The following is a 56,424-nucleotide window of genomic DNA, read 5'->3' as shown; positions in this document are numbered from 1 at the left end:
GGTTCTGCAGCCGCGACCCCGCGATGCGCAGCGCCAGCGGCAGCCCGTCGCACAGTCCGACCAGCTGCCGCGTCGCCTCCGGCTCCCCGCTCGCGCGGTCCGCTCCGATGAGGTGGGTGAGCAGCGACACCGCGTCCCCGCTCTCCATGGGCTCCAGGGTGACCCGGCGGTCGGCGTCCAGTTCCGCGAGCCGCCGCCGGCCGGCCACCAGCACCCTGCTGCCCGCCCCTGCGGGCAGCAGCGGCCGTACCTGGTCGGCGTCGAGGGCGTCGTCCAGTACGAGGAGCAGCCGCAGCCGGCTGGTCGCCGCGCGCCACGCGGCGGTGAGCTCCTCGAGGTCGCCCGGCAGCTCCCCGCTCGCCGCGCCGAGGCTGCGCAGCAGCCGTTGCAGGGCCCGCTCCGGCGCCTGCCGCCGCTGCGCGCTGTGCGCGTGCAGGTCCACGAACAGGCAGCCGTCCGGGTGCCGCCCGCTGAGCTCGCGGGCCGCGCGCACGACGAGCGCGGTCTTGCCGACCCCGGCCGTACCGTCCACCGTGACGACCGACACGGAACCGGGCGCGGCCGGCGCGATCAGCTGCGCCAGCTCCCTGTCCCGGCCGATCAGCCGGCCCGAGTCGCCCGGCAGGTCGTTGACCGTGCGGCGGGGCGAGGAGACCTGCCGTGCCGCACCGGGTACGTCGGCGGTGCGGGCCGCGGCCGGGCCGAGGAGGCGTTCGTCGTCCCGGCGCAGCACCGCCTCGTGCACCCGGCGGAGCTCGTCACCGGGGTCGACGCCGAGCTCCTCGCGCAACCGCCCGCACATGTCCTGGTAGACGGCCAGCGCCTCCGCCTGACGTTCGCTGCCGTACAGGGCGCGCATGCGCAGCGCCACGAGCGACTCGTCGGCCGGATCGGCGGCGGACAGGGCGGCGAGTTCGTCCAGGGCGTCGGCGAACCGGCCCGTCAGGACGAGGCATTCGAGCCGTTCCAGCCGAACCGTGCGCAGGCGCGCCAGCAGCCGCCGCCGCTCGGCTTCGGCGTACGGACCCGGCAGCCCGGCGAGCGGCTCGCCGTCGAACAGGGCGAGGGCCGACGACAGCCGGTCCGCCGCCGTCGCCGGGTCGCCGGACGCCTTCGCCCGCTGGGCCTCGTCGACCCGCTCGGCCAGCTCCGCCACATCGAGCCGGACCCCGTCGACGACCAGGCGGTACCCGCCCCGCTCCCCGCGGATCAGCGAGTCCGCCGGAGCGGTGCCGCTCTCGTCGAGCGTCCGCCGCAACCCGTAGACGTAGCTGGGCAGTACCTTGCGGCCGGACTGCGGCGGACTCTCCCCCCAGACCCCGTCGAGCAACTGCTCGCGGCTCACCAGGACTCCCGGACGCAGCGCCAGCGCGGCCAGCACGGCCTGCTGCCGGACGGGCCCGAGGGCCAGCTGTCCGCCGTCGCGCCAGGCCCGCATCGGCCCGAGCACCGCGAGTCGTAACCGTCGACGGGATTCCGAGCCCACCCCGAAGCCTCCGCTCCGCACATCATCAGAATTTCACCGGCATTGCAGCGTCTTCCGCGAGGGTGTGCAAGTGCGGCGGCCGTGCACCGGGGGAACGGCCGCCGCCTCCCGACGAGGAAGGAACACGAACGTGACCGTCATCGACCGGTCCCTCACGGGTCAGCTGAAGCGGCGGAGGCTGTTCCTCACGCAGGAGCGGAGCGACGTCGCGGAGATCGTGTACGTCTGTGTGGACGACGGGCTCCCGGGAGGGTTCCCGGTCGGCTACGTCATCCCGTCCCGCGCGGGGGCCTGGTCCGCGTACGCCCGGGTCCGCCCCGGTGTCCGCGTCTTCGCCACCGACGAGGTGGGCACGGGCCTGCCGGACGTGGTCGAGGCCGTGCGCGCCGTGCTCGACCACGCCCGTTACGGCGACGTCCTGTTCGCTCTGGAACAGGAGACCGACCGCGACGGCACGTACACCGCGAAGGTGCGCCGGGAGCACGCCGCCTGGTTCGCCGCGCTCGACGCACCCGAGGGCATCACGCAGCTCGGCGACGGCAGGATCCGCCTCACCGCCCCCGCCGTCGCCTATCTCCGCGGTCTTCCGGCCCGCCTGGGCTGCCACGTGGACGGCGACGACCGGATCCGACTCGCGGGGGAGTCGTACGCGTTGACCCGGGAGCCCCGGCGCGTGCGGTGACGGCGCGGCCGGCGCGTACTCCGACGGTGACGGTGCCGTTGACGCGGAGATCCCGCCGCGTGCTCCGACGGTGACGGTGGCCTCGCCGCGGGGTTCCCGCCGCGTGAGGGCACGGGAGGTGTTTCCCGTGGGGCGGCACGAGGACACCATGTACCCATGCGCCGACAGCCGCCAGACGCCATCGCCTGGTCCGAAGCCCCCGATCCGGTACTCGCCCTGGCCCAGGGAGAGTTGGCCTTCTACGAGAGGGTTCGTGACTCGGCGCGCCTGTGGTACCGCGTGTCCGAGCTGGGAGCCCTGGCGACCTCCTCGGCGACGGTGGTCGCGGCGGGCCTGCACGCCCCGGCCTGGCTGACGGCGATCATCGCGGGCGGCGCCCTGTTCTTCACCGGTTTCCGCCAGGTCTTCGCGCACGGCCCCCGCTACGTCCTCGCGGCACAGTCGCGCGAGACCCTCCGCCGGGCCGTCAACCGCTACCGGCTCCTGCCGGAGGCCGACCGGGACGAGGCGGCCCGCCGCGAGCTGCTCGTCGCGATCGAGCAGGTGGGCGACGAGGAACTCCGCCAGTGGGTCGAACAACGCAGCCGCGCGACCCCGGGCGGCACGGATCCGACGGGCGGCCCGGCACTGCCCTGACCCGGGGGCGTCACGGGCGACGGCCGACCGCTCAGCACCGCACCCGACCCCGGCCGAAAAAAAATACAAACAAATGCCCACAGGTCCGCACGCAACGCAGATAAATCCAATGAAGACTGTCGATAATCATCAGGTTCCAATTCCAAAATAATCGGTTTCCGATTTCGATGCATACGGAATTGAAGCCGAGATCGGCTCAATGAGTGGCTTTTCCCGGACCGGACCGGTGCGTTTCGGCGGCGTTTCGAACCAGCCCTGTATCCCTTGACCGTCACATGAGGCGAGGGAGAGCTGGAGACGATGATCGAGCGAAGGAAATTCCTCATCGCCGGCGCCATGGGGGCCGCGGGCATGCTTCCACGGGGTGTCCTGGAGGCAAGGGCGTACGCGGCGTCGGCCTACCCGCCGGCAGGATGTGAGGACCAGGCGACCAACACCCCCAAGCTGACGAAGTTCGTCGACCCGCTGCCCAGACCGAGAACAGCCGTCCCGGACCCTTCCGCCTATCCGGGCGCCGACTACTACGAGTTCACGATGCGGCAGGGGTCGTGGCGCTTCCACCGGGATCTCGGTCCGTCACCCGTGTGGGGTTACTGGGCCACGGATCCCCACCGTCCCCACGAGCCGATCGGCATGGGCTATCTCGGGCCGACCTTCGAGACGACCAGGGACCGCCCGACGGTCGTCAAGTACCGCAACGACCTGCCGACCACCCACATGTTCCAGACCGTGATCGACATGATTCGCGACAAGAAGCCCGTCGTCGCGCCGATCCCGCCGCCTCCCTACGAGTACATGCCGCAGTTCCCCGCCGACATCAACGTGTGGAACGTCGTACACCAGCACGGCGGTTACACGGCACCCCAGTCCGACGGTCTGCCGGAGCAGTCGTTCAGCCCGAAGGGCTTTCACGCCGAGGGCTACACCACCCTGGAACCGGGCCGGGTCAAGCCCAACGAAGCGATCTACGCCTACACCAACCACGACCATTCGTGCATGCTCTGGTATCACGACCACGCCATGGGGATGAGCGCCCTCAACGTCTATGCGGGACTTGCCGGTCTCTACTTCATCCGTGATCCCGCCGACGAGCGGCTCGGGCTGCCGCGCGGTGAATTCGAAGTCCCCCTCATCCTGCAGGACCGGACCTTCAACGCGGACGGCTCGCTCGCCTACACCATGGTCGACAGGGAAGGCGAGGACACCCCGGTCGTCAACGGGAAGGCCTACCCCTACCTGGACGTCGAGCCGCGACGCTACCGGCTGCGCATTCTCAACGCTTCGAACGAGCGATTCTGGCGGCTGAGGTTCGACACTCCCCGAGGCGTACTCCATCAGCCGCAACTGCCGTTCTGGCTGATCGGCACGGACGGCGGCCTCCGTGCTCCGTTGCAGATGCTGGACTTCCTGATCAGTCCGGCCGAGCGGTACGACCTGATCGTCGACTTCAGTCAGATTCCCCCGGGCAAGGACGTCACGCTGACGAACTACCCGGGAACGCAGGTCCACTATCCCGGTATCACCGGATGCGGACCGGAGATCGCGGAGATCATGCGATTCCGGGTCCGCAAGCCATCGTCCGGGGGCCGGGACATGTCGACGCCGCCCGAGAAACTCAAGCTGCAGTCGGTCCCGGCCATCAAGCCGAAACCGCACACCCGCCGGCGGCAATGGGTCGTGTACCAGCACGAACTCTTCAGGACGATGACGTTCAACGCGGTTCCCTACATGGAGCCGTCGCAGGACTTCATCAAGGAGGGCTCGACCGAGATCTGGGAATACATCAACCCCAATCACGACGCCCACCCGATGCATGTCCACCTCGTCAACTTCCAGGTGCTGAACAGGCAGCCGATCGACGCGGCCGCCTACCAGAAGGACTACGACAAGTGGGTCTACGGCGGCCGCAAGCCGGAGGACCACCCGGCCGTGGCCGACTACTTCACCGGCCCGCCGATTCCCCCGGACCCGGACGAAGCGCTGTCCTACAAGGACACGGTCAAGGCCCCCGCGCAGATGGTCACCAGAATCATCATCCAGGAGTTCGTCCCGCCGAAGGACGAGATCGCGTCGATCCCGGGAAGCGGCGCCAAGCTCCCGGCGAAGTACATCCACCACTGCCACCTCCTCGAACACGAGGACGACGACCTGATGCGCCCCTGGACGATCGTCCCGGCCGGCGACTGACGCGACCGACATGATCACCGCAGGCCGGGCGGCGAAACCCCCTAGTGCCGCTCGTGCCTGCGTGCCTCCCGGTCTGCCCGGGCCTGCCTGCTGTCGTCCCTGATGGCCCGGATCTCCCTGCGGACACGGAACGCGAAGCAGCAGGCGAGTACGGCGACGCACGCGCAGCCGACCGTCAACGAGAGGACGGAGTCCGTGTCGCGCAGGGCCACCCACGCCTCGACGCCCAGCAAGGTGACTCCGAACTGGGCGAGCCGCCGCATCACGAGCCTCCTCCACGGTCGGCCTCCTGCCGGAGGCCGAGGACGTACATGCTCGCAGCCTGCGCCCCGGCGGGAAACCGCCGGACCCCCCCAGGAAGCGCCCTCGGCCGTCGACGACCGGCCGCCCACTCGGCCATGGCCGGCAGACCGGAGACGTCGACGGCGGTACCGCGTCGCGTGTCATCCGGATGGTGCAACAGAAGGCGACTCACCCGTCCGGCCGACCTGACGTACCGTCGGCTGCCCTGCCCGGAAGCCTAGGATCCGCCACTAGAGAGAGACGTCGCCCACCCTGTCCGGCTTCGGTGAGCCCACGTATGAGCGGAGGAGACGGGATGCTGCGCAGTGCAGGCAGGACCTCCTGGAAGCGCTTCGCCTGCATTCTCGTCCCGGCTGCCGCGGCTGCCGCGGCACTCGGTATCGCCATGGCCCAAGGTGCGCTGGCCGTGTCGTTCCTGATCTCCGGCCAGAAGTTCCAGGTGGCCCTGGACACCCTGGACGTCCGAGGGCTGGCCATCTACGGCACGGTGGACGTGACCAAGAAGGGCACCCTCGTGCCGGTCGTCGTCACCGGCGCCAGCCACGCGGAGATCAGCGGGCTGTGTCAGTCCGTGGTGGTCACGATCCCGGTCCTGGGCCCGTACACGCTGAAGATCACCGGTGGCGATCACCGCCGGGTCGAAGCGAGGAACCTGTTCCTCGACGCGACAGCCCTGTCGAGCAGCCAGGCGAATTTCGACGACCTCGACATCGGCGTGGCGACGGGAGCGGTCAGCAAGGGCCCGATCAGCCGGGGAGACCGGAACTCCCGGTTCTTCGATCCCAACGGCTTTGCCCAGCAAGCGGATTCGGCCTTCCTGGCCGACGTGCGCTTCACCACGGTCGCCGTCTCGGCCGCCACCTTCAACGTCCCGGACCTCGATGTGCAACTCAGGCAAGGCCGCCACGAGTGCTTCTGATCCGCCGGCACGAAGCACGCGCCTTCCGCCCCCGCTCGCCGCGTACTCCCTCCCGCCGAACATCAGGGAAGCTCACGTGTTCTTCCAGCGAATCGGCAGACGCGAGAACGTGCGCGTCGTCGCCGCCGACGCCCGACGCAGATTCAGGACCTGGCGGGGCGAACGCCCCTTCTGGGCAGGCCTGTTCACCTTCACGGCGGGTCTGCCCATCATCTGCTTCCCCTACGCCCGCCTGGACTTCGGCGCCGTCCCCCTGGCGCTGTCGACCTCGGCCGGCGCGGGATCGCTCATCATCGGGGTTCTCCTCATCACCCTCGCCGTCTCCCTGTGGTTCCACCGGCAGTCGCGTGTATTCGCGGGGATCACGGTCATCCTGCTCGCCCTCATCTCCTTCCCCGTCGCCAATCTCGGGGGCCTCCTCATCGGGCTGCTCTCCGGCCTGATCGGCGGTTCCCTGGCCTGCGCCTGGATTCCTCCGACGGGCGCCACCGATGCGCAGCCCGCGGCCGACCGTGCGTCGCCCCCCGTCGCCGTGGGTCAGGACCACGGTGGCAAGTGACGCCCTGACCGGCTGTCCGGCGAGCGCGCCGGAGTGCGACCCCCGTCGTCCGAGCGGCGCCGTGAAGCGTCACTCGGCCGGCCCGCTGCTGCGGCCCCTCGCCTGTGCGTCGGCGGTGGCCGCCCTGTCCTTGGCCCTGCAACTCGCCACGCCCACGGCCTCGAAGGCGTTGCTCGCCCCCGGCGGCATCCGCACGTCCGAGCCGCCGGCATCCGGCGCCGCGCCGACCGCCCGCCCACCGGACCCTGCGGCGGACGTCCCCTGGGTGCTGCGTGCCGACAGACTCGTACTGCACGGCAGTGCGTTCCGCGGCGTGGCCGTCGTCAGGACCGCGACCGGGTCCGAGCGGGTACTGAAGTTCACCGTACGGTCCTTGGACCTCGGCGACCTCGACCTGACGGCGGGCCGCGGCCGCTCGGCGGTGCGACTGCGGGCCAGGCCCGCGACCACGTCCACGGTCAAGGGCAAGGACGTGGTGCTGTACATCCAGAAGCTGAGCGGCACGCTCGTCGGCCTGGGCGGCGCTCCGCTCCCGGCGGACCGCAGCGTCACCGTCACGCCCGACGCGCTGCCCCCGTGGCTCTCCCACTCCGCCGCGCCCACCCGCACCATCAGCTTCAAGAACGTGACCGTCTCACAGGCCGCCCGGCTCAGCGGCGACATGTCCATCACCGGCCCGGCCCTCGGCATCGTGGCGGGGTGACAGCGCACGCCCGCCGTCTGCGGAACACGGATGCGCGGCGGGGCGAAGGCCGGCCCGTACGGCAGGCGGACGTGGCCGGAGGGCCGAAGACCGCAAGGAACGGTCTTCGGCCCTCCGGCTGGGTGCGGTGGCTGTGCCGGCTATGACGACGGGTGGCAGGGGGTGCGGGCCTCCGCGTCGGAGCACAGCCTCCAGGGCGGTCTAGCGGTGGCCGTGGTGCCAGCCGCGGTCGCGGTCCCAGCCGTGGTGCCGGTCCCGGCCGTGGTGCCAGCCGCGGTCGCGGTCCCAGCGGTGGTGCCGGTCCCGGTCGCGGTCCCAGCGGTGGTGCCGGTCCCGGTCCCGGTCCCAGCCGCGGTGCTCGCCCCGGTCCCAGCCCCGGTCCCGGTCGCCGAAGTGACCGTCGTGGTGACGGTCACTTCCCTGGCTGTGCGAGTAGCCCCTCCCGTTGTCGCGGTCATGGCCCGCTCCGGCGGCCAGAGCCGGCATGGCGGCCGCGCCGACGAGTGCGCCCGTAGCCACAAAGGTGGCGATCAGGCGGACCGTCGTACGAGAAACAGACATGAATCTGTCACCTCACGTTCGTGCACGCCGACCCTGGTCTGAGCCGGGCGTGCTGTCCGAAATTCCCGGCTAGGTGCCGAGGACCCCACACTGTGGTCCTTTGCGACGACACCAGAGCAAGGACAGGATTCGCGTTACAAAGCGCAGATATATCGGTAACTGTCCCTTGTATGCGCCATTGATGCCGGGGAGGAGCCCGGGTGTCGGCCCTGCCCCGGCTCGGAATCATGCCGGGAGCAGGAAAAACAGGAGCTGACGGTCAGTGGGACTCTCGGCGCTCTCACTGCCCGAACTCCTCCGGACGGCCCAACGGCTTCGGTAACAACGGGGGGCCTCCGTTCGGGGGACCTTTTGCGGCCCGCGCCGATCCGGTCGATCGGTGGCGGTGTCGTGGATGTCGAAGAGGACGCTGCATCCATGACGGCGCGACCGTCCGGGCGGAGCAGCCTCTGAGGCCCACGGTCGACCCCGGACGGCTGCCTGGGGGCCGACTGACCGACCCACCGTCGTCGAAGTGCCCCAGGCCAGCCTTTTTGTGTGGCTTTGGGTGGCCGGATACCGTCACATATCGGTTGCATGCTGATGCGTGACCGAGAATCTCGAATGCGCCCTCGCACAACTCAAGTCGGGCTCGGAGCAGCTCGCGGAGGCCTGACGCGCTGCCTCAGCTCATGCGCGCACGTCGTGCAGGACACCCAGCACGAGGCGATGAGCCACATGGATCGCCTGCTCAGGAAGCGCCCCGGTCGTCAGTGACCAGCGCCGTTGCTGTCAAAGACGGATGCAAAAGGCCCCGGACCATGATCGGTCCGGGGCCTTTGCGCTGGTGCCCCCGGCAGGATTCGAACCTGCGACACCCGCTTTAGGAGTTCGATCTCGGCGCGCTCCGGCTGAGGTCGTCGACTGGTGCGACGGCCGGACACGGGCGCTGGCATACGCCCCCGTTCGGCGTCGTTGATGTCAGCCGTGGATGTCAGTGACCTTCTGATCCGTAGCTCTAGCCAGTCCGGTCAGCGACGGTCATTCCGGTCACATCGAGGCTCCTGAGGGGCGGCAACGGACAGGCTCAGTTGCTGGGGTTGCGGTACCGCGCTGCTGTATGTCTCGCTTCGCTGCCGTGTTACAGGTGGATCCCACCAACCCGTACATCCAGGGCTCCACGGAGACCATCGTCACCCCGTGATCCAGACTCCGAACTCCGGCCACTCGCTCGTCGACAGACCGGCCGTTCCTGCGCCGAAGCTCACCGCACCGGTCGTAGTCAGACCAGAGGCACGTCCCTTGAGGGACCACACGGCGCCATCCATGGTGTTCTCCCCAGGGCCACCGACGGCGAGGTCTGCCTTTCCGTCCCCGTTGGTGTCCGCCAGTGCCACGCCTTCCCCGAAGCGGTCGCCACCCTCCGCTGTGCCCGGGATTCCGGTGGATCCCTGGTTGTACGCGTAGGCCGAGGTCGCGGCGAGACCACTAGCAGATCCAGGGATCACTGTGATCGAGCCCGTGGACTCCGCCGCGCCGATCGACTCATAAGGGCTACCGACGGCGAGGTCGGCCTTGCCGTCTCCGTTGATGTCGTTAAGCGTTACCGCGTATCCGAATTTATCGTTCGTTTCCGATGTGCCCGGTATTCCATTGGTGTTCTGTGTGATGGTCACAGCCGGGCGCGAGGTGTCACGACCGTTGGCCGAACCGAAGGTGAGGGAGACGTTGCCCCCCAAGGTCGTGCCGGCCATCGAGGACCGCTGATCCCACGGGTGACCTGTCACGATGTCGGCGTATCCGTCACCGTCCACGTCTCCGACAGCTGCTGTCTGGCCATGTGCCACATCGCCCGCGTACTCCAGGGAAGGGAATGAGTCGAGTCCGACATACAGGGACTGTTTGAAGAGCTCCCGGCTGTCGTTGTCGTTGCCGCCCACCACAATGTCGTCGATACCGTCACCGTTGACGTCACCTCCGGCCAGCGAGATGACCTCCGTCAGAGATTTGGCCGCGAATCCCGTTCGTCCTCCGAGAGTGCCGCTTTTGGTGGTTCCACCCTTGTAAATGAAGACAGAGTTGTCCGTTTTGGTACCGACCGCGACATCGTCGTCTTGGCCGTCACCATCGAAGTCACCACTGGTAAGGGATGAGCCGTAGCCGTTCAGAAGGGCGAGAGGGGGGAGGCTCAGAGCGGTTCCGCCGGCCAGTCCCGCCTTGCTTCCCCACAGCACGGTGACCGCTCCGCTGCCGGACCCTGCGGTGGTGCTTTCGCCGGGAGCGCCGACGGCGAGGTCTGCGTAGCCGTCGTTGTTGAAATCACCGAACGCGGTGGCGGCGCCGAAACGGTCTCCTTCTTCGGATGCGCCGGGCACCCCGCTGGAGCTCTGCGAGACGACCTGGGTTCTGCTGCCCTGCAGGCCGCTGGACGAGCCGTAGGTGATGACCACTGCTCCAGCCCAGTTGTGACCTCCAACGACCGCTCTTGGTGCGGAGACCGCGAGATCGCGATAGCCATCACCGTTGAAGTCATCCGCGTATTTGGCCGAGGCCGCGGTGGACGGCACGGCCGTGACCACCAGCAGGCCACCAGTCAGCGCGGCGACCGATGCCGCGGCCAGGGCCGTGCGGAGGTTCTTGTGCATCGACACTCTCCTGCAACATGCGGGATGCCAAGTGGGCATCCCCCGTAGGGGGACCGAATCTCCCGTGTTCACCCGAAGTTGTCCTTGGGTCACGGGATGATCAGCGACCGCAAGACTGACGAGCCGGCACAACGGTTGTATGGGATTCCTAAGAAGACTCTGCGGCGTGATCCGCCGCGGTATAGCACCGGTTCGGCGATGAGGCACGGTCGGATCAGGAGCCGTCTCGCCACCAACGATGAGGGGGGTTGCCATACGGCACCGCGTCGGGGCGGTTGAGGAGCTTTAGATCAAGGTGAGTCCCCTGGCCGACCGCAGGATTTGAACTTGTGGCCTCATCCTTATCAGGTCAATCACGGGGTGTCGGGGACGTCGATCAACTCGTGCTGAGCCTCGGCTGATCGTCCGCTGGAGGTCGGCGCCGACCGCTGATGTACGCGCCTGTTGGTGTCAGTCGCTGATGTCAGGAGCCCGGACCCGTCTTGACGGACCGGCCCCTCGCATCCTCCTCAGGGGCCGGATACCTTCTCGACCGCGGCGAGGGGGAGATCTATGAGCGTGTCATCTCCGAAAATCTGCACGACCAGCTGTACCCGGCGTCGCTCGCGATCAACGGAACGAACCGGGCCCGTGAACTCCGCGAACGGGCCATCCTTCACTAGGACGGTGTCCCCTGGCTGCAGCTCTGGCGTGGTCGACATGACCTCTCCTTGGTGTGCATTGAACCCGACTCGTTGGGGCGCCTTCAGTCGTCAGGCGAGATCAGGCAGTCCTTCGACGGGATACGGCAAGTTCACACGCGGCCCCTCCTGCGCTGACCAGCGCGCTCATCGAACGCTCCATGGCCGGGGATCGTATACGCCCAGGTGAGGCCACTCGTCACCGGCGCCCGCCGGCCTGCGGTCGACGACAGTGAGAGGTCGGCTCCGAGACTTTGGGCGGGAGCTGCCATGGGGCGAGTGATCATGGCCCCTTAAGCTTCCGGCGAGTCGGGCAGTCTGTGGACCTGCCCGTTAAAGCACGACGTTGGGGCCATGATCTTCGAGGCTCGCCCCATGGTGGCTGCCTAAAGTCTCGGAGCCGACCGGCCCACCAGCGTGTTTACCGTTCTCTACTCGGGCCCGCACTCGCTGCGGCCCAGGGCTTGGCCCCGGCGCCGAAGGCGCAGAGGGGCCAAAGCCCAAGGGCCAGCCCGCGCTCGCGCGGGCACTTGATGAAGTAGGGAAAGTTCTACCGCGCCCTTGGCGATCGGCAGCTGTCTTGTCTCGGTTGATGCTTGACGTTGTGGCTTCACCTGATGCTTGACGGTGGCCGTGATCGGCTAGGTCGTGCCCGTCCGTGTGGCGTGGTGCGGGAGGCCGGGATTGGCTCTGGCAGTGTTGGGGCCTGCCCGCTGTCCCGGGTTGCGTCCCTATGCTCTGGTGTATGACGAGCCGGACGCGCCGGGCGGCTTCCGCTACTTGCGGCTGAGGGTTTGGTGTTTCCCGTACGAAGGATCTCCCACGAGGCGCCGCATTTCCGGATGCTCCTTCGAGCCGCCGAATTCCCACGGGTTGCCGTCGCAGACGGTGATCCACGACTGCTCCGCTTCCTTGTCGTCGGGATACACGCCCCACTTGCCGGTGCCGCTGCACTCCGAAACCTTGTCGCCGTCGTTGTTGAACTCGGCAAGGTTAGTTACGACGACGTTGCCATCGTCCTTGAAGACCAGGGTCCCGGTATCGCCCTCGGTCCAGGTGCCTACGATGTCGGCTCGAGCCAGTGTCTGTTGCTGCCATATGCACCCCGTGGCCAGCGTCAAGACCGCCACCGCCAAGACCACTCCACGCAACCCTGCAGCGACTCGCCCTCGTTCATCACGCATGACTCCCCCTTGCATACGTCAAACCCTGGTTGCTTCGCACACCAGATCGTCAAGCCCTCACGCTGCCACGAAAGTTGAACATGTTCAACTCTGCTCGGTGTGCACTGGTAGCCCCGCTCCGCACCGCATGGAGCGGTGCACCTTGGTCGCTCACCCAAAGTCTCTCCGTACCGCTCCTCCGCCTGCCGTGAGGAGCTGATCACGCGTAACGTCGCCAAGCTCGTCGAGCCTCCGCGCACGGACAACAGGGAGCTGAAGCCCTGGACGCTCGACGAGACGCTCGACTTCCTCGCCGCCTCCCGTCAGGATCCGCTCTACGCGGCCTTCGTGCTCGCCGTCGCGATGGGGCTCCGCCGGGGCGAGATCATCGGTCTCCGGTGGTCGGATCTCGACCTGGACAACCGGGTCCTCTACGTCCGTCAGCAGACTCAGCGCCGCCGTGGTGTCCTCTACGACGACGACCCCAAGAGCCGCCGTCGTCGTGTCGTCCCTCTGCCCGCGCTGTGCATCGCCCCGCTGCGCTGGCACCGGATGCGGCAGTCGGCAGCACGCGCCAAGGCGGGGGAGCGGTGGCAGGAGTCGGGGTACGTCTTCACGACCCGCACCGGACGCCAGGTCGAGCCGCGGAACGTCTACCGCTCCTTCACCCGCGTCGCCGAGTCCGCCGGCCTCCGCGTGATCCGGCTGCATGACGCTCGGCACGGCACTGCCACCCTCCTCACGGCGGCCGGGGTCGCGCCCCGCGTCGTGATGGAGATCCTCGGGCATTCGCAGATCAGCATCACCATGGACGTGTACACGCACGTCGTGCAGGACACCCAGCGCGAGGCCATGAGCCACATGGACCGTCTGCTCAGGAGGCGCCCCGGTCGTCAGTGACTGTCGCCGTTGATGTCAGATCTGGATGTCAGAAGGGGGCCACCTACCGAATTCGGTAGGTGGCCCCCTTCTGAACTGGTGCCCCCGGCAGGATTCGAACCTGCGACACCCGCTTTAGGAGAGCGGTGCTCTATCCCCTGAGCTACGAAGGCGGGGTTCTGGCGGATCATGATCCGGGCGTCCGGGTCTGATTCCGACAGAGCTTTCGGTGGCGCGGCCGGGGTGCGGCTGTGCCACCGCCCACAGTGTAGCGGTTGGTGATCCGGCGGCCGGGGGGACTTTCGCGGGAGACGGGTGGGTCCGCGCGGAGAGGGCCGCTGACCTGCGGGAAGGCATGATCCGCGGGCGTGGGGCCGTGGGTGGGTGGCAGGGTGTTCGGGTGTCGCCCACGGCTCGTCCCGGAGGGGCGCTCAAGGGCCCGACAGCGCCGGGCGGACCAGTTGGATCATGCGGGTCAGGCGCTGTTCGGCCGACTCGCGGGAGCTGAACGGGCTGTTGCCGAAGGCGAGTTCGGCGTGTGTGCGGGTCAGGGACGAGGTGCCGGTGACCAGGGACATCATGAGGGTGGCGGCCGGGCGGACGTCCACGCCGGGCAGCAGGGAGCCGTCGGTCCTGGCGCGGCGCAGGGCCCGGTAGAGGCTGCCGAGCCAGTTGAGGTGGCAGTGCACCGACGGGTCGTCCGGTGTGTCGATCTCCTGGGTGAGCCGGGTGCCGGCGCGTACGACGACGTCGGTCTCCAGGAGGCGTACGAGCGTGTGGGCCATGCCGACGGCGATGTCGAAGCCGGGTCCCCGGCGCTCCGCCTGCTGGGCGAGGAGGGCGCCCGACGTGGTGCAGGCCTCGGCCTGCACGGCGCGTGCGAGGTCGGATTTGGCCGCGAAGTGGAAGGACAGCGCACCCTTGGTGACCTGGGCGAGTTCGCTGATCACCAGCAGCGTGGCGCGCTCGTAGCCGACCTGGTCGAAGACCGTGGAGGCCGCTCGGATCAGGTTGCCTCTGGTTCGCCCGGACCTCTCCTGCTTCACCACGACGCAACCACCCGGACGCTCCTTGTCACTTGGCAGCCTCTTGTCCTTCGCAGGCGACGCTAGAAACCAACTTTCCGGTTTGTCAACGGGGCCGGGGCGTGGAGATCATCTTCACGACATGGCGCCAACCTGCGGGTTTCGCAGATGAGTTGAGTGGGCCGCGTTTGATCGATGTCGGTCGTGAGGTGCCGGGAAGTGAGGGAAAAAACCGCGCGGCCGGTTTTTGACGCCGGATGCCGCGAGGGGATGTCTCCGTCGAGAGGCGTCCGCCGTCCAGGGGGCGTCAGCCACCCGGTGGCCGCCGAGGGGACGATAGGTGCCGGGAGGGGCCGGGCGCCGAGAGACCGTCGGACGCCACGAGGGTGCCGGGCGCCGGGCCGCGGTCAGGTGCCCAGTGTGCCGGACGCCCCGGCCCGCAGCGGCCGGTGCGCGCGGCCGAGCGCCGTCGTCGCGGGATCGGTGACCCCCTCCGGACGGACCCGCGCCAGCGCGCCCGGGTGCGCGACGGACGGCAGCAGATGCCGCCAGAGCACGGCGACACGGTCCCGCAGGTCGGCCCGCCCGGTGAGCGCCTGGGACACCAGCTGCACGCCGGTGAAGGACGCCACGACGAACTCGGCGGTCTCGACCGGGTCGACCTGGGGAAGGACCTCGCCCGCCGCCTTGCCCTCGGCCAGCAGCCGGCTGGTGAGTTCGAACCAGCCGCCCCACGGATGCGTCCCGTCGACGAGGACCCCCTCGATGGACAGCCGGCTGCCGGCGCGGGCGAGCGGGTCGTGGCGCAGCGCGTAGGCGAACTGGTGGGTGATGTCGACGACCGACTGGAGGGGCGAGCCGTGCTCCGGCACGGTCACCAGCGCGGTCTGCTCGTCGATGACCGCCCGCGCGAGGTCGGACTTGGCCGCGAAGTGGAAGTACAGGGCGCCCTTGGTGACGTTCGCCCTGTGCAGGATCTCCGAGATCGCCGCGCGTTCGTAGCCGCGGTCGGCGAACACGCTCGCGGCGGCCTCCACTATCGAGCGCCGGGTCTGCACCGCGCGAGCTTGTCTGGCCATCTCTCCCCTTCCGGGAGGTGCGTGCGTGCCCGGCGGGCGCCACGCAGGACCGCCGTGCAGCAGAAGGGGGCTCACCCTACCGGCCGGTCTGTTTCTCCGGCACGCAGCCGACCGCCACGGCCCGCGCCCGGACTCAGCTGAGCGGTACCCGCCGGAAGCGGCCCGCGACGCGCAGTTCCGCCTCGATGCGGCCCGCCGTCGCGTGCAGTTCGGGCAGCACGTCGCGGACACAGGCCTCGGTGCTGCGCCGGCTGCTGTGCATGGCGACGTTCACCGCGGCCAGGACCCGCCCGTCCCGCCCGCGCACGGGTACGGCGATGGACCGCAGGCCCTCCTCCAGCTCCTCGTCGACCAGGGCGTATCCGGTGTCCCGTACGCGCGCCAGCTCGGTCTCGAAGCGTTCGGGGTCCGTGAGGGTGTGCGGGGTCAGCGGAAGCAGTTCGGGCCGGGGAGCCTGGGGGCGGTCGGCCAGCATCACGCGGCCCAGTGAGGTCGGGTACGCGGGCAGCCGGGTGCCGACGGTGATGTTGACGCTCATGATGCGGCTGGTGGCGACGCGGCCGACGTACTGGATCTCGTCGCCGGTCAGGATCGCCAGCGACACGGAGTCGTGCAGCCGCTGGGAGAGTTCGGTCAGGTGCGGGGCCGCGATGTCGGGCAGCGTGGTCCGTGACAGCGGCGGGAATCCCAGGCCCAGGACGCGCGGGGTGAGCCGGAAGACCCGGCCGTGGGCCGTGACGTGGCCGAGGTGTTCCAGGGTGATCAGGGCGCGGCGGGCGGTCGCGCGGGCGAGGCCGGTGGCCTGGGCGACCTCCGTGAGGGTCAGCTCGGCGCGGCCCTCGCCGAAGGCGGTGATCACAGTCAGGCCGCGGGCCAGCGACTCGACGAACTCCCGCCCCAGCTCCTGCTTGGAGGCGCCGGTCCAGGCGGCGAGCCCCGCGGGGGAGCCCGGCGCGTTCCGGTCGGCGGGCGGCGCCTTCTGCAGCTCCTGCTCCATCCCGGCCACGGCGGCGCGCAGCCGCGGCAGCAGTGTCTCCCGCAGCCCGTCCACGGTGTGCCGGCTGGTGTGGCTGACCACGCTCACCACGCACGCGATCCGCCCCGACTCCCGCACGGGCATGGCGAGGGCGACGAGTCCGGGCTCGATGAGCTGGTCGTCCAGGGCCCACCCCTCCTCCCGGGCGCGGAGGGTGCGGAGTTGGAAGTCGTCGCCGACGGCGGCGGGCCGCGTGGTCGGGGGTGTGGCGTCCGGTTCCCGGCCGGTGTCCTCGATGGGCCGGCTCCGGGCCGGTACGGCGGGGAATCCGCGGTCCTCCGGGTCGTTGGTGCGGCGTTCGCGCCAGCGCGCCCAGTCCGCCTCGTCCCACTCGGTGGCGAACAGCGGTCCGGGCGCGGTGCGTTCGGCGGGCAGCAGGTCGCCGATGCGGAAGCTCAGGGACATGGCGCGGCGCCGGGTCGCCTGGTGGATGAAGCGGATGCCGTCGCGGTCGCCGACGGCGAGGGAGACGGACTCGTCCAGTTCGTCGGCGAGCGCGTCGGCGTGCGTGTCCAGGAGGCGGGGGAGCCGCAGGGCGGCGAGATAGGCGTTGCCGAGTTCCATCAGACGGGGGGCGAGCACGGCGTCCCGGCCGTCGAGGCGTACGTATCCCATGCGGGCCAGGGTGGCGGTGATCCGGTCGACGGTGGAGCGGGCCAGTCCGGTGGCCCGCTCGAGCCCGCTCAGGCTGGACGTCCCGTCGGCCTCGGTCAGCCGCCGCAGCACGGCGATGCCGCGGATGAGGGGGGTGACGGCCTCGGCGGGCACGGCCGCGGCCGCAGCGCCGGCCACGGGTCCGGCCCCGGCGGCCGACGTCCGGGACCCGGGTCCCGGCCCGGTTGCGTTCCCGGCCCCGGGGACCGGTGCGACGTTCGATGGCATGGGCTCTCCGTTGCGGATCTCAGAAGAGACACCGTAGTGCTTGCCGGGCCGTATCAGCAGGTCGGCGACGGGCGCCGCCCGCGGCTCAGCGCCGGGTGACGGCGATGTGGTACTCCCCGGAGAGGTCGGCGGAGGCGACCCGGACCGTGACCCCCGTCTTGGGGTCCTTGAAGGTCTCGCCGGGGGTGAACGGTGCGTCGGAGAGCTCCGCGTGCACGTTGGGGGAGCGGGTGCAGCCGCCGCTGTCGCGCTGGGAGTCGTACACCGTGACGGGGCCGTTCCCGGTGTCGACGCTCGCGTCGACCTTGTAGATGAGGATGCCGGGGCGGCAGACCTCGGAGTCGTTGCCGCCCCGGGTGCGCAGTTCGAGGGCGTAACCGGTCTTGGGGCTGAGAGGGATGAAGACGAGCTTGCTGCCGCCGCGCCGGGACAGCGGGGTGAGTGTGTACTCCGTGGTGCCGGGTATCGCCGCGCAGCTGACCTGCGAGTCGTCGAGCCAGCCGAGCTTCCACTTGTGCCAGCCGAGCAGGTCGTTGTCGGCGCCCCAGTCCTCGCTCATGATGTCCCAGTGCCCGACCGCGCCCCCGCCGTCCTGGGTGTAGAGGTCGGGGAGGCCGAAGGTGTGGCCGTTCTCGTGGGGGAGCACCCGGTAGCCGGTGTCGGCGTAGGAGCCGGAGCCGTCGTCCTGGCGGCTGTAGACGAAGGACGCGTTGGAGACGGGGACGCCGTCGGCGACCGGTGCGTCGCCGTTGCCGGCGAAGGTGACGGACAGGACGGTGTCCAGGGCGGAGGGCCCGGCGTTCGGGGTGACCAGGACGTTCAGGATGTCGTAGTCGCGGAAGTCGACGGTGGGGTCGGCGGCGGCGACGATGTCCTGCACCAGCTCCCGGTACCCGGGGTCGAAGGGCGCGCCGCGCTCTATGCCGTAGTCCTTGAAGCTCTTGGGCATCCGCAGCCAGTGCGTGATCGGGGTCTCGGGGCGGTAGTCGAGACGGCCGTACGAACCGGTGCGGAACCAGTCCCGCGTCTTGGGGAAGAACTCGCCGTAGCGGTCCATCGCGCTGCCCTTGCCGGGCGCGTCGGAGAAGTCGATCATCAGGGTGAGGGCCCGGACGGTGCCGGTGGAGCGGGCGTAGCCGGTCGTGGTGGGTATGCCTTCCCCCATCTGCACGTTCATCGCTCCGTTGATCATGCAGGGGCCGAGCGCCGTGGAGCGCGCCAGCGCGATGGATCCCGCCGCTGTGGATCCCGCCGTGAGGTGCCCGGTGCCGGCGGAGGTGCTCACCGCCAGCGTGAGGACGGTCACCGAGGCGAGTGCGGCCACGCGGCGCGGGCGTATCCGGCGGCGGCTGGTCGGCTGCATGCATGGGCCTCTCGCTCCACGGCAGCCGCCGGTTTTTGGCTGCACCCTTGCGATCACCCTGTGCCGACCACCCGGCGGGCGCGCGCTGGATGAGCCCGATCGGGTCGTCGGCCCGGGAAGCCGGGGGTGTCCGCGGATCCCCGGAACGCCCCTCTTCAGAGGCGGTGCGGCGCGTGCGGCGTCGGGCCTGCGCGAGGCGCACGCCGGCGGCGGCCGGAGGGCCTGCGCGCCGCGCGGCGGGGGTCGTACGGAGGGCTCGTACGAGGCGTCCGGCGGGAGCGGGCCGCGCGGCCCGTGCGGGCTCCGGCGACGGCCGGACGGAGGTGTGGCGCAGGTCACATCGAGACGGGGAAATAACCGGGGATCGTTTCCCCGTTTAGCCCTGTGTCCGAGCGAAACGGGGACCGAATCCCCGGATCGCAATCCGAACTTCCAGCGACTCCGAGGAGCACACCGTGGACACCGCCACCCCCGTGCAGCGCCGAGTGGCCCGGCCGCGCGCCGACGCCCTGCGCAACCGGGAGCGGATCGTCGCCGCCGCCCGCGAGATGTTCGTCGAGTTCGGCCCCGAGGTGCCGTTCGACGAGATCGCGCGCCGGGCCGGCGTCGGCAACGCCACGGTGTACCGCAACTTCCCCGACCGCGACGCCCTCGCCCGCGAGGTCGTCTGCGCGGTGATGGACCGCACCTCGGAATGGGTCGAGCGGGCGCTCGCCGAGGGCGGCGACGCCTTCGAGACGCTCAGCGGCTTCGTGCACTTCGCCGCCGACGAGCGGATCGGCGCTCTGTGCCCGATGCTCTCCGAGAGCTTCGACCAGCATCACCCCGACCTGATCGCCGCGCGCGATCGGGTCACCGAACTCATCACGGAGCTGATGTCGCGCGCCCGCGAGGCCGGACAGCTGCGCCCCGACGTCGAGTTCGGCGACCTGATGATCGCGCTCAGCCAGCTCACCCGGCCGCTGCCCGGCACCGCCTGCCAGGGCATCGACCGCTTCGTACACCGCCATCTACAGCTGTTCCTGGACGGCATGCGGGCCCCGGCCCGCTCCGTACTGCCCGGAGTGGCCGCCACCGTGGAGGACATGCGCCGAGCGTGACCGACGATTCCACCCTCGCACCGACGGGTTGACCATCGCATCGATGAGTTCGGCGCACCGCGCCGGTCAGTACTGACAGCCGGTAGTTCCCTCCGGAACTTCCTGTAGTTCCTCCCGGAACGTCCCGTCAGTCCCCTGCCAAGCTTCCCGGCCGTCAACGATGACGAGCCGTCCCTTTCTCTCGACCTCTTTTCGACACGAAGTCCCGGAGTGGGTATCCCCATGTCAGAAACAGGAACGCCGGCGCTCGCCGCCGACGCCAATTCCAACCGCTGGAAGGCGCTCGCGTTCATCGCGCTCGCCCAGCTGATGGTCGTCCTCGACGCGACCATCGTGAACATCGCCCTGCCCTCCGCCCAGCAGGACCTGGGGATATCGGACGGCAACCGTCAGTGGGTCATCACGGCCTACGCCCTCGCCTTCGGCGGTCTGCTGCTCTTCGGCGGCCGCATCGCCGACCTGTGGGGCCGCAAGCGCACCTTCGTCACCGGCCTGATCGGCTTCGCCGGCGCCTCCGCCCTCGGCGGTGCCGCCCAGGGCGAGGCCCTGCTGCTCGGGGCCCGCGCCCTCCAGGGCGCGTTCGGCGCGCTGCTCGCGCCCGCCGCGCTCTCGCTGCTCGCCGTGATGTTCACCGACGCCAAGGAGCGCGCCAAGGCGTTCGGCATCTACGGTGCGATCGCCGGTGGCGGTGGCGCCGTCGGCCTCATCCTCGGCGGCTTCCTCACCGAGTACCTGAACTGGCGCTGGACCTTCTACGTGAACATCCCGTTCGCGGTCATCGCCGCCGCCGGTGCGTACTTCGTCATCCGTGAGCCGGCCGGCGGCCGCAACCGCTCGCCGCTCGACATCCCCGGCGTCGTCCTGTCCACCCTGGGTCTGGTCTCCCTCGTCTACGGCTTCACCCGCGCCGAGTCCGACGGCTGGAGCGACTCGGTGACCATCGGCCTGTTCGTCGCCTCGGCGGTGCTGCTCGCGGCCTTCGTGCTCGTCGAGTCCAAGGTCAAGGCCCCGCTGCTGCCCCTGCGCGTGGTCACCGAGCGCAACCGCGGCGGTGTCTACCTCTCCCTGGGCCTCGCGATCATCGCGATGTTCGGCCTGTTCCTCTTCCTGACCTACTACCTCCAGATCGTGAAGGGCTACTCGCCGGTCAAGACCGGCTTCGCCTTCCTGCCGATGATCGCGGGCATGATCACGGGCTCCACCCAGATCGGCGCCCGGCTGATGACCCGCGTCCCGGCGCGGCTGCTGATGGGCCCCGGCTTCCTGACCGCCGCGGTCGGCATGCTGCTGCTGACGCAGCTGGAGATCGGCTCCTCGTACGCGGCGCTGCTGCTCCCGGCGCAGCTGCTCCTCGGCCTCGGCATGGGCACCGCCTTCATGCCGGCCATGTCCCTGGCCACGACGGGCGTCGAGCCCCGTGACGCCGGTGTCGCCTCCGCGATGGTCAACACCTCGCAGCAGGTGGGCGGCGCCATCGGTACGGCCCTGCTGAACACGATCGCCGCCTCGGCGACCACCTCGTACGTCGCGGACCACATCGCCGGCGCCACCTCCAAGCCGCAGCAGCAGCTCGTCCACCTGCAGGGTCTGGTGAACGGCTACACCAACGCGATCTGGTTCGCCGTCGGCATCCTCGTGGCCGCCGCGGCGATCGCCCTCACCTTCGTCAACGCCGGTCGCCCGGACATGTCCTCGGCCGCCGGCCAGGGCGAGGGCGTCGAGGACGAGGTGAAGATCCCGGTCGTCGCCCACTGACGGCCACGCACTCCGGCTGCTTCGCGTACGGACGAGGGGTGGGGACGCCTCGTCCGTACGAACCCCAGGGTCTGCCCCGGCTCCCGAGCACGACGGAGCCGGGGCAGACCCCTGTCCGGCGAGGGCGCCGGACGCGGCGGGGGCCGCTCCCGTCGGTCAGCGCAGCCAGGGCAGGTCCGCGCCCGCCTCCTTCGGCTGGAGCCCCTCGGCGATGATGAGCATGGCGTCGCCGAGGGCCTTCTGCTGTTCGGGGGTGAGCCGGTCGAACATGGCCTGGCGCACGGCGGCCACGTGGCCCGGCGCGGCCCTGCCCAGCGTCTCCTGCCCCGCGTCGGTGAGGACCGCGAACTGGCCCCGCTTGTCGGAGGGACAGTCCTCGCGGCGCACCCAGCCGTTCTTCTCCAGGCGGGCGATCGCGTGCGACAGACGGGAGCGGGTGATCTTCGCGTTCATGGCCAGCTCGGTCATCCGCAGCCGCCTGCGCGGAGCCTCGGCGAGCTGCACGAGCAGCCCGTAGTACACGTGCGGCATCCCCGCGTCGCGCTGCAGCTGCCGGTCGAGATGGTCCTCGAGGAGAGTGGCGGCGTGCATGTAGGCGCGCCAGGTGCGCTGTTCCTCGTCGGTGAGCCAGCGCGGCTCTTCAGCGGGTGCCGTGTTCATGTACTCCACTGTACGAGCCCCTTCTTGAATGTTAAACAAACCAGGAGTATCGTGGGCCGTAGAGATTGAGAGTTCAAGTATCCAGTCCTGTGCTGAAAGCCTCCGGAGGGAGCCGCAGTCATGTCTGCCGCCACGTCTTTCGCAGCCGGGGAGCGTGCCCCGCAGCAGCGCATGCCCGCCCTCTATCTGAGCCACGGCGCACCGCCCCTCGCCGACGACCCCGTCTGGCCCGGCCAGCTCGCGGCCTGGTCCGCCGACCTCCCCCGCCCCACGGCGATCCTGATGGTCTCCGCCCACTGGGAGGAGGCCCCGCTCGCCCTCGGCGCCGTCGAGACCGTGCCCCTCGTCTACGACTTCTGGGGTTTCCCCGAGCACTACTACCAAGTCGAGTACGCGGCCCCCGGCGCCCCCGCGCTCGCCGAGTCCGTACGGAGGCTGCTGCGCGCCCCCGGCACCCCGGTCCAGGACATCCCGGACCGCGGGCTGGACCACGGCGCCTACGTACCGCTGGTGGAGATGTACCCCGAGGCCGACATCCCGGTCCTCCAGGTCTCGCTGCCGACCCTCGACCCGGTCCGCCTGTTCGAGATCGGCCGCAAGCTGGCGCCGCTGCGCGACGAGGGCGTGCTGATCGTCGGGTCCGGCTTCTTCACCCACAACCTGGCGGCGCTCCGGCACACCGGCGGGGGAGTGCCGTCCTGGTCCAGCGAGTTCGACGACTGGGGCCACCGGGCTCTCGAGGCCGGCGACGTGGACGCGCTGCTCGACTTCGAGCGCAAGTCCCCGGCGGGCCGCCTCGCCCACCCGCGCACCGAGCACTTCGCCCCCCTGTTCGTCACCATGGGCGCGGCCGACGCGTCCGGAGAGCTGGACGGGCAGAAGTCCGTCATCGACGGGTTCTGGATGGGGATGGCGAAGCGGTCGGTGCAGTTCGGCTGACCCGTCTAGCCGTTCAGCTTCTTCTCGTACCAGGCCACGTCCCAGTACCGGCCGAACTTGCGGCCGACCTCCCGGTAGGTGCCCACGTGCTGGAACCCGAAGCGTTCGTGCAGCCGCACGGACGCTTCGTTGGGCAGCGCGATGCCCGCGTACGCCCGGTGCAGGTCCTCGCCCGCGAGCGCGTCGAAGAGGCTCTCGTACAGCAGGGTGCCGATGCCGCGCCCGCCGGCGTCCGCGGCGACGTACACGGTGAACTCGACCGAGGTCGCGTAGGCGGGCTTCGGCCGGAACGCGCTGGACGTCGCATACCCCAGAAGTCGCTGTGAGTCCACGTCCGTGGCAACCATCAGGCGGTGCGGTCCGTCTTCAGGGTGGGAGAGCAGCCACGAGCGACGCGCTTCCGGCGTGAACACGGCGGTGTCGAATGTGATGGACGTCTCACGCACGTAGTGGTTGTAGAGGTCCGTCAGTGCGCCGAGATCGGCCTCGACGCCGGGCCTGACCTGCGCCTCCGTACGTCCTGCAGGCATCTGTCCTCCCTGGGTGGCCGGACAGGGTACTGCATGATCAGAAAAATCGAGGGGCGGGTTGGGAATTCTGTCCTGATTCCAGTCGTTGTTTCCATCGGATGCCGGGCACCCGGGAGGGTGAACCCGAAGTCCAGGACCACCCGCAAGCCCACCATCGCAAGGGAGCACGCATGGCAACCCGTGCCGTCGCCCGTCGTCAGTCCGCCACCGGCGAGACCGCCGACGCGGCACGCAGTGTTCGCGCCGTAGGCGGCGAGATCGCCGACCGCGACCTGGTCGGCATGTACCTCGACGAGATCGCGCGTACGCCCCTGCTCGACGCCGCCAAGGAAGTCGAGCTGTCCCAGATCATCGAGGCGGGTGTGTTCGCGCGGCAGATCCTCGACGGGGAGGAGGAGGCCCAGGCCGACGCCACCCGTGAGGAGCTCGAGGCGCTCGTCGCGGACGCGGAGCGGGCGAAGGACATATTCATCCGTTCGAACCTCCGCCTGGTCGTGGCCGTGGCGCGACGCTATCCGCGCAGCGGCCTGCCCCTGCTCGACCTGATCCAGGAGGGCAACGCGGGCCTGGTCCGCGCCGTCGAGAAGTTCGACTACCGCAAGGGCTTCAAGTTCTCGACGTACGCCACGTGGTGGATCCGCCAGGCCATCACCCGCTCGATCGCCGACCAGTCGCGCACGATCCGCCTCCCCGTGCACCTGGTCGAGGAGCTGGGCCGCATCCGCCGCGTACAGCGCGAGTTCAACCGCGAGCACGGGCGGGAGCCGGAGCACGCGGAGATCGCCGCCGAGCTCGGTTCGACCCCGGAGCGCGTCGGCGACGTCCTGGACTGGGCCCGCGACCCGGTCTCGCTGAACATGTCGGTGGACGACGAGGGCGAGACCCAGTTCGGCGACCTGCTGGAGGACACCTCGGCCGTGTCGCCCGAGCAGTCGGTGTTGACACTGCTGCGCAGCGAGGGGCTGGACGACCTGATCGGCCGCCTCGACCAGCGCACAGCCTCCATCATCAAGATGCGGTACGGCATCGAGGACGGCCGGGAGCGCACGCTCACCGAGGTCGGCAAGGAGCACGGGCTGACGCGCGAGCGCATCCGTCAGATCGAGAAGCACGCCCTTCTCGAACTGAAGAAGCTGGCCCGCGACACCGGGTTCGACGCGGCGGCGTAAGCACCGGAGTCGACGAGTCCGCTCGTATCGCGCCGATCGCGCGCGCAACGTTGGCCACAAGTCGACCAGACATGGCCATGTAAGGCCGCTTCAACCTGCTGGGCTCTGGGAACAAGACTTCAGAGCCCAGGGTTGAAGGGCTCAGCCCAGGGCAGACGCACCATCGACCCCCAAGAGCCGAGTCCCGACGCACCCCCCCTCGCGACGGGACTCCTCCGAGCCGAGCCTCGGCGCCTCACCCCCCCCTGGCGCCGAGGCTCGGCTCCGTTCTGCGAGGGCTGCGCGTGCGGGCTTTCGGGCAGAACGCTGACGGGCCACCCCGGACCTGAACCCCGGGGTGACCCGAAGGGCAGATTCTGCCACAGCGACACAACGGCAACCCGGCCCCATCGAGGCCGAGCCCGCAGCGCCCGTGAGCGGACCGGCCGCCCCGCCGCGCGGCGGGCCGTCCCGGAGGCCGAGGCTCATCCGCGGGGCGCGGCGAGCGTTCCGGCGTCCGCCGGGTCGCCGCCCGCCCGCGTCAGGCGAGCGCCCAAGTCCCGCACGCAGCCGACCAGTTCCGGCGGCTCGTGCACCACGAACTCGCAGTCGACCATCGCGAGCCGCACCGCCAGCCACTCCACGGAGTCGCCGGCCGAGGCCCGCAGCCGGCACCTGTGGTCGTCGACCGGTTCGGGCGCACCGAGCCAGGCGGGCAGCCGCGCCGCGACGAACTCGGCGGGAGCGGCGAAGGTGACCTCGAACGTGTACGTCTCCTGGCGCCGGTACATGGACTGCCGCAGGTAGTCGGCGGCGTTCCCGGCGGGCAGCTCGCGCGCCGCGAACCGGGCCCCCGTGGCGAACGGCTCGGAGACCCGGTCGACGCGGAACGTACGCCAGTCCTCGCGGTCGAGGTCGTAGGCGACGAGGTACCAGCGGCGGCCGGTGGAGACGAGCCGGTACGGCTCCGTCAGCCGCCGTGACGGCGTCCCGTCCCCCGAGCGGTACGCGAACCGCAGCCGCTCCCGGCCCGCGACGCACGACGCCATCACGGTCAGCGTCTCGGGTGCGATGCTCGCGCCGTCCCCGCTGGTCAGCGGAGTGGTGGCGGCCTGCAGCGTGGACACGCGGTGGCGCAGCCGGGACGGCAGGACCTGTTCCAGCTTGGCCAGGGCCCGTACCGAGGCCTCGTCCACGCCCTCGACGGCGTGCCCGGCGCCGGCCCGCAGCCCCACCGCGATCGCGACGGCCTCCTCGTCGTCGAGCACGAGCGGAGGCATCGCCTTGCCCGCGACCAGCCGGTAGCCGCCGTCGGCCCCCTTGGTCGCCTGTACGGGATAGCCGAGCTCCCGCAGGCGGTCGATGTCCCGCCGGACGGTACGGCGGGACACCCCGAGCCGCTCGGAGAGCTCGCCGCCGGGCCATTCGCGGGGCGTCTGGAGGAGGGAGAGGAGCTGGAGGAGACGTGCCGGAGTGTCCGTTGTCATGTTTTCCAGAGTGCCGCACATCTAGGACACGATCTGACCTAGTGGGGTTCTACCTTCTTTCCATGACCTCCACCGAGACCACTCTCAGCAGCAAGGCCGAGCCGGCCGACGCCCCGTCCGGGGCGGCCGACCGGCGACGCTGGTTCGCCCTCGCCATCGTGATGACCGCGGCCTTCATGGACCTGGTCGACGTCACGATCGTCAACATCGCGATCCCGTCGATCCAGCAGGACGCCGGCGCCTCGTTCAGCCAGATCCAGTGGATCACCGCGGGCTACGCGCTGGCCTTCGCCGCCGGACTGATCACGGGTGGACGGCTCGGCGACATCCACGGACGCAAGCGGCTCTTCCTCATCGGCATAGCCGGATTCACCGTGGCCTCGGCCCTGTGCGGCTTCGCCGCCAACCCGGAGATGCTCGTCGCCTCGCGCATCCTCCAGGGCGCCATGGCGGCGATGATGGTGCCGCAGGTGCTGTCGATCGTGCACGCCACCTTCCCGGCGCACGAGCGGGGCAAGGTCTTCGGCCTCTTCGGCGCGATCGTCGGTCTCGGCGCCGTGTCCGGCCCGCTGCTCGGTGCCCTGCTGACCGAGTGGAACCTGTTCGGCCTGGAGTGGCGGCCGATCTTCCTGATCAACCTGCCGGTGGGTGTGGTCGCGCTGTTCCTGGGCCGCCGTTTCATCAGCGAGTCCAAGGCCCCGCGGGCCCTCAAGCTCGACCTCGTCGGCGTCGCCCTCGTCACGCTCGGCCTGCTGATGCTGCTCTACCCGCTGACCCGCGGCCGCGAGCTGGGCTGGCCGGTGTGGGGATACGTGTCGATGGCCGGCGCCCTGGTCGTCTTCGCGGTGCTGGTGGCGTACGAGAAGCGGAAGACCGCGCGGGACGGTTCGCCGCTGGTGGAGCTGTCGCTGTTCAAGGTGAAGAGCTTCGCGGCGGGCATCGCCGTCCAGACGGTCTTCGGTGTCGGCCTCGGCGTCTTCTTCCTGGTCTGGACGCTGTACATGCAGGTCGGCCTCGGCTGGAGCCCGCTGCACGCCGGTCTGACCGGGGTTCCGTTCTCCATCGCGGTGTCGGCGGCGGCGGGCATGTCGGTGCAGCTGCTGGTCCCCCGGTTCGGCCGCAAGGTCCTCCAGGCGGGCGCCCTGACCATGGCGCTCGGTGTACTCCTCTACATCTGGGAGTCCGACCGGTACGGCATGTCCATCGCCTCCTGGCAGATGGCCCTCCCGCTGGTGGTCATGGGCGCGGGCATGGGCTTCATCGTGGCCCCGCTGACGGACGCGGTGCTCTCGGAGGTCCCGCGCGAGCACTCCGGCTCGGCCTCCGGACTCATCAACACCGTGCAGCAGATGGGCAACGCCCTCGGACTCGGCCTGGTGTCGGTCCTCTTCTTCGGCGAGATCGGCGACCGGCTGACCCGGGCCCAGGTGGGCCCCGCCTTCGTGAACGCCTTCCAGCACGCGCTGGGCTGGGTCGCGGCGGTGATGGCGGTCATCTTCCTGCTGATGTTCGCCCTGCCGAAGCGGCCGGCCCAGCACGTCGAGGGTGCGGACGCCGGGGACGCGGGTGTTGCCGCGGCGGCGGGGGAGCGGGAGCCCGAGCTCGTCGGCTGAGACCCGGTGGAGGGGAGCGGGCCCGGCACCTCAGGTGCCGGGCCCGCCCCCGTTCGCGCACCCCTGACCGAAGGGGCCCACGCCGCCGCACGCCCTGCCGCGTTCGAGCGCCCCTCTCCCCAGCGGGCGCCCACCAGGTCTTTCGCCCCCTCCGCCCCTACCCGACCCGAACCCCCGGGGGCTCCGCCCCCCGGACCCCCGTCGGCCTGGACGGCCTCGTCCTCAAACGCCGGACGGGCTGAGGCACTGTCCCCAACCCCAGCCCCAACCCCCGAAACCGACGACCCGGGGCCCAGGGGAAACCGGCCTGGACGGCCTCGTCCTCAAGCGCCGGACGGGCTGAAAGGTGGCTCCGTGCCCTCAAGGCGCGACGGGGCGGGCGCTGCCGGAGGGTGGACCCCAGCCCCACTGACACCCGCACTCGCGCTCTCGCGGAAGGGGCCGTGCCGGTGCATCACATGCCCGTTGCGGACGGCAACACGACCCCACCGCACTGATCCACCGGACCACACGACGGCTGCAACGGGCGGATCACCGGCACGGACCCGACCCACCCACCGGACCGAAGGCGCACCCCACCCACCGGACCGAAGGCGCGGCCCACCCACCGGACCGAAGGCGCGGCCCACCCACCGGACCAGAGGCGAGGCCAGGCCCACCGCACCGGAGTCGAAACGGTCCGCCCCAGCACGCCCCGGACACCACCAGAAGTCCGTTCATGCCCGAATCAAGCCCGAACGTGTTTACATTTCAGAAATCCGGGCGTAGCCTCCGAGTGAAACCACAGGTTCGGGCATCATGCGGAGGCGAGCGGACATGTACGCACCGGAGCGACAGCAGGAGATCCTGCGGCTCGCCCGTGACGGCGGACGGGTGGATGTGCTCTCGCTGGCCGAGGAGTTCCAGGTCACCGCGGAGACCATCCGCCGGGACCTGAAGGCCCTCGACCGCGCGGGTCTCCTGCGCCGCGTGCACGGCGGGGCGATCCCGGCCGGACGTCTGGACTTCGAGCCCGACCTCGCCGAGCGCGAGTCCACGTCCGCCGACGAGAAGGACCGCATAGCGCGGGCCGCCCTCGCCGAACTGCCCGGCGACGGCACGGTGATCCTGGACGCCGGATCGACCGTCTCCCGGCTCGCCGGTGCCCTCCCCCTGGAGGCGACGCTCACCGTCGTCACCCACAGCCTGCCCATCGCCGCCCGCCTCGCCGACCACCCCGGCATCCAGCTCCACCTCGTCGGCGGACGCGTCAGGCACCGTACCCGCGCCGCCGTGGACGCCTGGGCGCTGCGCGCGTACGGCGAGATCCGCGCCGACGTCCTCTTCATCGCGGCCAACGGCTTCTCGGCCGACTACGGACTGACCACCCCCGATCTGGCCGAGGCCGCCGTCAAGCGCGCCGCCCTGCACGCCGCGCGCCGCGTGGTGCTGCTCGCCGACTCCTCCAAGAGCGGCCAGGAGCACTTCGCCCGCTTCGGCGACCTGTGCGACGTGGACCTGCTGATCACCGACCGCGGGCTGAGCCCCGAAGACGCTGCCTCCGTCGAGCGGGGCGGCACCGAAGTGCTGTGTGTGTAGAGCACGGCACGCGAGTGCCGTGGAGAACGCGGCATGCGAGTGCCGTGCGGAGAACGCGGGCCGTCAGTGCCGTGTCCGAGAAACGAGTGCGCATGATCCTGACCGTCACCCCCAACCCCTCCCTCGACCGTACGTACGAGGTCCCGTCGCTCGACCGCGGCGAGGTCATCCGGGCCACCGGCGAACGCATGGACCCGGGCGGCAAGGGCGTGAACGTCTCGCGCGCGGCCGCCGCGGCCGGACGGCACACGGTCGCCGTCCTCCCGCTGGGCGGAGCGCCCGGCGCACTCGTCGCCCAGCTGCTCGACGCGCAGGGCATCGAGGTCGCGCCGGTCCCGGTCGCCGGAGCCACCCGCTCGAACATCTCGGTCGCCGAACCCGACGGCACGCTCACGAAGATCAACGCACCGGGTCCCGAACTCTCCGCCGCCGAGGCGGAACTCCTCCTGGAGACGGTCCGCCGGCACTACCGCCCCGGCAACACCGACTGGATCACCTGCTGCGGCAGCCTTCCGCGCGGGCTCGCGCCGTCCTGGTACGCCGATCTCGTCGCGCGGGCCCACGCGGCGGGCGCCCGGATCGCGCTGGACACGTCCGGCCAGGCGCTGCGGGAGGCGCTGCGCGAGCGGCCCGACGTGGTGAAGCCGAACGCCGAGGAGCTCGCGGAGGCCGTCGGCCGTCCCCTCGCCACGGTGGGCGACGCGGTCAAGGCGGCGGAGGAGTTGCGCGAGCAGGGCGCACGAGCCGTGCTCGCGAGCCTGGGCGCGGACGGGCAGCTGCTGGTGGAGGAGACGGGCGCCTGGTTCGGCAGCGCCCGCGTCGACGCCGTACGCAGCAACGTAGGTGCCGGCGACTCCTCGCTCGCCGGCTTCCTGATCGCCGGCGGCCGCGGTCCCGCCGCTCTCGCCTCCGCCGTCGCCCACGGCGCGGCAGCCGTCCAGCTCCCCGGCAGCGTGATGCCCGGACCGGCCGACCTCGACGCCTCCGCGGTGACGGTCACCACGGAGATCCCGATGGACCTTCCCCTCACGGAACCGGTGCCATGACCGCGGCCGCCCGCCCGGCCCGTACGCCCCTGACACGGCGGGGACTCCCCTTCCTCGCCGCAGCCGAACGGCGGGGCCTCCCCGGTCCCGCGGCCCTCTGCCCCACCGCAGTCACTTCCCTCACCCCTCTCACACTCCGCAGCCCCCTCACCCCTCTCACCCCCCTCACGCCTGTTCCCTCTGGGCGCAGCATCCCCGTCCCCACCCCCGCCCACGAATCCCCACGGGCGATACGCGTGCGAAGGAGCCCGCGATGAGCGAGATGATCACCGCGGACCTGGTCGACCTCGACCTGTCCGCCGATACGAAGGAAGCGGCGGCGCGTGCCCTCGCGGAACGCATGGTCGCCCTGGGCCGGGTGACCGACCTCGACGGCTTCCTCGCCGACGTGGCGGCTCGCGAGGCCCAGATGCCGACGGGCCTGGACGGCGGCATCGGCATCCCGCACTGCCGCAGTGAGCACGTCACCGAGCCGACGCTCGCGTTCGGACGCAGCGCGGAGGGCATCGACTTCGGCGCACCGGACGGACCCGCCGACCTGATCTTCCTGATCGCCGCCCCGGCGGGCGCGGACGACGCCCACCTCACCATCCTGTCGTCCCTGGCCCGTCAGCTGATGAACGCCGAGTTCACCTCCGCGCTGCGGGCCGCGGACGACGCGGCGACCGCGGCAGCGCTCATCCGCGGCGAGGAGCCCCCGGCCCCGGCCGCGGCGCCCGCCGAGGCCCCCGAGGACTCCGCGACGGTGCCGAATGCGGCGGCCTCCGCCGACACCGACGTGGACGGCGCGGCCCCGGCGCCGGGTGCGACCGTCGAGGACGGACCCGCCCCGGCGCCGGGTGCCACCGACGCGGAGGCCGAGCGGCCGTTCCGCGTCGTCGCCGTCACCTCCTGCCCCACCGGCATCGCCCACACCTACATGGCGGCCGAGTCCCTGGAGAACGCCGGCCGCGAGGCAGGCGTCGAGGTCGTCGTCGAGACGCAGGGCTCGGCCGGATTCACCCGTCTCGACCCCGGGGTCATCGCCGCCGCGGACGGCGTGATCTTCGCTCACGACGTGCCGGTGCGGGACAGGGACCGCTTCGCCGGCAAGCCGACCGTCGACGTCGGCGTGAAGGCGGGCATCAACAAGCCCGCCGCGCTCATCGCCGAGGTGCGGGACAAGGCGGCGCGCGGCGAGGTCACCGCCGCGGCGGCCCACGGCACACCCGTCGAGCGCGCCGGCGAGTCCGGCGAGGGCTACGGCACCAAGCTGCGCAAGTGGCTGATGTCCGGCGTTAGTTACATGGTCCCGTTCGTCGCCGCGGGCGGTCTGCTGATCGCCCTGGGCTTCGCGATCGGCGGCTACAGGATCAACAAGGCGCCCTCGGTCATGGACCACTTCCTGTGGACCCAGGCGGACAGCTGGGGAGCCCTGTTCTTCCAGATCGGCGTCGTCTCCTTCGGCTTCCTCGTGCCGGTCCTGGCCGGTTACATCGCCTACGGCATGGCCGACCGGCCAGGACTCGTGCCCGGCTTCGTGGGCGGCGCGATCTCCCTCACCATCAACGCCGGCTTCCTCGGCGGTCTGGCCGCCGGTCTCATCGCCGGTGCGGTGGTGCTCGCCATCCAGCGGGTCAGGATCCCGGCGGCCCTGCGCGGCATCATGCCGGTCGTGGTGATCCCGTTGATCTCCGCGGCGATCGTCGGCTTCCTGATGTTCGTGGTGATCGGCAAGCCCATCGCCTCCGCGCAGAAGGGCATGACGGACTGGCTGAACGGCCTCACCGGCACCAACGCCATCCTCCTCGGAGCCCTCCTCGGCCTGATGATGTGCTTCGACCTCGGAGGCCCGGTCAACAAGGTCGCCTACACCTTCGCCACCGCGGGCATCGCCGTCGCGAGCCCCAGCGACTCGGCGATGAAGATCATGGCCGCGGTGATGGCGGCCGGCATGGTCCCGCCGCTCGCCATGGCCCTGGCGACGACCGTGCGCGGCAAGCTCTTCACCCAGACCGAACGCGAGAACGGCAAGGCCGCCTGGGTCCTCGGCGCCTCCTTCATCTCGGAGGGCGCGATCCCGTTCGCCGCGGCCGACCCGCTGCGCGTCATCCCCGCTTCCATGGCGGGCGGCGCGGTCACCGGCGCGCTGTCGATGGCGTTCGGCGCCACCCTGCGGGCCCCGCACGGCGGCATCTTCGTGGTCCCGCTGATCGGCAACCCGTTCCTCTACCTGATCGCCATCGCCGCCGGCGTCGGTGTGAGCGCCGCTCTGGTCGTCGTCCTCAAGGGCATGCGCAGGCAGGCTCCGGCGGGCGTCGCGGCGGGGGCCGCGGACGCTCCGATATCGGCGAAGGCCGAGACGCAGGAGCCGGTCGCGGCGTGAGGGGCGCGGCCTCTGCCCCTTTGCGGCATCTGTGAGTTGTTCAAGGCATCTGCGAGATGCGTCACGGTCCGGGATCAAAGTCCCGGACCGTGGTGTCTACTGGGACGTATGCCTGAGCACGTGTCGACCTTTCAGCTGATAGGCGTGCCCCTGATCGCCCTGGCGACCGCCATCTGGATCGTCGGGCTGTCACGCTTCATGCGCCGCGCCCGCCTCCGGGACGCGATGCGGCGCGCGGACGACACGCTGCGGGCCATTCCCGAGCAGCAGCGGTCCGGCCCGGTCTCCGAGTCGGTCGAGCTCACCCCCGAGGAACACGCCGCCTTCGCGGGCCTGGTACGCCGATTCGGCGACACCCGCCGCTAGGCGCAACCCCCTGCCCCTGGGCGCAACCCCTGCCCCTGGGCGCAACCCCCGCCCTCCGCGGCCGGCACCTGCGCCCTGGTCCGGCCCCCGGCTCTCAGTGGCCGAGTCGCGCCGCGCGCCGCTCCATGGCCTCGCGCGCCGCCTCCTCCGTCGGGTACACCTCGCACATGTGACGCCGGTCCGGGGTCGCCGTGTGCTCGACCTCCCACAGGGAGATCTCCCGTCCGTCCCGCAGCAGGAACGCGTGCTCGTAGAGCGAGAAGCACAGCCCCGCCCGACCGGCACGGCACGGCTTCCCGAACGCCTGGGTGATCTGGTGCGCGAACGCCTCGCGCAGCAGCAGCGTCGACAGGTCGTCGCCCGGCCGGTCCGCGTTCTCCGCGCGCCGCAGCAGCCGGCGGACGTGGTCCGCCGAGTCGTCGGGCACGTACGCGTGGCGCGGCTCGGGGATCGGCGACAGCTGCACCAGCACGGGCAGCTCGAAGTCCGGTGCGTCCGGCGGCAGCGGCAGCCGCGCCGTGGCCGCACGCAGCTCCTCCTCGTCCACGTACACCTCGTGCTGAGGGTCGCGGCCGGGGGCCGTGTTGTGCACGAGCTCCCACAGCGTGACCGCCGAACCGTCGGCGAGCAGCCATGTGTGCCGGTACGTCTCGCGGTGCAGCCCCGCGCTGTGGTGCGCGGAGTGCAGCGAACTGTCGTGGGCCAGCGCGCAGTCGAGCTGCCGTATCGTCTCGTCGGGCAGCTCGAAGGAGTTCAGGGCGCGGCCCAGGAGTCGCGCGAGATGCTCCTCCGGAGACTCGGGCGACTCGGGTGGTTCGTACGCTGCTGTCTCGTACGGAACGCTCAAGGCTTCTCCCGGCGTTGCTGCATGTCACCTTGTGGGTGCATACCGTAGCCCCTCGGTCGGACATCATGTCCGCGAACCGAGAAAACGTACGGACAGAAAACGGGCGGGCCGCGCGGAGAGTTCCCGCGCGGCCCGCCCGGTCGTCAAAAGCCGCTCGTCAGAGGGCACTTCCCGCCGTCCAGGCGCTCCACGACATGTTCCAGCCGTTGAGCCCGTTGTCCGGCGCGACCGCCTTGTCGGGGGAGTTCTTGACCGTCACGACGTCCCCGATGAGGGAATTGTCGTAGAACCACTTGGCGGTCGTGTCCCCCCGCGCGCCCTGCACGTCGGCAAGTCCCACGCAGCCGTGGCTCGTTCCCTGCCGGCCGAAGGGCGGATTCCCGCGGTTGTACCAGTAGTTGCCGTGGATGAACGTCCCCGACGTCGTCAGCCGCATGGCGTGCGGCACGTCCGGGATGTCGTACTCGCCGCCGTAGCCGACCGTCGAGCCGTTCATCCGGGTCTGGACGAACTTCTCGGAGATCACCATCTGCCCGTTGTACGTGGTGTTCTCCGGGCTGCCCGCGGAGATCGGCACCGACTTGAGGGTCTTGCCGTCCCGCACGACCGTCATGGTCTGCGTGCGGACGTCGACCGTGGAGACCTGGGAACGGCCGATCGTGAACGTGACGGTCTTCTTCTGCACCCCGTACACGCCGTTCGCGCCCTCGACGCCGTCCAGGTCGATCTTCATCGTGACCTTGGAGCCGGCCTTCCAGTACGTCTCGGGCCGGAAGTCGAGCCGCTGCGCCCCGAACCAGTGGCCCACCACCTGCTGGCCGCTGCTCGACGTGACCTTGATGTGCGACTGCACGGCCTTCTTGTCGCCGATCACCTTGTCGAAGGTGAACGACACGGGCATGCCGACGCCGACGGTGGAGCCGTTGTCGGGCGTGTAGGTGCCGATGAAGCTGTTGCCCGAAGACACCGTCGTGAAGATGGAGTTGGCTGCCGAGGTCCGCCCCTTCGCGTCCTTCGCGGTCGCCGAGATCTGGTACTTCGTGCCCCGCTCCAGCTGCTCCTTCGGCTTCCAGGAGCCGCCGTTCGCGGATATCGTCCCGGGCACGGTCGTCCCGGTCCCGGCCACCGTCATCTTCACGTCGGTGAGCTCGCCGTCACTGACCTTCACCCCGGTCGCGTTGATGGACGCGCCCGTCGAGCCGTCCTTGGCCGAGATGACGATCTTCGCCGTGGACGTCCTGGTCGCGCTCTTGTTGTCCTTGCCGCTGTCGGCGTTGGCGTCGCCGCCGCAGGCGGTGAGGGTGAGGGCGCCGACCATCAGGGCGGCACAGGCCCCCAGTGCGCGCCGTGTTGTCCTGTCCGGCGTTGTCACGGGCTGCTCCAGTTTCGTGTGATGCGCGGGTTCCGCTCGGTTTCGAGGACAAAGAGCGAGCGTCGACGCGTCGGGTTCCCTCCGATCGCGTCGGACGCCATCACGTGACAGAACCGGGACAATCGCCCAGTGGCGGCTCCCCGTAGAGCTCCTCGTAGGACGGCCACAGGCCGCCCGGCCCGTCCACCGGCACGGCGGCCCGTACGGCCCGCACGATCGCCCGCGTCACCAGATCCGCGCCGGCCGCGAGGATCTCGTTGAGCGCGAGGGGGTTCTCCGCGGCGAGCGGCCGGGCACCCGTGGCCAGCGCGAACACCGTGTCCCCGTCGTTCAGCAGATGCACCGGACGCACCGCGCGGGCGATCCCGTCGTGCGCCGTGCCCGCCAGCTTCTGCGCCTGGGCACGCGTCAGATCGGCGTCGGTGGCGACCACGGCGAGCGTCGTGTTCAGCGGGGGCGGGGCGTTCCTCGCCGCGGCCTCGGTGAGCCGCGCCCGCGCCGCCTCGTGCACCGCCGCCGAGGGGTACTCCACACGCCGGCTCAGCAACTCCCCGTACAGCGCCCCCGTTTCCGGATCCGTCGCCGATCCCGCCGCGTTCGCCACCACCAGCGCGCCCACCGTGATGCCGGACTCCAGCACGGTGCTCGCCGTGCCGACGCCGCCCTTGAGCCGCCCGACCACGGCCCCGGTGCCGGCGCCCACACAGCCCTCACGTACCGGTTCGCCCGGCTCGCTCGCGTCGGCCGCCTCGACCGCGGCCCGGCCGGTGGACGCGTCGGGCCGCGCCCGGAAGTCGCCGCCGCGGCCCAGATCGAAGACGCACGCCGCCGGCACCACCGGCACCACGTGGGCGGGGTCCGCGCCCACGCGCACCCCGCGTCCCCGGTCCTCCAGCCAGGCCATCACGCCCGACGCCGAGTCCAGCCCGTACGCGCTGCCACCGGTGAGCACCACGGCCTCGACCTTCTGCACCAGGTTGCGGGGGTCCAGCGCGTCGGTCTCCTTGGTGCCGGGCCCGCCGCCGCGCACGTCGACGGCCGCGATCGCGCCGCCTTCCGGCGCGAGCACCACCGTGGTGCCGGTGAGCCAGCCGTCCCCGGTGCGCGTCGCGTGCCCCACCCGAAGACCCGTGACATCCGTCAGAGCGTCAACTGTCATGCGCTCAGCCTTCCCCGCTCACCGAGTCATACGATCACATCACCGCACGACCATCCAGGCGCATGACCGCCCGGGGTGTGAGGACCCGGGCCCCCGCTCCCACCGGCCGCCCGCTCTCCCGTCAGGCCGCGCCAGTTCTCACTCGGTCACCCCGGCGGTGCGGAGACCTTCCGCGACCCGCGCCCGTCTACGCGGTTCTCGGCGTCCCTCCCACGATCGTCCGGGCGGGCAGCATCATCCCGATCACCACCGACAGGGCCGAGACGATGCCCGCGGCGAGCACGGCCCACTCGCCCAGGAACGTGCACACGATGACCAGCAGCGCGGTGGTAGGCAGTACGAGCTGCTGCGCGATCCCCACCTTGAAGTGGCGGGAGTGCAGCGTCCAGACCGTGAGGAAGAACAGCGCCGTCGGGAGCGTCACCGCGGCGGACGCCGCGAGCGTCGAGATGTGGGCCTTGCCGACCGCCTGCTCGACCGCCACCTCCAGTCCCGCGCCGATCGCGGCGGCCGACGCGAAGATCAGGTAGTGGCCGTACCCCCACAGGAACGCGTGCTTGCTGGAACGCAGATGTCCGTGGATCGGCACCACGAAATAGATCCACCAGGCGGCGAACACGATCAGCAGCCCGCCCACGGCGATCGGGATCAGCTCGCCCACCGCCTCGTGCTCGTCCACGGCGGACTTCACGGCGATCGTGGCCGCGGCGATCGTCTCCCCGAGCACGATGATCGTGAACAGGCCGTACCGCTCGGAGATGTGGTGCGGATGCCACGACGTGTTGTGATCCTTCTCCGCGTACACCGGGACGCACAGTTCGGCGACCACCATCACCAGGTACACCCACGGCCGGCCGGACTCCGGCAGGACCAGCAGCCCCAGCCAGCCGACCTGGCACAGCAGCACTCCGCCCGCGTACCGCAGGGCCATGGTTCTCTCGGCGCCCCGCGTGGAGCGTGCGGCCCGCAGCCACTGCGCGACCATCGCGAACCGCATGATCGCGTAGCCGAGCCAGACGAGCATGTAGTCGTGCTTCTCGAAGGCCTCGGACACCCCTGCCGCGAGGACGAGGACACCGGCGATCTGCACCAGGGTGACGAAGCGGTAGAGCGCGTCGTCGTTGTCGTAGGCCGAGGCGAACCAGGTGAAGTTCATCCAGGCCCACCAGATCGCGAAGAAGATCATCGCGTAGTTCAGGATGCCCTCGCCGGCGTGCCCCTCGGCCACGGCGTGCACCAGTTGCATGCCCGCCTGTGCGACGGCCACGACGAAGCACAGGTCGAAGAAGAGCTCCAGCGGGGAGGCGACCCGGTGTGCCTCGTCACGGCCGCGGGAGGTCATGCGGCGCAACGGCCTGTGGCCGGAGGGCCGGGGCGGGGCTGCGGCCGGTTCGGAAGCGGGGCTGGACGTCATACGGCCAAGCACAGCAGAAAAGCGCCGGGAATTCATGTGAAGGCGTTCACAAGCGATCCTGGGTGCGGTGCCCCCGGCGTACCCTGGTCGCATGAGTACCGCCCCCGCCCCCGAACCGCGCGATCCGAAGCCCGCGCTGGTCTTCGACGACCCGCTGAACCAGCAGTCCTCGGACGACACGGACCGTGGGTGGGGCGAGCGGGCCGAGAGCACCGGCGACAGCGCAGCCGACCTGAAGCGCTTCCTCGACGAGATGCCGCCCCACCACATCTGAGCCCGGCCGCCGCGACGCCGCGGACAGCAGCCGGGGTCCGCCGTCAGTTCTGTGCGCGTCCCTGGCCGCGCTGGGCCACGAGTTCGTCGCGGATCTCCTTGAGCACCTCCAGCTCGGTCACCTCGATGACCTCGTGCGTGCTCTCCTTCGCCTTCCGGCGGGCCTCCACCCGCGCGAGGTACTTGGCCATCGGCAGCACCATCAGGAAGTAGACGACGGCCGCGGTGATCACGAAGCTGAGCGTCGCGCCCAGCACCGAGCCCCACAGGATCCGGACGCCCGTCGCGGTGTCCCCGCTGCCGGTGCAGGGGTCCTTGATGCAGGTGCTGTAACTGTCGAGGTTCTTCGTGCCGATCGCGCCCACCAGCGGGTTGATGATGCCCTTCACCAAGGAGTTGACGATGTTGGTGAAGGCCGCGCCGATGACCACCGCGACGGCCAGGTCGACGACGTTGCCACGCATCAGGAAGGCCTTGAAGCCCTCCCAGATGCCGGGTTGCTTCTTCTCGCTCACGAGCAGGCCCCTCCGCGCAAGTTGTGGAACAAACAGCTCCGCAACCTACGTCAGGCCGTGCGGGGCCTGTCCAGTTGGGCGACTTCGACGTGGCACTCGACACCACATCCTCAGTCATCGCAGCGTCACCGCCAGTCGTGCGCCGGCGCTCGCACCGGCCAGCCGCGCCGCCGCCCGCCGGGGGACCGAGAGGAGGACCAGTGCTCCGCTCTCGGTGGCCTCGGCCTCCGGCACCTCGGTGACGCGCGCTCCGGCCGCGACGACCCGGCCCGTGCCGCCGCCGTCCGCCGCGATCACGTCGATCAGGTCGCCCGGCCGCAGCAGCCGGACCGTGGCGGCGTCCGTGATCCGCACCGGTGCCGTCACCGTGTCGGCCGCGCGGTGCTCGCGCACGGAATCGGAGGCGGCCGCGGACGCCGCTGCCGAAGGGGCCGGGACGGCGTCCGGGGGATGGCCCCGCGCCCGCTCGGAGTCCCGCGGGCCCGCCGCCACGAGGGCCGCCGCCGTGACCGCGAGTCCTGCGGCCAGGGCCCGCTTCCGGTGCCGCGCGAGACGCCGCAGCGCGTACCGTCCGCCGTGCACGCGCACCGGGGCGAAGTGCGGCACCTCGCAGGTCGGAGGAGCGTCCGCGCCGGGCGGGCGCACTAGAAGGGAGAGCTGAGCCATGGTGACCACCACCTGAGACGAAAGACCGGCTTGCGATCCCACGATGAGGCTTCGTGGCCGAGCCCGCCGCGCCCCGTGGACTACCCACGGGTTGTGGACAACTCCCTCACCCGAACGGGAAGTTCCACCCTTCACGTGTCCCCGCCGTGAGGCCAGACGTCCCCGCCGTGAGGCCAGGCGTCCCCGCCGTCGAGCAAGGTGTCCCTGGCGCCGGGCGGGGTGTCCCCGGCGTCAAGGCACCCCCGCACCCGCCCGGAGAACCCCGCCCCGCGTCACGGAAGGTCGAACCCCGGGTCCATCCCGCCGAGCGCCCTCGTGCACAGGCAGTCCCGGGTCCCGTTCTCCGGCAGCCCCGCGACCGTGTCGAAGAGCACGCCCCGCAGCCGGTCCACGTTCGCCGCGAACACCTTCAGCACCTCCTCGTGCGAGACGCCCTCGCCGCTCTCGGCGCCCGCGTCGAGGTCGGTGACCAGGGTCAAGGAGGTGTAGCAGAGCTCCAGTTCGCGGGCGAGCGCGGCCTCCGGGTGGCCGGTCATGCCCACCACCGACCAGCCCTGCGCCTGGTGCCAGAGCGATTCGGCACGGGTGGAGAACCTCGGTCCCTCGACCACGACGAGCGCGCCGCCGTCCACCGGCTCCCAGTCCCGTCCGCGGGCGGCGTCGAGGGCGGCCTTGCGCCCGACCGGGCAGTACGGGTCGGCCAGCGACACGTGCACCACGTTCGGCACGGAGCCGCCCGGCAGCGGCATCCCGTCGAAGTACGTCTGTGCGCGCGCCTTCGTGCGGTCCACCATCTGGTCCGGGACGAGGAGGGTTCCGGGCCCGTACTCCTCGCGCAGTCCGCCCACCGCGCAGGGGCCGAGGACCTGGCGTACGCCCACGGAGCGGAGCGCCCACAGGTTGGCCCGGTAGTTGATGCGGTGCGGCGGCAGATGGTGGCCGCGGCCGTGGCGGGGGAGGAAGGCGACCCGCCGTCCGGCGATCTCGCCGAGGAACAGGGAGTCGCTGGGCGGTCCGTAGGGCGTGTCCACCTGTATCTCGGTGACGTCGTCGAGGAAGGAGTAGAAGCCCGAGCCGCCGATCACACCGATCTCGGCCCGGGCCGCGGTCTGCTCCTCGTCGGGGCGCTGTGCGTTCTCCGTGTTCGCCATGGACCGCACATTAGCCGGACGGGCGGCATGACAGCCGGGCCGGGGGAACGCGCGAGACCCCGCCGTCGTACGACGGCGGGGTCTCGCGGGAGAACGGGTCCGGGGCCTGGCGGCGCTCCGGGATCAGTGCCGGCGGAGGAAGCCCGGCCGAGCGGACCGGGCAAGCCGGCCGGACGGTCCGGCGATCCGGCCGAGTGGCACGGAACGGCCGGCCCGCGGGGCGCAGCGACAGCCGCGCCCCGCGGGCTACGCGGCGGAGCTGCTGGACGAGCCGGTGCCCGACGACTTCGAGTCGGAGGACGACGACGAGGCCGTCGAGGACGACGAGGTCGACGTGGAGGAGCCGGACGTCTTCGACGACGCGGGCGAGCTGCTCGACGAGGAGCCGCGGCTGTCGTTGCGGTAGAAGCCGGAGCCCTTGAAGACGATGCCGACGGCCGAGAACACCTTCTTCAGGCGGCCACCGCAGTTGGGGCACTCGGTCAGGGCGTCGTCGGTGAACTTCTGCACCGCCTCAAGGCCCTCGCCGCACTCGGTGCACTGGTACTGGTAGGTCGGCACTTGTCTTCCTCCTGGCACTCTCACTCAATGAGTGCTAACGACGGTCCATAGTGACGTATTCCGAGAGATCAGTCCACTGTCACCGGCACTCGGTGACCGACGCCACGCGCGACGGTGCGCCCCGCGCCCCTGGGTGTCAGGCGTGACCGCAGGGTCACCAGGGTCGCCAGAGCCAGCACCGTACCGGCCATCGGGACCAGGAAACCGGCGCCCTCCCACAGGCGGTCCTCCATCTGCCCGGCCACCGTGACGGCCGCGGCCTGACCCAGCGCGACGGCGCCGGTCAGCCAGGTGAAGGCCTCGGTGCGGGCGCCCTGCGGCACCAGGCCCTCGACGAGGGTGTAGCCGGTGATCAGGGCCGGTGCGATGCACATGCCCACGAGCAGGCCGATCCCGGCGAGCACGACCACGGAGTGGGCCGTCCACAGGCCGGAGGCGGTCAGCGCCAGGGCCGCGTACCCGACGACGAGGCGCCGCTGCGGCGCCGCCTTCCAGGCGATGGCACCGCAGACGACGCCGGAGAGCATGTTGCCGGCGGCGAAGACGCCGTACAGGACGCCGTTGAGGCCGGGCTCGCCGATCGACTCGCTGAACGCGGCCAGGGAGACCTGCATGCCGCCGAAGACGGAGCCGATGCCCAGGAAGGTCACGATCAGGACCCGCACGCCGGGGACGCGCAGGGCGGAGACGTGCTCCACGCGCGCGTGCCCGCCGGTCGTGACGGCCGGCTGCGTGCTCTTCTGCGCGGCGAACAGCAGACCGCCGACCAGGGTCAGCGAGGCCTCGGTCAGCAGTCCCGCGGAGGGGTCCACGGCCGTGCACAGCGCCGTGGCGAGCAGCGGGCCGAACACGAAGGTCAGCTCGTCCGTGACGGACTCGAAGGCCGCCGCCGTGGTCATCAAGGGGGAGTCCTGGAGCTTCGCGCCCCAGCGGGCCCGCACCATGGGGCCGATCTGCGGCACCGAGGCCCCGGTCGGCACGGCGGCGGCGAACAGCACCCACAGAGGGGCGCCGGCGAGCGCGAGAGCCGTCAGGGAGAAGCCCGCCAGCGCATGCACCAGGACGCCGGGCAGCAGGACGGCCCGCTGCCCGTGGCGGTCGGCGAGACGGCCCGTGAAGGGCGCGAACAGCGCCATGGAGACACCGGTGACGGCGGCCACGGCGCCGGCGCTTCCGTACGAGCCGGTGGTGTGCTGCACGAGCAGCACGATGGAGATGGTCAGCATCGCGAACGGCTGGCGTGCGGCGAAGCCGGGGAGCAGGAACGTCCAGGCGCCGCGGGTGCGCAGCAGCTGTCCGTATCCGGGGCGGGAGGTGACCGTGGATGCCACGGCCCGTGCCTTTCTGCCACCTGGTAGCGCGACCCGTCACGGCGTGCTCGCCTCAGGGGTGCCGGGGCCGGTGCCGGGCGGTGATCGTGCGGGCCCTCGGACCCGTGCGCTCACGCCCTGGACTCCGGCGCTCCCCTTCGACTCACTCGCCCTGCGGGGGCGCCGAGAGCTGTCCTCTTGCGCGGAACTGCGGTAGATACCGTCGCCCACTGCGGGAGGGCGTCACGGCCGCCGTGCGGTCGCGCCAGCTCTGCGTCAGGCAGAGGTGGTTCGATCTAGGTGTGCCTTCATCGTACAGGGGTCACAAGGGGCCGGGCCTGTGAAAATGAGCACCACGGCGGCGCTCGCCTGCGAATGCCCGCCGCCCTTTAATGCCCCGTTTGCCGGTGCGTTCCCGGGCCGTCGGTGCCCAGCCAGCCGGCCAGCTTGCCGCCGTGTCCCACGGCGCGCAGCCGCTTCTCGGCGGCGTCCCGGACCTGGTCGGTGGCGACGACCAGCAGTTCGTCGCCGCGCCGCAGCACGGTCGTGGGCAGCGGGACGAACGAGGTCTCGTCGCGCACGACGAGGGTCACGGCGGAGCCCGCGGGCAGCCGGAGCTCGCCCACCTCGACGCCGTGCATGCGCGAGCCCTCGGGGATCGCGACGGACAGCAGGTGGCCGCGCAGCCGCTCCAGGGGCGCCGACTCGATGCCCAGGTCGGCGGCGCCCGTGGTCTCGCCCAGCTGCAGCTTGCGCGCCAGCCACGGCAGGGTGGGCCCCTGGACGAGGGTGTAGGCGACGACCAGGACGAAGACGATGTTGAAGATCCGGCGGCTGCCCTCGATGTTGCTCACCATCGGGATGGTCGCGAGGATGATGGGCACGGCGCCGCGCAGTCCGGCCCAGGACATCAGCGCCTGCTCCTGCCACGGGATGCGGAACGGCAGCAGGCCGGTCACGACGCTGAGGGGCCGCGCCACCACGGTGAGGACCAGGCCGATGATCAGCGCGGGCACGATGTCGTCGCCCATGTCGTGCGGGGTGACGAGCAGGCCGAGCAGCACGAACATCCCGATCTGGGCGATCCAGCCGAGTCCCTCCGCGAAGCCGCGGGTGGCGGGCCAGTGCGGCAGCTTGGCGTTCCCCAGGAACATCGCGGCGAGGTAGACGGCGAGGAAGCCGCTGCCGTGGGCGAGCGCGCCGGCGGCGTAGGCGACGACGGCGATGGCCATCACGGCGATCGGGTAGAGGCCGGAGGCGGGCAGCGCCACGTGCCGCAGTCCATAGGAGCCGAGCCAGCCCACCGCGATGCCGACGGCCGCGCCGATGGCCAGTTCCAGCGTGATCTCGCCCAGCAGCTCGTACCAGTGCTCCACGGGGCCGGCCGCGCAGAACGCGACGACGAGGATCACGACGGGGGCGTCGTTGAAGCCCGACTCGGCCTCCAGGACGCCCGTCACGCGCGCGGGGAGCGGGATCTTCCGCAGCACGGAGAAGACCGCCGCCGCGTCCGTCGAGGACACCACCGCTCCGATGATGAGCGCCTGGCGCCATTCCAGGCCGATCAGGTAGTGGGCCGCCGAGGCCGTGACGGAGACGCTCACCGCGATACCCACCAGTGCCAGCGAGGAGGCGGCCGGCAGGGCCGGCCTGATCTCCTTCCACTTCGTGCCCAGACCGCCCTCGGCGAGGATCACGACCAGTGCCGCGTATCCGATGACCTGGGTCAGCGCGGCGTTGTTGAACTGGACGTCGCCGATCCCGTCCTGGCCGATGGCGACGCCGATGCCCAGGTACACGAGCAGCGTGGGGAGCCCGCTGCGTGAGGAGATCCGGACGGCCACGACCGCGAAGAGCAGGACGAGCGAGCACACGAGCAGGAGCTGGTTGAGGTGGTGGACAGTCAGCGGCCGTTCCTTTCTCGCCAATCCGGTCCCGCCATGGCAGGCACGCGGATCCGAGCACTGGAATCCGGTACGTCAGTGCAAGTACTTCGTTACCTTACCTAACTCTTGACGTTTTCTTGACGCTTCCTGGGACAAGATCGAACGCCTGTGCTCCCGACTACCCGACTCCGCGTCAAGGCGCTCTTGGCCCTGCGCCTATGGTTGCTCCAGCACTCCAGGACCGCCTGCCGCTCGCGTTAGGACAGCAAGGACAGCGATGCCCCCCAACACCACCGCCTCTTCCGGCACAAAGCCCGGCAAGTCCGGCAGGAAGAAGGGGCGCAAAGCCCGTCTGTTCTTGATTGTCCTGGTGCTCGCCGTCATAGCAGGCGTCGCCTTCGGCGCGTACTGGAGCATCAGCACCGTGCGCGCGTCCTTCCCGCAGACGAAGGGCAGCATCCGGCTCGACGGGCTGTCGGGCCCGGTCGACGTCAAGCGTGACGACTACGGAATCCCGCAGATCTACGCCGCCTCCGACGAGGACCTGTTCATGGCGCAGGGCTTCGTGCAGGCGCAGGACCGGTTCTACGAGATGGACGTGCGCCGGCACATGACCTCGGGCCGGCTGTCCGAGATGTTCGGCAAGGGCCAGGTCGAGAACGACGAATTCCTGCGGACCCTGGGCTGGGACCGGATCGCGAAGCAGGAGTACGACACCAAGCTGTCGGCGTCCACGAAGAAGTACCTCCAGGCATACGCCAAGGGAGTCAACGCCTACCTGAAGGGCAAGGACGGCAAGGACATCTCCCTGGAGTACGCGGCCCTCGGCTTCACCAACGACTACAAGCCCCAGGAGTGGACCCCGGTCGACTCGGTGGCCTGGCTCAAGGCGATGGCCTGGGACCTGCGCGGCAACATGCAGGACGAGATCGACCGCTCGCTGATGACGAGCCGGCTCGGTCCGAAGCAGATCGCGGACCTGTACCCCGACTACCCGTACAGCCGGAACAAGGCGATCGTGCACGAGGGCCGCTACGACGACGTCACGGGGTCGTACGTCCAGGGCGACACCGCCTCGACGACCACCGCGGGCACCGGCCTCACGGGCGGCGCCACCGCCCCCTCCGGCTTCCAGAGCCAGCTCTCGGGGCTCTACGACATCCTCGACGACGTGCCCACGGCCGTCGGCGTGAACGGCAATGGCATCGGTTCCAACTCCTGGGTCGTCTCCGGCAAGCACACGATCACCGGCAAGCCGCTGCTGGCCAACGACCCGCACCTGTCGGCCTCGCTGCCGTCCGTCTGGTACCAGATGGGCCTGCACTGCACCAGCCTCTCCGACAAGTGCCAGTACGACGTCTCGGGCTACACCTTCGCGGGCATGCCCGGCGTGGTCATCGGCCACAACAAGGACATCGCCTGGGGCATGACCAACTCCGGGGTCGACGTCACCGACCTCTACCTGGAGAAGCTCACCGGCGACGGCTACCAGTACGACGGCAAGGTGCTGCCCTTCAAGTCCCGCAAGGAGACGATCAAGGTCGCGGGCGGCGCCTCCAAGAAGATCGTCGTCCGGGAGACCAACAACGGGCCGCTGCTGTCCGACCGCGACGACGAGCTCGTCAAGGTCGGCAGGAAGGCCACCGTCGACACCGCGGCACCCGACCGCGGCGACGGCTACGGCATCGCGCTGCGCTGGACCGCGCTGGACCCCGGTACCTCCATGGACGCCGTCTTCCAGATGGACAAGGCGTCCGACTGGGCGGAGTTCCGCAAGGCGTCGACGTACTTCGACGTGCCGTCCCAGAACCTGGTCTACGCCGACACCAAGGGCCACATCGGCTACCAGCTGCCGGGCCGCATCCCGATCCGCGGCGAGGGCGACGGCTCGCTCCCGTCGCCGGGCTGGACCTCCAAGTACAAGTGGACCGGCTACATCAAGCAGGCCGAGCTGCCCTACGAGTACGACCCGGCCCGCGGCTACATCGTGACCGCCAACCAGGCCGTCGTCGACAAGGACAAGTACCCCTACACGCTCACCACGGACTGGGGCTACGGCACGCGCAGCCAGCGGATCGCCGACCTGATCGAGTCGAAGATCAACGGCGGCGGCAAGATCTCGACCGACGACATGCGCCAGATGCAGCTCGACAACAGCAGCGAGATCGCCAAGCTGCTCGTGCCCAAGCTGCTCAAGATCGACGTCGGCGACCCGGACGTCCGCCAGGCGCAGAAGCTGCTCGAGGGCTGGGACTACACCCAGGACGCCGACTCCGCCGCGGCCGCGTACTTCAACGCGACCTGGCGCAACATCCTCAAGCTCGCCTTCGGCAACAAGCTGCCCAAGGAGCTGCGCGTCAAGGGCCAGTGCCTGTGGGTCGACCCGGTCGACACGACGGGCCCCGCGGACGAGGACCGGTCGGTGCGCGAGTGCGGCCAGCGCGATGCCGACCAGGCGCAGCCGGACGGCGGCGACCGCTGGTTCGAGGTGGTCCGCAAGATCGTCGACGACGAGGACAACGACTGGTGGCAGTCGCCCAAGACGCGCACCGACCGGGCGACCGACACCCGTGACGAGCTGTTCGGGCGGGCCATGAAGGACGCCCGCTGGGAGCTGACCGCCAAGCTCGGCAAGGACATCGACACCTGGAGCTGGGGCCGGCTGCACCGCCTGTTCCTGAAGAACCAGACGATGGGCACCGAGGGCCCGGCCTTCCTGAAGTATATGCTCAACCGCGGGCCCTGGAAGCTCAGCGGCGGCGAGGCGACGGTCAACGCCACCGGCTGGAACGCGGCGGGCGGCTACGGCGTGGTCTGGGTGCCGTCGATGCGGATGGTGGTGAACCTCGGGGACCTCGACAAGTCCAAGTGGATCAACCTCTCCGGTGCCTCCGGACACGCCTACAACGCCCACTACACCGACCAGACGGACAAGTGGGCCAAGGGCGAGCTGCTGCCGTGGGCCTTCTCGAAGCAGGCGGTCGACGACAGGACGAGCGACACCCTGGTCCTGAAGCCGTGACGCGCTGACGGGGCGGCGCGGGCATCGGCCCGCGGCCCGCGCTCCGGCCGAGGTGGCCCTCCACGCACGCGTGGGGGGCCACTTCCGTCTGCGGGCCGGACGGGCCCGGACGCGCTCGCGTGGGGGCCCGCGTGTGCGGGGCCGGCTCCGGCCACGCGGGCCACGCGCGCGTGGAGCTCCCTCGCGTGTCCGGGGAGGGCGGGCCGTCAGCGGAAGCGGCGCACGCCCGAGGGGGTCACCACGGCATGGACGGGCCGGTCGTGCGCCTCCGCGGGCACCCGCTCGACGACCTCCGCGTCGTACAGCAGCACCACGAGCGCCGGATCGGCCCCCGCGCGCTCCAGGCGGGCCAGCACGCGGTCGTAGGAGCCGCCGCCCCGCCCCAGGCGCATGCCGCGCGCGTCGACGGCGAGGCCGGGCAGCAGGACGACGTCCGCGTCCCGGACGGCCTCCGGCCCCAGTCGGTCGCCGGCGGGCTCCAAGAGAGCCATCTTCCCGCCGTGTTGGACGCGCGCCAGCGACTCCTCCCCGGTGTACGCACCCCAGTCCAGGTCGTTGTCCGCCATCAGGACCGGCAGCAACACGCGCACCCCGCGCGCGAGGAGCGCGTCCAGGAGTGCGCGGGTACCGGGCTCGCTCCCCACCGAGACGTACGCCGCCACCGTGCCCGCGTGCGCCAGTTCGGGCAGTTCCAGTGCGCGGAAGGCGAGTTTCTCGGCCGTTTTCCGCACGTCACCGGCCGTCAACCCGCTTCTCACCGCGAGGAGGTCTCGCCGCAACATTCGCTTGTCAGGCTCCGGTTCAGGTCCGAGCTGGCTCACAGGTGGTTCCCGTATCCTTCCTAATGCGCTCATATGAGAGCGAATTAACCGGAGCCACATGTTCCGCACATAGCCACCGGTTATGGTTGCGGGCATGACTCAGTCGCACCCCAGGATCAGCAAGGCTGTCATCCCCGCAGCCGGCCTCGGCACCCGGTTCCTGCCGGCCACCAAAGCCACTCCCAAGGAGATGCTGCCGGTCGTCGACAAGCCGGCGATCCAGTACGTGGTCGAAGAGGCCGTGTCGGCGGGTCTCGACGACGTCCTGATGATCACCGGGCGGAACAAGCGCCCCCTCGAGGACCACTTCGACCGCAACTACGAGCTCGAGTCGGCCCTCCAGAAGAAGGGCGACGCCGACCGGCTCGCCAAGGTCCAGGAGTCCAGCGACCTGGCCACCATGCACTACGTCCGCCAGGGCGACCCGAAGGGCCTCGGTCACGCCGTCCTGTGCGCGGCCCCGCACGTGGGCCACGAACCCTTCGCCGTCCTCCTCGGCGACGACCTGATCGACCCGCGCGACCCCCTGCTCGCGCGCATGGTCGAGGTGCAGGAGCAGCGCGGCGGCAGCGTCATCGCGCTCATGGAGGTCGCCCCCGAGCAGATCCACCTCTACGGATGCGCCGCCGTCGAGGCCACCGAGGAGGGCGACCTGGTCAAGGTGACGGGCCTGGTCGAGAAGCCCGACGCGGCGGACGCCCCCAGCAACTATGCGATCATCGGCCGCTATGTGCTGGACCCCCACATCTTCGACATACTCCGCAAGACGGAGCCGGGCCGCGGCGGCGAGATCCAGCTCACCGACGCCCTCCAGCAGCTCGCGGCGGACGAGAAGGTCGGCGGCCCCGTGCACGGCGTGGTCTTCAAGGGGCGCCGCTATGACACCGGCGACCGTGGCGACTACCTGCGTGCCATTGTCAGACTCGCGTGCGAACGTGAAGACCTGGGCCCGGACTTCCGGACCTGGCTTCGCAGTTACGTAGCCGAGGAGATGTAGGGATTTGAGCAGCGCCGCGACCCGCGCCACCGGCCAGGACCACCTCTGGTCGGTGACCGAGCACCTGGAGGACATCCTCACGACCGTCCGCCCCCTCGAACCCATCGAGCTGCAACTCCTCGACGCCCAGGGCTGCGTCCTGGTCGAGGACGTCACGGTGCCGGTCTCCCTGCCGCCGTTCGACAACAGCTCGATGGACGGGTACGCGGTCCGGGTCGCCGATGTCGCGGGCGCGAGCGAGGAGTACCCGGCGGTCCTCACCGTCGTCGGCGATGTCGCCGCCGGCCAGGCAGAGCAGCCGCACGTGGGCCCCGGGCAGGCCGCCCGGATCATGACCGGCGCACCCCTGCCGCCCGGTGCCGAGGCCGTCGTGCCGGTCGAGTGGACCGACGGGGGCCTCGGCGAGGGCCCGGTCTCCGGGATGCGCGCCCACAGCGCGGCCCCCGAGGGGGCCTCCGGCCAGGTGCACGTCCACCGCCCGGCCGAGGCCCGCGCGCACGTGCGCGCGAAGGGCAGCGACGTGAAGGCCGGTGACCGCGCCCTCGAAGCCGGCACGATCCTCGGCCCGCCGCAGATCGGCCTGCTCGCCGCGATCGGCCGCGGCACCGTGCGGGTGCGCCCGCGGGCGCGCGTCGTGGTGCTGTCCACCGGCAGCGAACTGGTGCAGCCCGACGAGGCGTTGGGCTCCGGCCAGATCTACGACTCCAACAGCTTCGCCCTCTGTGCCGCCGCCCGCGACGCCGGCGCCATCTCCTACCGGGTGGGTGCGGTCGCGGACGACGCCGAGACGCTCCGCGCCACCATCGAGGACCAGCTCATCCGCGCGGACCTGGTGGTCACCACGGGCGGCGTGAGCGTCGGCGCGTACGACGTCGTCAAGGAGGCCCTGTCCTCCGTGGGCGACGAGGACGAGGCGGGCGGCGGCGTCGAGTTCCGCAAGCTCGCCATGCAGCCCGGCAAGCCCCAGGGCTTCGGCTCGATCGGCCCGGACCACACCCCGCTGCTCGCGCTCCCGGGCAACCCCGTGTCGTCGTACGTCTCCTTCGAGCTGTTCGTGCGCCCCGCCATCCGCACGCTGATGGGCCTCAAGGACGTCCACCGGCCCACCACCACCGCGACGCTGAGCGCGGACAAGGCGCTGACCTCGCCCGCGGGCCGCCGGCAGTTCCTGCGCGGCACGTACGCGGACGGCGAGGTGAAGCCCGTCGGAGGCGCCGGATCGCACCTGATCGCGGCCCTCGCGCACGCCGACGCACTGATCGTCGTCCCCGAGGACGACACCTCGGTCGAGCCCGGCGCCGAGGTGGAGGTGGTCCTGCTCGGCTGAGCCGGCGGGCCCCGGAGCCCGCCCCGCGATCCGGCGGAGCGGGCGGTTCCTCGCGGGGGCGTGGGCGGAGGCGGACGGGCGGTAACGTGTCGCGCACAACAGGCCCACGCGCCGCACCGCGACGGGCCCGGACCGGGAGCGCCCACGCACATGAGTACGCAGGACCGACTGACGCACATCGACGAGGCGGGCGCCGCCCGCATGGTCGACGTATCCGGGAAGGACGTGACCGCGCGCACCGCCCGCGCCAGCGGCCGCGTCCTGGTCTCGCCGAGGGTGGTCGAGCTGCTGCGCGGCGAGGGGGTCCCCAAGGGTGACGCCCTCGCCACCGCGCGCATCGCGGGGATCATGGGCGCCAAGCGCACCCCGGACCTGATCCCGCTGTGCCACCCGCTGTCGGTGTCGGGTGTGAGAATTGATCTGTCGGTCGCGGACGACGCCGTCGAGATCCTCGCCACCGTGAAGACGACCGACCGCACGGGCGTCGAGATGGAAGCGCTCACAGCGGTCAGCGTGGCGGCCCTCACCGTGATCGACATGGTCAAGGCTGTCGACAAGGGGGCGGTCATCACGGACGTACGCGTCGAGGAGAAGACGGGCGGAAAGTCCGGCGACTGGAGCCGTTCATGACCGGCGGCCCCTCCCTCGGCGGCGCTCTCACGGCGCCGTACAGCGCCCTCGTCGTCACGGCCTCCAATCGCGCCGCCGCCGGGGTCTACGAGGACAAGGGAGGCCCCCTGATCGCGGAGGGCCTGACGGCGTTCGGCTTCGCCGTGGACGGCCCGCAGGTCGTGCCCGACGGCGACCCGGTGGAAGCCGCGCTGCGGGCGGGCGTCGAGGCCGGGTACGACGTCATCGTGACCACCGGCGGGACGGGCGTCTCGCCCACCGACCGCACCCCAGAGGCGACGCTGAAGGTGCTCGACCGCGAGATCCCGGGCATCGCCGAGGCCATCAGGGCGTTCGGACGGGAGAAGGTCCCGACCGCGGTCCTGTCCCGGGGGCTCGCCGGCGTCGCCGGCCGGACGCTGATCGTCAACCTGCCGGGCTCCACCGGCGGGGTGCGGGACGGTCTCGCCGTCCTGGAACCCTTGGTGGTCCACACCGTCGACCAGATCCGCGGCGGCGACCACCCCAGACCCAGTGGCAGTGGGGGTGCGAGCTGAACAGCCCATCCTGGCCGGTCGAGCTGGTGGACGGCGACGTCGTCCTCCGGCCGATAAAGCTGCGCGACCAGCGCGCCTGGCGCGAGGTGAACCGGCGCAACCGGGACTGGCTGCGGCCCTGGGAGGCGACGATCCCGCCGCCCACGCCCAGCGGGCCCATCGCGCACCGGCCGACGTACCGTCAGATGGTCCGGCATCTGCGCGCCGAGGCCAACGCGGGCCGGATGCTGCCCTTCGTGATCGAGTACCAGGGGCGTCTGGTCGGCCAGCTGACCGTCGCGGGGATCACCTGGGGTTCCATGTGCTCGGGGCACATCGGCTACTGGGTGGACCAGTCGGTGGCGGGCCGCGGAGTGATGCCGACGGCCGTGGCGCTGGTGACCGACCACTGCTTCCGCACGGTGGGACTGCACCGCATCGAAGTCTGCATTCGCCCGGAGAACGGCCCGAGCCGCCGGGTCGTGGAAAAGCTCGGATTCCGCGAGGAAGGGCTGCGTCCGCGATATCTCCACATCGACGGGGCCTGGCGCGACCATCTCGTCTTCGCGCTGACCGCCGAAGAGGTGCCCGAGGGACTCCTCGGCCGCTGGCGTCGCGCGCGCTCGGCGCAGAACCGTTCGGAGCAGGTGGGATCGGATCAGGCGGGACCGCAGAAACCGAGTGGGCCGCGGAACGCCGGACAAGGCCGGGAAATGAAATAGGTGTTCGAAATTGATCGCCGGGTGATCGGCTCAGGGCATTAAATTCGCGCTCCCGGGCGAGCTGCTGATCGCATGGGTCACAAAAAAAGCTCGAAATATCAGCCAGATCGTGCGACACACCGGCCCAATTGGCAGATGGCCTCATGCAAACCCCTCTACCGTGTGAGGCGTGAGCAGCAGCGGCCTCATCTACGCAGTCATCGTCGGGGCCTGGGCCGCCTACTTGGTGCCGATGTGGCTCCGTAGGCAGGACGAGCTGAACGAAGCCCGTCCGACGGAACGCTTCAGCACCGCCATCCGGCTGCTGTCCGGACGGGCGGGTATGGAGCGCCGGTACGCCAAGGACCTGCGCGCACGCTCCACCGACGAGGGGGAGTCCAGCGCCGACCCGGGCGACGCCACCGATTCGGTGGACGTCCGGGCCTTCGCCGCGCCTCCGTCCCGGACACAGGCGCATGCCGAGAGCCGGCCGCAGGTGCAGGAGCGGGTCCAGTCGCAGGCGCCGGCCCAGGCGGAGCAGAAGCCGGCAGCGCGGCCCGCCGCCAGACCGGGCGGCGCCGCGCCGGAGGCGCCGGGCGCCACCAGACCCGTCCCCAAGCAGCCGGGCAAGCCCGCACCCCAGTCCGCCCAGCCGTCCGCGACCGGGCGTGCACCCGGGGCGCGCCGCGGGCCGTCGGCGGAGGCCGCGGCGCGGGCCAGGCGCACGAAGGTGCTCGCGCGCCGAAGGCGTACGACGGTGCTGCTCTTCCTCGCCTTCACGCTCGGCGCGATCGTCGCGGCCGTGGGCGGCCTCGCCTTCCTGTGGGCTCCGGGCGTGCCGGCCATGCTGCTGAGCGGCTACATCGTGTACCTGCGGGCCCAGGAGCGGCGGCGCTTCACCTACACCATGGACCGGCGCCGGGCCGAGGCCGCGGCCCAGCGGCTCAGGGAACGGCAGCCGCGCCGCCGGCCCGCGCTCGACGAGGGTGCCGACGAGCCGGAGGAGGGACCAGTGACGGACACCGACACCGGTCTGTCCGCCCTCGCGGCCGACCGTCGCGCGCTCGTCGAGCAGACCGACCATGCCGAGTGGGTCGACCAGCAGCGCGAGCGTCAGCGCGGTCCGGGGCAGGGTGACAGCTGGGACCCGGTGCCGGTCCCGCTGCCGACCTACGTGACCGCGCCCGTCGCCCCGCGGGCCACGTCCAGCGTGGACCTGGGGGCCCCGGACGCGTGGAGTTCCGCGCGCTCCAGCGCCGCCGAACCGGCCGTGCCCGAGGCCGCCCCCGTGGCGGAGGAGACCCCCGACGGCACGGAGGGTGCCGACGACGGCCGCAGCGACGCGCGGCGCGCCGCGTCCGCCCGGCGCGCCCGTGAACGCGGTCGCACCCCGCTCTTCGACCAGTACGAGGACGGGGAACGGCCGCGCGCGGCCAACGAGTGACGGGTGGGACGGGAGCCGTCCGGGAGTCCTCGGCTGACCTGCCAGGAACGGATTTCCAAGCACCTCGATGGGGATGCTAGAGTTTCACTCGTTGCAAGGGCCTGTGGCGCAGTCCGGTAGCGCACCTCGTTCGCATCGAGGGGGCCAGGGGTTCAAATCCCCTCAGGTCCACTGCAATCACTGTTTCCGAGCTTTGCCCGGGGCAGTTGACTGGATCCCGTCCGATCTCACGATCGGGCGGGATCTTTGCGTTGCGCTCGGGACGGCGGCCCTGATGGCCGGTCAGAAGACCGGCCCGAAGGGGGCGGCGGCGGTGCCGGCCGTGGGGCTAGAGCGGCTTGGCGTAGCAGAGGCTCAGCTCGTGGAAGCGGTAGTAGCCGAACTTCACGCAGGGCTCGTAGCCGCTCGACCGGTACAGGGCGACCGCCTCGGGCTGCTTGGAGCCGGTCTCCAGGACCATGCGGGCGCGGCCCGCCGTGCGGGCGTCGTCCTCCAGCGCGGCCAGCAATCGGCGGGCGAGACCGAGGCCGCGTGCCTCGGGGATCACGTACATCCGCTTGAGCTCGGCGTCGCCGTCGGAGTACCCCTCGTCGTTCTCCTCCTGGGTGCGCCAGCCGCCCGTGGCCACCGGACGGTCCTGTTCGTCGTACGCGATGAGATAGAGCCCCAGCGGCGGGGCGAACATCGCCGCGTCGAGCGGTGTGGCGTCGCCGTCGTCGCCGTAGCGCTCGGCGTATTCGGCCTGCACCTGGTCGTTGAGCTTGACGGCGTCGGGGTGGTCGAAGGGAACGGACCGGATATTCATACAGGCAATCGTACTTCTATGCATAGGGTCAGGGCTACGGATTAAGTATCGTGCCCGGGTGCTGACTGTGACCTCTGTGAATGTGAACGGGCTCCGGGCCGCCGCGAAGAAGGGATTCGTGGAGTGGCTCGCGGAGACCTCCGCCGACGTGCTCTGCCTCCAGGAGGTGCGGGCCGAGCCGGGGCAGCTCCCCGAGGACGTGCGGGCGCCCGAGGGGTGGCACGTCGTGCACGCTCCCGCCGCCGCGAAGGGGCGGGCGGGTGTGTCCCTCTACACGCGCCGTGAGCCCGACGGCGTCCGGATCGGCTTCGGGTCCGAGGAGTTCGACACCGCCGGGCGCTACGTCGAGGCCGACCTGCCCGGCGTGACCGTGGCCAGCCTCTATCTGCCCTCCGGCGAGGTCGGCACCGAGCGGCAGGACGAGAAGGTCCGCTTCATGGACGCGTTCCTGGCCCATCTGAAGGTGCTCAGGGAGCGGGCCGCCGCCGACGGGCGCGAGGTCGTCGTCTGCGGCGACTGGAACATCGCCCACCAGGAGGCCGACCTCAAGAACTGGCGGGGCAACAAGAAGAACTCCGGCTTCCTGCCCGAGGAGCGGGCCTGGATGGGGCAGGTCTTCGACGCGGGTGACGGCGGCTACGTCGACGTCGTGCGCGCCCTGCACCCCGACGCCGAGGGGCCCTACTCGTGGTGGTCGTACCGCGGCCGGGCCTTCGACAACGACACCGGCTGGCGCATCGACTACCAGATCGCCACGCCGGGTTTCGCCGGCAAGGCCCTCAAGGGATACGTGGAGCGGGCGGCGACCCACGCGGAGCGGTGGTCCGACCACGCGCCGGTCACCGTCGTCTACGACCACTAGGCGGTCACCGCCGTCCGCGACCACCGGGCGGTCGCTCCGGGCGCGGCGGGGCGTCGTGCCTCCTGCGCCCGCGCTCGCCGCGGCCCGAGCGGCTCAGGCGTCCCGGTCGCCCCCGTGTGCGCGCAGGCGTCGGTCCAGCGCCATCGACAGCTCCGCCTCCACCACGCTCTTCGCCAGCGGGCGCAGGCGCTGGAGGTCCTCGGTGGAACGGTCCTGGGTGAGGACGAGGCCGGTGAAGAGTTCGGCGAGCGCGTCGGCGTGGTCGCGTACACGGCGGGCCGCGCCCAGTACGTCCGCGAGCGGGATGCCCTCGCGGACCAGGGCCGCGGAGACGTCGAGCAGGCGGCGGCTGATGTGCACGATCTCGCCGCCGTCGGTGCCGAGGTAGCCGAGGTCGAGGGCGGCGGCGAGGTTCTCCGGGGTCGCCTGGCCCGCGAAGACGTCGGCCAGCGCCTCGGGGGAGAGGCGCACCGGGGTCTCCTCGGTGGGCTCGCCCAGGCCGAGCAGCTCGCCCACGTCGCGGCCGTGGTCGAAGGCCTCGGCCAGCTCGGCGATGCCGTTGAGGGTGTGGCCGCGCTCCAGCAGTGCCGAGATCGTGCGCAGCCGGGCCAGGTGGGTGTCGTCGTACCAGGCGATGCGGCCCTCGCGGCGGGGCGGCGGGATGAGCTTGCGCTCCCGGTAGAAACGCAGGGTGCGCACGGTGATGCCGGCCTCCTTGGCCAACTCCTCCATCCGGTACTCGCGTCGGCCCGGGCCGGTCGCTTCCGGTGCGCGTGGGCCGGTGCCCGCTTC

General features: G+C 70.9%; 49 protein-coding genes, 2 tRNA genes and 3 pseudogenes (1 of these 54 only partly in view). 27 read left to right on the top strand and 27 right to left on the bottom strand.

Going from position 1 to position 56,424, the window contains the following annotated elements; genetic code table 11:
- Positions 1-1,438: the 5' portion of an AfsR/SARP family transcriptional regulator gene (locus ACSYGO_RS21600; RefSeq protein ID WP_460387273.1), read on the bottom strand. The gene continues 1,436 nt to the left of window position 1, outside the view; the window shows 1,438 of its 2,874 coding nt (coding positions 1-1,438); it begins with the start codon at positions 1,436-1,438; its stop codon lies off the left edge, out of view.
- Positions 1,439-1,616: 178 nt separating this feature from the next.
- On the opposite strand from ACSYGO_RS21600, the gene ACSYGO_RS21595 reads away from it, so the two are divergent.
- The 3 genes from ACSYGO_RS21595 to ACSYGO_RS21585 all read left to right on the top strand — a co-directional run bounded on the left by ACSYGO_RS21595 (position 1,617) and on the right by ACSYGO_RS21585 (position 4,991).
- Positions 1,617-2,168 carry a hypothetical protein gene (locus ACSYGO_RS21595; protein ID WP_460387271.1) on the top strand — a complete coding sequence of 184 codons (552 nt, stop codon included), beginning with the start codon at positions 1,617-1,619 and terminating at the stop codon, positions 2,166-2,168.
- Positions 2,169-2,324: 156 nt separating this feature from the next.
- Complete coding sequence (locus ACSYGO_RS21590; RefSeq protein ID WP_432172625.1) at positions 2,325-2,804, top strand: SLATT domain-containing protein; 480 nt, start codon at positions 2,325-2,327, stop codon at positions 2,802-2,804.
- A 300-nt stretch (positions 2,805-3,104) separates the two neighbouring features.
- Positions 3,105-4,991, top strand: coding sequence for a multicopper oxidase family protein (locus ACSYGO_RS21585; RefSeq protein WP_460387269.1), 1,887 nt, complete (start codon positions 3,105-3,107; stop codon positions 4,989-4,991).
- A gap of 41 nt (positions 4,992-5,032) precedes the next feature.
- On the opposite strand, the gene ACSYGO_RS21580 is transcribed toward ACSYGO_RS21585, so the two are convergent.
- Positions 5,033-5,254, bottom strand: a complete 222-nt coding sequence (locus ACSYGO_RS21580) for a hypothetical protein (protein WP_460387267.1) — start codon at positions 5,252-5,254, stop codon at positions 5,033-5,035.
- 335 nt (positions 5,255-5,589) lie between these two features.
- Here ACSYGO_RS21580 and ACSYGO_RS21575 point away from each other — a divergent pair, with 335 nt between their 5' ends.
- The 3 genes from ACSYGO_RS21575 (at position 5,590) to ACSYGO_RS21565 (ending at position 7,475) form a co-directional block, all read left to right on the top strand.
- The gene (locus tag ACSYGO_RS21575; RefSeq protein ID WP_460387265.1) at positions 5,590-6,213 is read left to right on the top strand and encodes a DUF6230 family protein; all 624 of its coding nucleotides are present in this window, start codon (positions 5,590-5,592) and stop codon (positions 6,211-6,213) included.
- 76 nt (positions 6,214-6,289) lie between these two features.
- Entirely contained in the window at positions 6,290-6,772 is a 483-nt protein-coding gene (locus tag ACSYGO_RS21570; RefSeq protein WP_426677614.1) for a DUF6114 domain-containing protein, read from the top strand.
- Positions 6,773-6,833: 61 nt separating this feature from the next.
- Entirely contained in the window at positions 6,834-7,475 is a 642-nt protein-coding gene (locus ACSYGO_RS21565) for a hypothetical protein (protein WP_460387263.1), read from the top strand.
- 201 nt (positions 7,476-7,676) lie between these two features.
- Here the strand turns inward: ACSYGO_RS21565 and ACSYGO_RS21560 are convergent, their stop codons facing one another.
- Positions 7,677-8,036 carry a hypothetical protein gene (locus ACSYGO_RS21560; protein ID WP_426677616.1) on the bottom strand — a complete coding sequence of 120 codons (360 nt, stop codon included), beginning with the start codon at positions 8,034-8,036 and terminating at the stop codon, positions 7,677-7,679.
- A gap of 675 nt (positions 8,037-8,711) precedes the next feature.
- On the opposite strand from ACSYGO_RS21560, the pseudogene ACSYGO_RS21555 reads away from it, so the two are divergent.
- Positions 8,712-8,792, top strand: a pseudogene (locus ACSYGO_RS21555) (tyrosine-type recombinase/integrase); the annotation flags it as partial.
- Positions 8,793-9,208: 416 nt separating this feature from the next.
- Here ACSYGO_RS21555 and ACSYGO_RS21550 read toward each other — a convergent pair.
- The 3 genes from ACSYGO_RS21550 to ACSYGO_RS21540 all read right to left on the bottom strand — a co-directional run bounded on the left by ACSYGO_RS21550 (position 9,209) and on the right by ACSYGO_RS21540 (position 12,524).
- Entirely contained in the window at positions 9,209-10,660 is a 1,452-nt protein-coding gene (locus ACSYGO_RS21550) for an FG-GAP-like repeat-containing protein (RefSeq protein ID WP_345646152.1), read from the bottom strand.
- Positions 10,661-11,169: 509 nt separating this feature from the next.
- Positions 11,170-11,361, bottom strand: coding sequence for a KOW motif-containing protein (locus tag ACSYGO_RS21545; RefSeq protein WP_392700588.1), 192 nt, complete (start codon positions 11,359-11,361; stop codon positions 11,170-11,172).
- Positions 11,362-12,116: 755 nt separating this feature from the next.
- Entirely contained in the window at positions 12,117-12,524 is a 408-nt protein-coding gene (locus ACSYGO_RS21540) for a hypothetical protein (RefSeq protein WP_345646147.1), read from the bottom strand.
- Between the two features lie 174 nt (positions 12,525-12,698).
- Here ACSYGO_RS21540 and ACSYGO_RS21535 point away from each other — a divergent pair.
- Positions 12,699-13,403 (top strand): annotated as a pseudogene (locus tag ACSYGO_RS21535) (tyrosine-type recombinase/integrase); the annotation flags it as partial.
- A 76-nt stretch (positions 13,404-13,479) separates the two neighbouring features.
- Here the strand turns inward: ACSYGO_RS21535 and ACSYGO_RS21530 are convergent.
- The 5 genes and pseudogenes from ACSYGO_RS21530 to ACSYGO_RS21510 form a co-directional block, all read right to left on the bottom strand.
- Positions 13,480-13,555: transfer RNA gene (locus ACSYGO_RS21530), tRNA-Arg, on the bottom strand.
- Positions 13,556-13,813: 258 nt separating this feature from the next.
- Positions 13,814-14,431: a ScbR family autoregulator-binding transcription factor gene (locus ACSYGO_RS21525; protein WP_460387260.1), complete on the bottom strand. Its 618-nt coding sequence runs from the start codon at positions 14,429-14,431 to the stop codon at positions 13,814-13,816.
- Positions 14,432-14,853: 422 nt separating this feature from the next.
- Positions 14,854-15,486 (bottom strand): annotated as a pseudogene (locus ACSYGO_RS21520) (ScbR family autoregulator-binding transcription factor); the annotation flags it as partial.
- Positions 15,487-15,619: 133 nt separating this feature from the next.
- On the bottom strand, positions 15,620-17,404 hold the full coding sequence (locus ACSYGO_RS21515; RefSeq protein ID WP_432177074.1) for an IclR family transcriptional regulator domain-containing protein: 1,785 nt from the start codon (positions 17,402-17,404) through the stop codon (positions 15,620-15,622).
- 85 nt (positions 17,405-17,489) lie between these two features.
- A complete protein-coding gene (locus ACSYGO_RS21510) occupies positions 17,490-18,767 on the bottom strand; it encodes a M6 family metalloprotease domain-containing protein (RefSeq protein WP_426677684.1) in 1,278 nt (425 codons plus the stop codon).
- A gap of 455 nt (positions 18,768-19,222) precedes the next feature.
- Here ACSYGO_RS21510 and ACSYGO_RS21505 point away from each other — a divergent pair, with 455 nt between their 5' ends.
- Both ACSYGO_RS21505 and ACSYGO_RS21500 read left to right on the top strand, forming a co-directional pair.
- A complete protein-coding gene (locus tag ACSYGO_RS21505) occupies positions 19,223-19,867 on the top strand; it encodes a TetR/AcrR family transcriptional regulator (protein ID WP_432186198.1) in 645 nt (214 codons plus the stop codon).
- A 222-nt stretch (positions 19,868-20,089) separates the two neighbouring features.
- A complete protein-coding gene (locus ACSYGO_RS21500) occupies positions 20,090-21,622 on the top strand; it encodes an MFS transporter (RefSeq protein ID WP_426677686.1) in 1,533 nt (510 codons plus the stop codon).
- 156 nt (positions 21,623-21,778) lie between these two features.
- Here the strand turns inward: ACSYGO_RS21500 and ACSYGO_RS21495 are convergent, their stop codons facing one another.
- A complete protein-coding gene (locus ACSYGO_RS21495) occupies positions 21,779-22,282 on the bottom strand; it encodes a MarR family winged helix-turn-helix transcriptional regulator (RefSeq protein WP_426677687.1) in 504 nt (167 codons plus the stop codon).
- Positions 22,283-22,402: 120 nt separating this feature from the next.
- Here ACSYGO_RS21495 and ACSYGO_RS21490 point away from each other — a divergent pair, with 120 nt between their 5' ends.
- The gene (locus ACSYGO_RS21490; protein WP_460387259.1) at positions 22,403-23,221 is read left to right on the top strand and encodes a dioxygenase family protein; all 819 of its coding nucleotides are present in this window, start codon (positions 22,403-22,405) and stop codon (positions 23,219-23,221) included.
- Positions 23,222-23,226: 5 nt separating this feature from the next.
- Here the strand turns inward: ACSYGO_RS21490 and ACSYGO_RS21485 are convergent, their stop codons facing one another.
- A complete protein-coding gene (locus ACSYGO_RS21485; RefSeq protein ID WP_435229367.1) occupies positions 23,227-23,751 on the bottom strand; it encodes a GNAT family N-acetyltransferase in 525 nt (174 codons plus the stop codon).
- A gap of 170 nt (positions 23,752-23,921) precedes the next feature.
- Between ACSYGO_RS21485 and ACSYGO_RS21480 the strand changes: the two genes are divergently transcribed.
- On the top strand, positions 23,922-24,920 hold the full coding sequence (locus ACSYGO_RS21480) for a sigma-70 family RNA polymerase sigma factor (RefSeq protein WP_345646112.1): 999 nt from the start codon (positions 23,922-23,924) through the stop codon (positions 24,918-24,920).
- 464 nt (positions 24,921-25,384) lie between these two features.
- Here the strand turns inward: ACSYGO_RS21480 and ACSYGO_RS21475 are convergent, their stop codons facing one another.
- Positions 25,385-26,386 carry a helix-turn-helix transcriptional regulator gene (locus tag ACSYGO_RS21475; protein ID WP_426677689.1) on the bottom strand — a complete coding sequence of 334 codons (1,002 nt, stop codon included), beginning with the start codon at positions 26,384-26,386 and terminating at the stop codon, positions 25,385-25,387.
- 62 nt (positions 26,387-26,448) lie between these two features.
- On the opposite strand from ACSYGO_RS21475, the gene ACSYGO_RS21470 reads away from it, so the two are divergent.
- The 5 genes from ACSYGO_RS21470 to ACSYGO_RS21450 all read left to right on the top strand — a co-directional run bounded on the left by ACSYGO_RS21470 (position 26,449) and on the right by ACSYGO_RS21450 (position 33,354).
- Complete coding sequence (locus ACSYGO_RS21470) at positions 26,449-27,999, top strand: MFS transporter (protein WP_426677690.1); 1,551 nt, start codon at positions 26,449-26,451, stop codon at positions 27,997-27,999.
- An 816-nt stretch (positions 28,000-28,815) separates the two neighbouring features.
- Positions 28,816-29,577 (top strand): DeoR/GlpR family DNA-binding transcription regulator, encoded by a 762-nt coding sequence (locus tag ACSYGO_RS21465; RefSeq protein WP_426677691.1) that lies wholly within the window; start codon positions 28,816-28,818, stop codon positions 29,575-29,577.
- Between the two features lie 92 nt (positions 29,578-29,669).
- Positions 29,670-30,623: a 1-phosphofructokinase gene (gene pfkB, locus ACSYGO_RS21460; protein ID WP_095934933.1), complete on the top strand. Its 954-nt coding sequence runs from the start codon at positions 29,670-29,672 to the stop codon at positions 30,621-30,623.
- A 253-nt stretch (positions 30,624-30,876) separates the two neighbouring features.
- Positions 30,877-32,988, top strand: coding sequence for a PTS fructose transporter subunit IIABC (locus tag ACSYGO_RS21455; protein ID WP_460387256.1), 2,112 nt, complete (start codon positions 30,877-30,879; stop codon positions 32,986-32,988).
- Between the two features lie 108 nt (positions 32,989-33,096).
- Complete coding sequence (locus ACSYGO_RS21450; RefSeq protein WP_426677693.1) at positions 33,097-33,354, top strand: hypothetical protein; 258 nt, start codon at positions 33,097-33,099, stop codon at positions 33,352-33,354.
- Between the two features lie 94 nt (positions 33,355-33,448).
- Here the strand turns inward: ACSYGO_RS21450 and ACSYGO_RS21445 are convergent, their stop codons facing one another.
- The 4 genes from ACSYGO_RS21445 to ACSYGO_RS21430 form a co-directional block, all read right to left on the bottom strand.
- Positions 33,449-34,201, bottom strand: coding sequence for a DUF6227 family protein (locus ACSYGO_RS21445; protein WP_095934930.1), 753 nt, complete (start codon positions 34,199-34,201; stop codon positions 33,449-33,451).
- 157 nt (positions 34,202-34,358) lie between these two features.
- Positions 34,359-35,573 carry a L,D-transpeptidase gene (locus ACSYGO_RS21440; protein WP_460387254.1) on the bottom strand — a complete coding sequence of 405 codons (1,215 nt, stop codon included), beginning with the start codon at positions 35,571-35,573 and terminating at the stop codon, positions 34,359-34,361.
- Between the two features lie 100 nt (positions 35,574-35,673).
- The gene (locus ACSYGO_RS21435) at positions 35,674-36,732 is read right to left on the bottom strand and encodes a P1 family peptidase (RefSeq protein WP_426677695.1); all 1,059 of its coding nucleotides are present in this window, start codon (positions 36,730-36,732) and stop codon (positions 35,674-35,676) included.
- 187 nt (positions 36,733-36,919) lie between these two features.
- Positions 36,920-38,146 carry a low temperature requirement protein A gene (locus tag ACSYGO_RS21430; RefSeq protein WP_426677696.1) on the bottom strand — a complete coding sequence of 409 codons (1,227 nt, stop codon included), beginning with the start codon at positions 38,144-38,146 and terminating at the stop codon, positions 36,920-36,922.
- Between the two features lie 91 nt (positions 38,147-38,237).
- Here ACSYGO_RS21430 and ACSYGO_RS21425 point away from each other — a divergent pair, with 91 nt between their 5' ends.
- A complete protein-coding gene (locus ACSYGO_RS21425) occupies positions 38,238-38,420 on the top strand; it encodes a hypothetical protein (protein ID WP_460387252.1) in 183 nt (60 codons plus the stop codon).
- A gap of 43 nt (positions 38,421-38,463) precedes the next feature.
- Here the strand turns inward: ACSYGO_RS21425 and mscL are convergent, their stop codons facing one another.
- From mscL to ACSYGO_RS21395, 6 genes are all read right to left on the bottom strand, one after another.
- A complete protein-coding gene (gene mscL / locus ACSYGO_RS21420; RefSeq protein ID WP_426677697.1) occupies positions 38,464-38,934 on the bottom strand; it encodes a large conductance mechanosensitive channel protein MscL in 471 nt (156 codons plus the stop codon).
- Positions 38,935-39,048: 114 nt separating this feature from the next.
- On the bottom strand, positions 39,049-39,600 hold the full coding sequence (locus tag ACSYGO_RS21415) for a hypothetical protein (protein WP_426677698.1): 552 nt from the start codon (positions 39,598-39,600) through the stop codon (positions 39,049-39,051).
- 272 nt (positions 39,601-39,872) lie between these two features.
- Positions 39,873-40,751 carry an S-methyl-5'-thioadenosine phosphorylase gene (locus tag ACSYGO_RS21410; protein WP_426677699.1) on the bottom strand — a complete coding sequence of 293 codons (879 nt, stop codon included), beginning with the start codon at positions 40,749-40,751 and terminating at the stop codon, positions 39,873-39,875.
- A gap of 246 nt (positions 40,752-40,997) precedes the next feature.
- The gene (locus ACSYGO_RS21405) at positions 40,998-41,312 is read right to left on the bottom strand and encodes an FmdB family zinc ribbon protein (RefSeq protein WP_426677700.1); all 315 of its coding nucleotides are present in this window, start codon (positions 41,310-41,312) and stop codon (positions 40,998-41,000) included.
- Between the two features lie 68 nt (positions 41,313-41,380).
- A complete protein-coding gene (locus tag ACSYGO_RS21400; protein WP_426677701.1) occupies positions 41,381-42,643 on the bottom strand; it encodes an MFS transporter in 1,263 nt (420 codons plus the stop codon).
- A 368-nt stretch (positions 42,644-43,011) separates the two neighbouring features.
- The gene (locus tag ACSYGO_RS21395) at positions 43,012-44,550 is read right to left on the bottom strand and encodes a potassium/proton antiporter (protein WP_426677702.1); all 1,539 of its coding nucleotides are present in this window, start codon (positions 44,548-44,550) and stop codon (positions 43,012-43,014) included.
- Between the two features lie 235 nt (positions 44,551-44,785).
- Here ACSYGO_RS21395 and ACSYGO_RS21390 point away from each other — a divergent pair, with 235 nt between their 5' ends.
- Positions 44,786-47,530, top strand: coding sequence for a penicillin acylase family protein (locus ACSYGO_RS21390; protein ID WP_426677703.1), 2,745 nt, complete (start codon positions 44,786-44,788; stop codon positions 47,528-47,530).
- Positions 47,531-47,736: 206 nt separating this feature from the next.
- Here ACSYGO_RS21390 and ACSYGO_RS21385 read toward each other — a convergent pair whose 3' ends face one another.
- The gene (locus ACSYGO_RS21385) at positions 47,737-48,312 is read right to left on the bottom strand and encodes a 5-formyltetrahydrofolate cyclo-ligase (RefSeq protein WP_426677704.1); all 576 of its coding nucleotides are present in this window, start codon (positions 48,310-48,312) and stop codon (positions 47,737-47,739) included.
- Positions 48,313-48,445: 133 nt separating this feature from the next.
- On the opposite strand from ACSYGO_RS21385, the gene galU reads away from it, so the two are divergent.
- The 7 genes from galU (at position 48,446) to ACSYGO_RS21350 (ending at position 54,136) form a co-directional block, all read left to right on the top strand.
- Positions 48,446-49,348 carry a UTP--glucose-1-phosphate uridylyltransferase GalU gene (galU, locus tag ACSYGO_RS21380; RefSeq protein WP_426677705.1) on the top strand — a complete coding sequence of 301 codons (903 nt, stop codon included), beginning with the start codon at positions 48,446-48,448 and terminating at the stop codon, positions 49,346-49,348.
- Between the two features lie 4 nt (positions 49,349-49,352).
- Positions 49,353-50,675: a molybdotransferase-like divisome protein Glp gene (glp, locus tag ACSYGO_RS21375; protein ID WP_426677706.1), complete on the top strand. Its 1,323-nt coding sequence runs from the start codon at positions 49,353-49,355 to the stop codon at positions 50,673-50,675.
- Positions 50,676-50,825: 150 nt separating this feature from the next.
- Positions 50,826-51,305: a cyclic pyranopterin monophosphate synthase MoaC gene (moaC, locus tag ACSYGO_RS21370; protein WP_028804863.1), complete on the top strand. Its 480-nt coding sequence runs from the start codon at positions 50,826-50,828 to the stop codon at positions 51,303-51,305.
- Complete coding sequence (locus tag ACSYGO_RS21365) at positions 51,302-51,841, top strand: MogA/MoaB family molybdenum cofactor biosynthesis protein (RefSeq protein ID WP_426677707.1); 540 nt, start codon at positions 51,302-51,304, stop codon at positions 51,839-51,841. The genes moaC and ACSYGO_RS21365 overlap by 4 nt, the downstream gene beginning before the upstream one ends.
- 23 nt (positions 51,842-51,864) lie before the next feature.
- On the top strand, positions 51,865-52,542 hold the full coding sequence (locus ACSYGO_RS21360) for a GNAT family N-acetyltransferase (RefSeq protein ID WP_426677849.1): 678 nt from the start codon (positions 51,865-51,867) through the stop codon (positions 52,540-52,542).
- A 169-nt stretch (positions 52,543-52,711) separates the two neighbouring features.
- A complete protein-coding gene (gene sepX, locus ACSYGO_RS21355) occupies positions 52,712-53,965 on the top strand; it encodes a divisome protein SepX/GlpR (protein WP_426677708.1) in 1,254 nt (417 codons plus the stop codon).
- Positions 53,966-54,062: 97 nt separating this feature from the next.
- A tRNA-Ala gene (locus ACSYGO_RS21350) sits at positions 54,063-54,136 on the top strand.
- 157 nt (positions 54,137-54,293) lie between these two features.
- Here the strand turns inward: ACSYGO_RS21350 and ACSYGO_RS21345 are convergent.
- Positions 54,294-54,770 (bottom strand): GNAT family N-acetyltransferase, encoded by a 477-nt coding sequence (locus ACSYGO_RS21345; protein ID WP_426677709.1) that lies wholly within the window; start codon positions 54,768-54,770, stop codon positions 54,294-54,296.
- A gap of 58 nt (positions 54,771-54,828) precedes the next feature.
- On the opposite strand from ACSYGO_RS21345, the gene ACSYGO_RS21340 reads away from it, so the two are divergent.
- Positions 54,829-55,632 carry an exodeoxyribonuclease III gene (locus ACSYGO_RS21340; protein ID WP_460387248.1) on the top strand — a complete coding sequence of 268 codons (804 nt, stop codon included), beginning with the start codon at positions 54,829-54,831 and terminating at the stop codon, positions 55,630-55,632.
- A gap of 93 nt (positions 55,633-55,725) precedes the next feature.
- Here the strand turns inward: ACSYGO_RS21340 and ACSYGO_RS21335 are convergent, their stop codons facing one another.
- Positions 55,726-56,364, bottom strand: a complete 639-nt coding sequence (locus ACSYGO_RS21335) for a MerR family transcriptional regulator (RefSeq protein WP_359496565.1) — start codon at positions 56,362-56,364, stop codon at positions 55,726-55,728.
- Between the last annotated feature and the right edge of the window lie 60 nt (positions 56,365-56,424).

It is taken from the genome of Streptomyces krungchingensis (genome assembly GCF_054729265.1).
Note: the sequence above shows the minus strand (reverse complement) of the source record. Positions and strands in the feature narration are given on the sequence as shown.

What these genes read in the sequence shown, in the direction of transcription:
- ACSYGO_RS21590 (WP_432172625.1), top strand. Translation starts at nt 2,325, where the DNA reads ATGCGCCGACAGCCGCCAGACGCCATCGCCTGGTCCGAAGCCCCCGAT.
- ACSYGO_RS21585 (WP_460387269.1), top strand. Translation starts at nt 3,105, where the DNA reads ATGATCGAGCGAAGGAAATTCCTCATCGCCGGCGCCATGGGGGCCGCG.
- ACSYGO_RS21580 (WP_460387267.1), bottom strand. Translation starts at nt 5,254, where the DNA reads ATGCGGCGGCTCGCCCAGTTCGGAGTCACCTTGCTGGGCGTCGAGGCG.
- ACSYGO_RS21575 (WP_460387265.1), top strand. Translation starts at nt 5,590, where the DNA reads ATGCTGCGCAGTGCAGGCAGGACCTCCTGGAAGCGCTTCGCCTGCATT.
- ACSYGO_RS21560 (WP_426677616.1), bottom strand. Translation starts at nt 8,036, where the DNA reads ATGTCTGTTTCTCGTACGACGGTCCGCCTGATCGCCACCTTTGTGGCT.
- ACSYGO_RS21550 (WP_345646152.1), bottom strand. Translation starts at nt 10,660, where the DNA reads ATGCACAAGAACCTCCGCACGGCCCTGGCCGCGGCATCGGTCGCCGCG.
- ACSYGO_RS21545 (WP_392700588.1), bottom strand. Translation starts at nt 11,361, where the DNA reads ATGTCGACCACGCCAGAGCTGCAGCCAGGGGACACCGTCCTAGTGAAG.
- ACSYGO_RS21540 (WP_345646147.1), bottom strand. Translation starts at nt 12,524, where the DNA reads ATGCGTGATGAACGAGGGCGAGTCGCTGCAGGGTTGCGTGGAGTGGTC.
- ACSYGO_RS21515 (WP_432177074.1), bottom strand. Translation starts at nt 17,404, where the DNA reads ATGCCATCGAACGTCGCACCGGTCCCCGGGGCCGGGAACGCAACCGGG.
- ACSYGO_RS21510 (WP_426677684.1), bottom strand. Translation starts at nt 18,767, where the DNA reads ATGCAGCCGACCAGCCGCCGCCGGATACGCCCGCGCCGCGTGGCCGCA.
- ACSYGO_RS21500 (WP_426677686.1), top strand. Translation starts at nt 20,090, where the DNA reads ATGTCAGAAACAGGAACGCCGGCGCTCGCCGCCGACGCCAATTCCAAC.
- ACSYGO_RS21495 (WP_426677687.1), bottom strand. Translation starts at nt 22,282, where the DNA reads ATGAACACGGCACCCGCTGAAGAGCCGCGCTGGCTCACCGACGAGGAA.
- ACSYGO_RS21490 (WP_460387259.1), top strand. Translation starts at nt 22,403, where the DNA reads ATGTCTGCCGCCACGTCTTTCGCAGCCGGGGAGCGTGCCCCGCAGCAG.
- ACSYGO_RS21485 (WP_435229367.1), bottom strand. Translation starts at nt 23,751, where the DNA reads ATGCCTGCAGGACGTACGGAGGCGCAGGTCAGGCCCGGCGTCGAGGCC.
- ACSYGO_RS21480 (WP_345646112.1), top strand. Translation starts at nt 23,922, where the DNA reads ATGGCAACCCGTGCCGTCGCCCGTCGTCAGTCCGCCACCGGCGAGACC.
- ACSYGO_RS21475 (WP_426677689.1), bottom strand. Translation starts at nt 26,386, where the DNA reads ATGACAACGGACACTCCGGCACGTCTCCTCCAGCTCCTCTCCCTCCTC.
- ACSYGO_RS21470 (WP_426677690.1), top strand. Translation starts at nt 26,449, where the DNA reads ATGACCTCCACCGAGACCACTCTCAGCAGCAAGGCCGAGCCGGCCGAC.
- ACSYGO_RS21465 (WP_426677691.1), top strand. Translation starts at nt 28,816, where the DNA reads ATGTACGCACCGGAGCGACAGCAGGAGATCCTGCGGCTCGCCCGTGAC.
- pfkB (WP_095934933.1), top strand. Translation starts at nt 29,670, where the DNA reads ATGATCCTGACCGTCACCCCCAACCCCTCCCTCGACCGTACGTACGAG.
- ACSYGO_RS21455 (WP_460387256.1), top strand. Translation starts at nt 30,877, where the DNA reads ATGAGCGAGATGATCACCGCGGACCTGGTCGACCTCGACCTGTCCGCC.
- ACSYGO_RS21450 (WP_426677693.1), top strand. Translation starts at nt 33,097, where the DNA reads ATGCCTGAGCACGTGTCGACCTTTCAGCTGATAGGCGTGCCCCTGATC.
- ACSYGO_RS21435 (WP_426677695.1), bottom strand. Translation starts at nt 36,732, where the DNA reads ATGACAGTTGACGCTCTGACGGATGTCACGGGTCTTCGGGTGGGGCAC.
- ACSYGO_RS21430 (WP_426677696.1), bottom strand. Translation starts at nt 38,146, where the DNA reads ATGACGTCCAGCCCCGCTTCCGAACCGGCCGCAGCCCCGCCCCGGCCC.
- ACSYGO_RS21425 (WP_460387252.1), top strand. Translation starts at nt 38,238, where the DNA reads ATGAGTACCGCCCCCGCCCCCGAACCGCGCGATCCGAAGCCCGCGCTG.
- ACSYGO_RS21415 (WP_426677698.1), bottom strand. Translation starts at nt 39,600, where the DNA reads ATGGCTCAGCTCTCCCTTCTAGTGCGCCCGCCCGGCGCGGACGCTCCT.
- ACSYGO_RS21410 (WP_426677699.1), bottom strand. Translation starts at nt 40,751, where the DNA reads ATGGCGAACACGGAGAACGCACAGCGCCCCGACGAGGAGCAGACCGCG.
- ACSYGO_RS21390 (WP_426677703.1), top strand. Translation starts at nt 44,786, where the DNA reads ATGCCCCCCAACACCACCGCCTCTTCCGGCACAAAGCCCGGCAAGTCC.
- ACSYGO_RS21385 (WP_426677704.1), bottom strand. Translation starts at nt 48,312, where the DNA reads ATGTTGCGGCGAGACCTCCTCGCGGTGAGAAGCGGGTTGACGGCCGGT.
- galU (WP_426677705.1), top strand. Translation starts at nt 48,446, where the DNA reads ATGACTCAGTCGCACCCCAGGATCAGCAAGGCTGTCATCCCCGCAGCC.
- moaC (WP_028804863.1), top strand. Translation starts at nt 50,826, where the DNA reads ATGAGTACGCAGGACCGACTGACGCACATCGACGAGGCGGGCGCCGCC.
- ACSYGO_RS21365 (WP_426677707.1), top strand. Translation starts at nt 51,302, where the DNA reads ATGACCGGCGGCCCCTCCCTCGGCGGCGCTCTCACGGCGCCGTACAGC.
- ACSYGO_RS21345 (WP_426677709.1), bottom strand. Translation starts at nt 54,770, where the DNA reads ATGAATATCCGGTCCGTTCCCTTCGACCACCCCGACGCCGTCAAGCTC.
- ACSYGO_RS21335 (WP_359496565.1), bottom strand. Translation starts at nt 56,364, where the DNA reads ATGGAGGAGTTGGCCAAGGAGGCCGGCATCACCGTGCGCACCCTGCGT.